The organism is Rhizobium pantanalense (assembly GCF_030182525.1).
In the GTDB taxonomy this organism is placed as follows: domain Bacteria; phylum Pseudomonadota; class Alphaproteobacteria; order Rhizobiales; family Rhizobiaceae; genus Rhizobium.
This window is the reverse complement of the sequence record NZ_JAQJCH010000007.1, coordinates 112,778-168,610: the sequence shown is the minus strand read 5'-3', so window position 1 is coordinate 168,610 and position 55,833 is coordinate 112,778. Positions and strand designations below refer to the sequence as shown.

Here is a 55,833-nt window from a genome sequence, read left to right as displayed (position 1 = left end):
TCGTGACGGCGACGGCGCCCTGCGTGGCAAGGAGCGCTCGTCTTGCTTCCTCGACATCGTGGACAGGTTCGGCCAGCGGCAGCAGCAGGGGTTCGTGTCCCATCTGCGCCAGCCGCCGCATGGTGCGCTCACCCGAATGCCGAGGGCGGGTGACGATGACGCGCATTCTTTGTCAGGTCCAATCTTCGAAGAAGGTGCTGCCCGCTTCGGCGCGGATCGCCTGGCCGGCATTGATTCCGAGCGCCTCGGCATCGCGGCGGTGGCCCTCGATGGTGGTCGTGTGCACTTGGCGGCCATCAGGGGTGAGGATCATGCCGAAGAAGCGCAGATGATCGCCTTCGCAAATTGCGTAGCCGGCTATCGGCGTGCGACAGGAACCGTCGAGCGCCGCCAGGAAGGCACGTTCACAGGATACGGCGTCGAAGGTCGGCCCGTCATTGACGGCAGCGAGCAGGTCATTCATCCTGATATCATCGATGCGGCTCTCAATGGCGATTGCGCCTTGTGCGGGTGCTGGAGGGAATTCGTCCGGGTCGAGAATATCGGTGATGACCTCGACCATCCCGAGCCGCTTCAGGCCGGCAAGCGCTAGCAAGGTCGCGTCGGCCTGCCCCTCTTCCAGCTTGCGCAGACGCGTCTGGACGGAGCCGCGGAATGTGATGACATTGATATCAGGGCGCAGACGGCGGATCAGCGCCTGCCGACGCAGCGACGCAGAGCCGACTGTTGCACCATGCGGCAGCTCGATCAATTTCGGCGCGGTGCGGCCGATAACGGAATCGCGGATATCTTCGCGCGGCAGATAAGCGGTGAGCGCCAGGCCGTGCGGCAGTTTCGTCGCCATGTCCTTGGCCGAGTGCACGGCGAAGTCGAGCTCGCCCGAGGTCAGCTTTTCTTCCAGCTCTTCCGTGAACAGGCCCTTGCCGCCGATTGCCGCAAGCGAGCGGTCGGTGATGCGGTCGCCCTTGGTGGTGAGAACGACGATTTCGAACATCTCCTCCGGAAGGCCATGGGCCGCCATCAGGCGGTCGCGCGCTTCTCGCGCCTGGGCGAGCGCCAGCGGGCTGCCGCGCGTGCCGATCCGGAAAGGTTTTGTTTGCATCCGCTTTGATCCGTTGTTACCGACAGTTCCCGTAACCATATTTCCGCTTTACCGCAATCGACCTGTAGGCAACGAACTTTCTCCATGACACCCGTTCTTCGTATTCTCGGCATCGAAACAAGCTGCGACGAAACCGCTGCGGCCATTGTCGAGCGCCGGGATGACGGCACGCCCATGGTCTGTTCCGATGTCGTCCTCAGTCAATTGGACGAGCATAGCGCCTATGGCGGCGTCGTGCCGGAAATTGCTGCGCGTGCGCATGTCGAGGCGCTCGATACGCTGATCGACGAAGCATTGAAACGCGCCAATGTGTCGCTCTCGGACGTCGATGCCATTGCCGCCACGTCCGGCCCGGGCCTCATCGGCGGCCTGCTCGTCGGGCTGATGACCGGCAAGGCGATCTCGCGCGCGACAGGCAAGCCATTATACGCCATCAACCATCTGGAAGGCCATGCCCTGACGGCACGGCTGACAGACGGACTTGCCTTTCCCTACCTCATGCTGCTCGTTTCCGGCGGCCATACCCAGCTGATCCTGGTGCGCGGTGTTGGTGAATACGAGCGCTGGGGTACGACGATCGACGATGCGCTCGGCGAAGCCTTCGACAAAACGGCCAAACTTCTGGGACTGCCCTATCCCGGCGGCCCTGCCGTGGAAGCAGCCGCGAAAAACGGCAATCCGGACCGTTTCGATCTGCCACGGCCGCTGGTCGGCGAGACGCGCCTCGATTTTTCCTTTTCCGGCCTGAAAACGGCGGTGCGGCAGGCGGCCACTGCGATTGCTCCTGTCACCGAGCAGGATATTGCCGATATCTGTGCCTCCTTCCAGAAGGCGATCTCGCGCACGCTGAAGGACCGAATTGGCCGCGGCCTGCAGCGCTTCAAGACGGAATTTCCGAAGACGGCGGAACAGCCGTCGCTTGTCGTGGCCGGCGGTGTCGCCGCCAATCTCGAGCTGCGCCGCACGCTGCAGGAGCTTTGCGACGCCAACGGTTTCCGTTTCATCGCGCCGCCATTGAGACTGTGTACGGACAATGCCGTCATGATCGCCTGGGCTGGACTGGAGCGCATGGCGACGGGTGCGGCGCCTGACGATCTCGATGTGCAGCCGCGCTCGCGCTGGCCGCTGGATCAGAAGGCGGAAACTCTGCTCGGGCACGGCAAACGGGGAGCAAAGGCATGAGCGGCAACGAGCGGATCGCAGTCATCGGCGCTGGCGCTTTCGGCACGGCGCTCGCAGCCGTCATCGCATTGACCGGCCGCAGCGACGTCACCCTCGTCGGCCGCAAGGCCGGTCTGATGGCGGATCTCGCCGCCGATCGCATGCATGATGCCGTGTTGCCCGGGATCGAGCTGCCGGATTCGTTGCGGTTTTCGGCCGAGGCGGACGCCGTTTCCGATGCCGGCATCGTCCTCTTCGCCATGCCTTCGCAGGCGCAGGCCGATGCTGCCCGCCATTATGGTCCTTATCTCACCAAGGATGCCGTCGTCGTCACCTGCGCCAAGGGTATCGACAAGGTTTCCGGCGATCTGCTGACCGAAATGCTGGAGCGCGAACTGCCGGAGCATGCCATCGCCGTTCTCTCCGGGCCGGGCTTTGCCTCCGATATCGCCAAAGGCCTGCCGACTGCCATGGCGATCGCTGCCGCAGACATGGCGGTGGCGGAACGGCTTGCGCAGGCGATTTCCGGCCCGACGTTCCGCCTTTACGCTTCGGATGACCGTATCGGCGTGCAGCTCGGGGGTGCCTTGAAGAATGTTCTCGCGATTGCCTGCGGTATCGTCGAGGGCCGCGGCATCGGGGATTCCGCCCGGGCGGCGCTGATCAGCCGCGGTCTTGCCGAGATGTCACGCTTCGTCGCGGCCAAAGGCGGCAAGGCTGAAACCGTGCGCGGCCTGTCGGGTCTTGGCGACCTCGTGCTGACGGCCACAAGCCATCAATCGCGCAATCTCAGATTTGGTATTGCCCTTGGCAGGGGAGAAACGGTGGATCCGACGCACGGCACGCTGGTTGAAGGCGCTTATGCGGCCTCCATTGCCGCGCGGCTGGCCCACAAACTCGGCGTCGACATGCCGATCACCGACGCGGTGTCCGCCATCATCGACGGCAAGCTCGACATAGCCACCGCCATCGGGCAGTTGATGACGCGGCCGATCACTACGGAATAGTTTCTGGATATTTGAAGGAGCAAGCAATGCTTTTCGCCTTTGTCTGCAAGGACAAGCCCGGTCACCTGAATGTTCGCATGGAGACGCGTCCGGCGCATCTGGAGCATCTGAACAAGCTCAATGCCGAGGGCACGTTGAAGATGGCCGGTCCATTCCTGGATGCGGACGGCAAGCCGAACGGTAGTCTCGTTGTCGTCAAGGCCGAGAGTGCCGGGGCAGCCAAGGCGATTGCCGATGCCGATCCCTATACGAAGGCCGGCCTGTTCGAGAGCGTCGAGATCAAGCCGTTCAACTGGGTCTTCAACAATCCGGAGGCATGAGAGATGGCGCATTGGCTTTATAAATCCGAGCCGTCCTCCTGGTCCTGGCAGCAGCAGAAGGATGCCGGAGCAAAAGGCACCGAATGGACCGGCGTGCGCAATTATCTCGCCCGCAACAACATGCGGGCCATGCAGATCGGCGACAAGGGCTTCTTCTATCATTCCAATGACGGGCTCGAAGTCGTCGGTATCGTCGAGGTCTGCGCGCTGGCGCATCCGGATTCGACCGCCAAGGACGATCCGCGCTGGGAGTGCGTCGACATTCGCGCGGTGCGCGACATGCCGAAGCCGGTGACGCTGAAGGACATCAAGGCCAACCCGAAGCTTTCGCAAATGTCGCTCGTCACCTCGATGCGGCTTTCCGTGCAGCCGGTGACCGATGAGGAATGGCTCGAGGTCTGCCGCATGGGCGGCTTGGACAATCCGCCGGTCTGATCCGGCTGAAAGGTGTTGTGAAAACCGATCCCGAAAGCTTCATCCTTGCCAATACCAGCCTCATGGCGCCGCCGCATGTGCCGGAAATCCGGCTGCATCTGGCAAGCGAGGCGCATGAGCTCTGGCTGAAGACGGAAGAGGAGCTGGAAGAGATCGGCCTGCCGCCGCCCTTCTGGGCCTTTGCCTGGGCGGGCGGCCAGGGTCTCGCGCGCTATATCCTCGATCATCCCGAGATCGTTGCCGGCAAAACGGTGCTGGATTTTGCCAGCGGCTCCGGGCTTGTCGCGATTGCCGCCAAGCGAGCGGGTGCGGCCCATATGCTCGCGGTCGATATCGATCCTTGGGCGGGCACGGCGATCCGGCTCAATGCCCTTGAAAACGGCGTCACCGTCGATTTTTCTGGCGATGACATCATCGGTCGCGCCGTGAATGCGGACGTTATTCTTGCCGGCGACGTTTTCTACGATCGCGACTTTGCAGCGGGGCTCGTTCCCTGGCTGCGGCGACTGGCCGGTGAAGGCAAGGGCGTTCTGGTCGGCGATCCCGGCAGGGCCTATCTTCCCAAGGATCGTCTGGAAGAGCAGGCGACCTATCAAGTGCCGGTGACGCGGGCGCTCGAGGACAGCGAAGTCAAGAAAACGACGGTCTGGCGATTTCTCGCCGATTGAGAATCATCAGTGCCGGATGACGCAGACGCCGGCTTCGTATGAGCAGGGATTGCCGGCATAGCGGACATCGATGACCTTCGCCTTCGGTCGCAGCTGCGCCACAGCGGACCGAGCATAAGGATTGTAGCCGCCATAGCCGATAACATAGGTGCCGCCGTCAGCCCGATAGACGTCGGCCGAACCGGCATAGCTGCCGGCGCTTGCCGCATCGCGTCGTTCCATGATCACGATCCGGGCGGGTTGCTGCCCTGAACTCTGCGGTTGGGATATCTGGTTGAGGCGCACGATGCCGGAGCGGTTGTGATGGTGCCAGTGGCGATAGTCGCCGGCCGAAGTTGGCGTCGAGGAAAGAGCGGTTGCCGCTAAAACGAGCGCTGCTGCCTTGAAAAGATGCGGGGTCATGATTCGATCCGCTTCGGTTCGTTAATGAAATCTTAACGGCAGATTGCCCGAAGACAGCAGCGAAGTCCATGTCAGGCTTGCCGAAATGGTAAATGGGCCGGAATGAGAGGCTCTTCTCTGCATGCTCGCTAAAGTGCAGAGCGATCCGAATCGATTAAATTCGATGCAGGCATCAATTGTGCTTGTCGATGGCCGTCTGTGTGATTAATGGTCGCAATGATGCAACGCACACTGCGCATCCCCGCGCGCGTTGCCCCGGATATCCGGGTTCTAAGCGTATCGTAACGCCGCGAGGTTCTGATGGCGAACGTCACACAAAACCGGCCTCTGTCGCCGCATCTGCAAATCTACAAACCCATTCCCACCATGGTCATGTCGATCGTCCACCGCATCACCGGCGGCGCGCTCTACTTCGGCACGCTGCTGGTCGCCTGGTGGCTGATCGCCGCGGCGACGGGTCAGGGCTATTTCGATCTGGTCAACTGGATCATGGGTACGATCATCGGCCGTATCATCCTGCTCGGCTACACCTGGGCGCTGCTGCATCATATGCTGGGTGGCTTTCGTCATTTCATCTGGGATCTCGGGCACGGTTTCGATCCCGCCGTCTCGACGAAGATGGCCAAGTTCACGCTCATCGGCTCGATCTGTCTGACCGCGCTGGTCTGGATCATCGGCATCATCATCCGGCTGGGTTGATTGGCATGATCGCTCCCGGAAGCGCCTGGGCGCATTTCGGGATCATGCTTTAAAGGATATTTCTCATGGATATGCGCACTCCTCTGGGCAAAGTCCGCGGTCTCGGTTCCGCCAAGGAAGGTACCGATCATTTCTGGCGCCAGCGCCTGACCGCCGTTGCCAACGTTCCACTTTTCCTCTTCTTCGTCATCTTCCTGATGATCTATGCCGGCGCGCCCTACGCTGAAGTCGTGCATGCGATCTCGAACCCGATCGTCGCCGTCATCTTCGGCCTGATGGTGATCTCCGCCCTCATTCATATGAAGATCGGCATGCAGGTCATCATCGAGGACTATGTTCATGGCGAATTCGCCAAGATCGTCCTTCTCATGCTCAACACGTTCTTCGCGATCATCGTGGCGGGGCTCTGTCTTTTCGCCATTCTGAAGATCGCGTTCGTAGGATAATTGCATCATGGCACCGAACTCATCCGCTCAGAATGGGCCCGCTCAAAACGGGAAAGCCTACAAGTATATCGACCACTCCTATGACGTGATCGTCGTCGGTGCCGGCGGCGCCGGCCTACGCGCCACGCTCGGCATGGCCGAACAGGGTTTCCGCACCGCCTGCATCACCAAAGTTTTCCCGACCCGCTCGCACACCGTCGCGGCCCAGGGCGGCATCGCCGCCTCGCTGCAGAACATGACGCCGGACAGCTGGCAATGGCACCTTTACGATACCGTCAAGGGCTCCGACTGGCTCGGCGATGTCGATGCCATGCAGTACATGGTGATGGAAGCGCCCAAGGCTGTCTACGAGCTCGAGCACTATGGCGTGCCCTTCTCGCGCAACGAAGAAGGCAAGATCTATCAGCGCCCGTTCGGCGGCCACATGCAGAATTTTGGTGAGGGACCGCCGGTGCAGCGCACCTGTGCCGCTGCCGACCGTACGGGCCACGCCATCCTGCATACGCTCTACGGCCAGTCGCTGCGCAACAATGCGGAATTCTTCATCGAATATTTCGCGCTCGACCTCATCATGTCCGATGATGGCAGCCGCTGCACCGGCGTCGTTGCCTGGTGCCTCGATGATGGCACGATCCATCGCTTCGCCGCCAAGATGGTGGTGCTGGCGACAGGCGGCTACGGCCGCGCCTATTTCTCGGCGACCTCTGCCCATACCTGCACCGGCGATGGCGGCGGCATGGTGGCTCGCGCCGGCCTGCCGCTGCAGGACATGGAATTCGTGCAGTTCCATCCGACCGGCATCTACGGTTCGGGCTGCCTGATCACCGAAGGCGCGCGCGGCGAAGGTGGCTATCTCGTCAATTCCGAGGGCGAGCGTTTCATGGAGCGCTATGCTCCTTCGGCGAAGGACCTTGCCTCGCGCGACGTCGTTTCGCGCTGCATGACGCTTGAGATCCGCGAGGGTCGCGGCGTCGGCAAGAACAAGGATCACATCTTCCTGCATCTCGACCATCTCGATCCGGCCGTGCTGCACGAGCGCCTGCCCGGCATTTCCGAGAGCGCCCGTATCTTCGCCGGCGTCGATGTCACGCGCGATCCGATCCCCGTGCTTCCGACCGTTCATTACAATATGGGCGGTATTCCGACGAACTACTGGGGCGAAGTGCTCAACGCCGACAGCAACAATCCCGAACGCGTGCTGCCGGGCCTGATGGCCGTCGGCGAAGCCGGCTGCGCGTCGGTGCATGGCGCCAATCGCCTCGGCTCGAACTCGCTGATCGACCTCGTGGTCTTTGGCCGTGCCGCCGCCATCCGCGCCGGGCAGGTCATCGACCGCAACAGCCCGGTTCCGCCTGTGAATGTCGCGGCCTGTGACAAGATCATGGAGCGCTTCGATCGCTTGCGCCACGCCAGCGGCTCGACGCCGACGGCAGCGCTGCGCGAGAAGATGCAGCGCGCCATGCAGGAAGACGCCGCCGTGTTCCGTACCCAGGAATCGCTGGAATCCGGCCGCCGCCGCCTTTCGGGGATCTGGAAGGAACTGCCCGATATCAAGGTCACCGACCGCTCGTTGATCTGGAATTCCGACCTCGTGGAAACGCTGGAACTGCACAATCTTATGGCCAACGCCATCACGACGATCTACGGCGCCGAGGCCCGCAAGGAAAGCCGTGGCTCGCATGCCCGCGAGGACTATACCGAGGGCAAGTTCGCCGGCCGTGACGACGAAAACTGGCGCAAGCATACGCTTGCCTGGGTCAATGAGGCAGGTGACGTGAAGCTCGACTATCGTCCGGTTCACACCGACCTGATCGCCGAAGGCATCGATCCGCACAAGATCGAGCCGAAGGCACGCGTGTATTGATCTGAGAGGAACTGACCATGGTTGAACTCGCTCTCCCCAAGAACTCTCAGATGCGCGAAGGCAAGGTCTGGCCGAAGCCGGTCGGTGCCAAGAACACGCGCGAATTCCGCGTCTATCGCTGGAGCCCGGATGACGGCCAGAACCCGAGCATCGATACCTACTATATCGATGTCGACGATTGCGGCCCGATGGTGCTCGACGGTCTGCTCTACATCAAGAACAAGATCGACCCGACGCTGACGCTGCGCCGTTCCTGTCGCGAAGGCATTTGCGGCTCCTGCGCGATGAACATCGACGGCACCAACACGCTCGCCTGCACCAAGGGTCTGGACGAGATCAAGGGTACGGTGAAGATCTATCCGCTGCCGCACATGCCCGTCGTCAAGGACCTCGTGCCGGATCTGACGAACTTCTATGCCCAGCACCGCTCGATCGAGCCCTGGCTGAAGACGGTTTCCCCGCCGCCTGCCAAGGAATGGAAGCAGAGCCATGAAGACCGTCTGAAGCTCGATGGCCTCTATGAGTGCATCCTGTGCGCCTGCTGCTCCACTTCCTGTCCGAGCTATTGGTGGAACGGCGACCGCTATCTCGGCCCGGCCGTTCTGCTGCAGGCCTATCGCTGGCTTATCGACTCCAGAGACGAAGCCAAGGGTGAGCGCCTCGACAATCTCGAGGATCCCTTCCGCCTCTATCGCTGCCATACGATCATGAACTGCGCCCAGACCTGCCCGAAGGGTCTGAACCCGGCCAAAGCGATCGCCGAAATCAAGAAGATGATGGTCGAGCGGCGGGTCTGACCCGCCGTTTCCGGCCGTTTAACCGCAAAATCAAAATGCTTCGGCATGCTCGCCGAAGCGCCCGCATGTCCCGCAGATGATCCGCGATATGCGGCCGTTGTGAGGGCATTCGAACAGAGGCGGGCGTTGGAGAAATAGCCGAATTGACCGCTCGCAGTCATTTTGGATGAGTTGCAGCTGGTTAAGCCTTGAAACCACCCGATTCTTGTCCAGCTATGGCCTTCGGCAATTTGTGGCGGTATCGACTTGATTAACCAAAGTGAAATACGATAATTCGGACATCATTAAATATCACTTTGTTGATGTCAGCGGTGGACAATCATTTAGGAGTGTGATGATGCAGTTTAGATATGCAGTGACGGCTGCGGCGATTGGCCTGTCGCTTGCCGGTTGCCAGCGCACGGCATACAATAACGACAGTTATTCGTCTCCGGCACCACTGCAGGCTCAGCCTGTTCCTTCCGTCCAATCCAGCCAGCTTCCGCCTCCCGGCGCCGGTAACGGCTCGCAATTCCCGGCGGCGCCGGCGAGCGCGCCGAATGCGGCCAATCCGGCGCAGCAGCAGGCGATGGCGGCTTCGGCTATGGATGTCACGAAGGAATCGATGGTCGGCAGCTGGAAGGTGAGCAATGGCGGATCGAGCTGCGATATGTTCCTGACACTGACCAACCTTGGCAGCGGCTCACGTGGCGGTACGCGCGGCTGCGCGGGTGAACTCACCTCGATGGGGTCGTGGGAAGTCTCCGGCAAGCAGGTTCTCCTGAAGAATCGTGACGGTTCGACGATCGGTACTGTCTACAAGACGGCCGATTCGCGTTTTGACGGTTCGACTGCCTCCGGCCAGCCGCTCAGCCTCAGCCGATAAGCTTATTTGAGAAGGGCAGTACCCTTCGGGTGCGCCCTTATTTTGCACAGGCGGATATTTCCCCATGCAGCCCATGCCAGATTATTCGATCAGCGTCTGCGAACAGCTGAAGGCGCTGACGGCGTCCGGATCCCTTCAGGTGGATTCGGCGCAGATGGATGTGGCGAAAATGCTGGACCGGGTGCTTGCCGAGCTCAAGCGCAAGCGCCCCGCCGCAAAATCCAGCGCGCTCGGCTGGATGTTTGCTGCGCGCAAGAAGTCGGTCGAGACGATCAAGGGCCTCTATATTCACGGCAGCGTCGGGCGCGGCAAGACCATGTTGATGGACATGTTCTTCTCGATGGCGCCCTGCCAGAAGAAACGCCGGGCGCATTTCTTCGAGTTCATGACCGATGTGCACAATCGCATCGCGACGCAGCGTCTGAAATTCAAGAATGGCGAGACGAAGCAGGCCGATCCTATTCCGCCTGTCGCCGCCGATCTCTATGCTGAAGCCGAGCTGCTGTGCTTCGATGAATTCACCGTCACCGACATTGCCGATGCGATGATCCTCTCGCGGCTGTTTTCGGAGCTGTTTTCGCTCGGCTGCGTGCTGATCGCCACATCGAATGTCGAACCCGATAATCTCTACCGCGATGGGCTCAATCGTGGTCTCTTCCTGCCCTTCATCGATCTGCTCAAGAAGCATGTCGATGTGGTGACGCTGGATTCACCCACGGACTATCGCATGGAGAAGCTGAACAGCCAGCCCGTCTATCTGACGCCGCTCGACCAGCGCACCGACATGGCGATGGATGCCTCCTGGATGCAGGCGCTGCACGGGCGCAAGGCGCAGCCGGTGGAAATCCCGATGAAGGGGCGCTCCATCCATGTGCCCCTTGCCGTCGACCGCATCGCACGCTTTTCTTTCGCCGATCTCTGCGACGCGCCGCTCGGTCCTGCCGATTTCCTCGCCATCGCCGAACGTTTCGATACGATCTTCCTCGATCGCGTGCCGAAGCTCGGGCCGGACAAGCGCAACCAGACGAAGCGTTTCATCATTTTGATCGACACGCTTTACGACCATAATATCCGCCTCTACGTCTCCGCGGCTGCCATGCCTGAAGATCTGCTGGAGGAGCGGCGGGGGACGGAAGGCTTCGAATTCGACCGCACGGCATCGCGGCTTTTCGAGATGCGTAGTGCCGAATATCTCGCTCAGACTCCGGCCAGGCGCGCCGCCGAGTAACATTTCGGTGACAAGTTAACTTACGTTTACGTAAGAATTTTTCGATCTAACCGATTGAAATTCCTGATCTCAAAATAATCAATTGCCAATTTCGGCCTTTGGGTCTATGCGATTGGCGGCTATTGTGGATGCCTGTCACGGTGTCCCGCCACGGATTTTGATCGCAAAGGATACACCGAAATGGCGCGCAACAAGATCGCACTTATTGGTTCTGGCATGATTGGTGGCACGCTGGCGCATCTCGCCGGCCTGAAGGAACTGGGCGACATCGTCCTGTTCGACATCGCGGACGGCATTCCTCAGGGCAAGGGTCTCGACATTGCCCAGTCTTCTCCAGTCGAAGGCTTCGACGCCAATCTCACGGGCGCCAGCGACTATTCTGCGATCGAAGGCGCTGACGTCTGCATCGTCACCGCAGGCGTTCCCCGCAAGCCGGGTATGAGCCGCGACGACCTTCTCGGCATCAACCTCAAGGTCATGGAACAGGTCGGCGCCGGCATCAAGAAATATGCCCCGAACGCTTTCGTGATCTGCATCACCAATCCGCTCGACGCCATGGTCTGGGCGCTGCAGAAATTCTCGGGCCTGCCGACCAACAAGGTCGTGGGCATGGCTGGCGTGCTCGATAGCTCACGCTTCCGCCTCTTCCTCGCCAAAGAATTCAACGTATCGGTCGAAGACGTCACGGCTTTCGTTCTCGGCGGCCACGGCGACTCGATGGTTCCGCTCGCCCGCTACTCTACCGTTGCCGGCATCCCGCTGACGGACCTCGTCAACATGGGCTGGCTGACCGCCGAGCGCCTCGAAGAAATCATCCAGCGCACCCGTGACGGCGGCGCCGAGATCGTCGGCCTGCTCAAGACCGGTTCTGCCTATTACGCTCCAGCCGCCTCCGCTATCGCCATGGCCGAGTCCTACCTCAAGGACAAGAAGCGCGTCCTGCCCTGCGCCGCTCACCTCGATGGCCAGTACGGCGTCAAGGACATGTATGTCGGCGTTCCAACCGTTATCGGTGCCGGCGGCATCGAGCGCGTTATCGAGATCGATCTGAACAAGGCCGAAAAGGAAGCCTTCGACAAGTCGGTCGCAGCCGTTGCGGGGCTTTGCGAAGCCTGCGCCACGATCGCGCCGTCGCTGAAGTAATTTCCGCCTTCCAACAGGGATAGACCCATGAACATTCATGAATACCAGGCCAAGGCGCTGTTGAAGAGCTATGGCGCACCCGTCGCGGACGGCGTTGCCATCTTCTCCGCCGATGAAGCCGCTGCCGCTGCCAAACAGCTTCCGGGCCCGCTTTACGTCGTGAAGAGCCAGATTCACGCTGGCGGCCGCGGCAAGGGCAAGTTCAAGGAACTCGGCCCGGACGCCAAGGGCGGCGTTCGCCTCGCCAAGTCCGTTGACGATGTTGTCGCCAACGCCAAGGACATGCTCGGCAACACGCTGGTGACCAAGCAGACCGGCCCGGCCGGCAAGCAGGTCAACCGCCTCTACATCGAAGACGGCGCCGACATCGACCGCGAACTCTATCTCTCGATCCTGGTCGACCGTTCCGTCGGTCAGGTTGCTTTCGTCGTTTCGACCGAAGGCGGCATGGACATCGAGACCGTTGCGCACGACACGCCGGAAAAGATCATCACCGTCGCCATCGACCCGTCGACGGGCGTGACGGCTGCCAACACGGCTGCTCTTTCCGACGCGCTGAAGCTCGAGGGTGCTGCCCGCGAAGACGCTGCCAAGCTCTTCCCGATCCTCTACAAGGCCTTCGTCGAGAAGGACATGGCGCTCCTCGAAGTCAACCCGTTGATCGTCATGACCAATGGCCGCCTTCGCGTTCTCGACGCCAAGGTTTCCTTCGATGGCAACGCGCTCTTCCGTCATGAAGACATCCGCGCGCTGCGCGACACGTCCGAAGAAGACGAGAAGGAAATCCAGGCGCACGAATACGACCTCGCCTATGTCGCCCTCGACGGCAACATCGGCTGCATGGTCAACGGCGCCGGTCTCGCCATGGCAACCATGGACATCATCAAGCTCTACGGCGCTGAGCCGGCGAACTTCCTCGATGTCGGCGGTGGCGCCACCAAGGAAAAGGTTACGGCCGCCTTCAAGATCATCACCGCCGATCCGGCTGTCCAGGGCATTCTGGTCAACATCTTCGGCGGCATCATGAAGTGCGACGTCATTGCCGAAGGCGTGCTTGCAGCCGTCAAGGAAGTCGGTCTGAAGGTTCCGCTCGTCGTTCGCCTCGAGGGCACCAATGTCGAGCTCGGCAAGAAGATCATCAACGAATCCGGTCTCAACGTCATCTCCGCAGATGACCTGGACGATGCCGCCCAGAAGATCGTGAAGGCAGTCAAGGGCTGATCGGGATGGCTGCTTCCTTCGCTCCAACGGCTGCTCATCTTCGCCTCGGTGCCTTTGCCGGCACCTGGGAGGGAGAAGAGCGTGTCGCGGCTTCGGCCTGGACGAAGGAAGGCACGGCAACCGCGCAACTCACGGCCGAGTGTCTGTTCGGCGGATTTTTCGTCGAACAGCGTTATGTCCAGATGCGGGACGGCGCCACATCGTTCGAAGCCCGGAACATTCTCGGCTTCGACGCTGCGGATCAGGCCTACAAGCTCTATCAGTTCGACACGGTGGGCTTTACGCCCGCCGCGCCGGCCTCCGGCGAGTGGATCGACGACAAGCTTGTCCTGACCAAGGTCTCGCCGCGCGGCGAGCAGCGCACTCTCTTTCAGTTCGAAAATGAAGACTGCTACCGCATGGGCGTCACTTTTGCGCCCGCCGGCAGCGATACATGGCAGGAGGTCGTCAGCGGCTTGTACCGTCGCGTTGCCTCCGCGTCTTCCAACCTCTCGTAACAAAGGCCTCGCATGTCTATTCTCATCAACAAAGACACCAAGGTTCTGGTTCAGGGCCTGACCGGCAAGACCGGCACTTTCCACACTGAACAGGCACTTGCCTATCACGGCACGAAGATGGTCGGCGGTATCCACCCTTCCAAGGGCGGTGAAACCTGGACCGGCTCCAAGGGCGAAAAGCTGCCGATCTTCAAGTCCGTCGCCGAAGGCAAGGAAGCAACCGGCGCCAACGCTTCGGTCATCTACGTTCCGCCGGCAGGCGCTGCGGCTGCAATCCTCGAAGCGATCGAAGCCGAGATCCCGCTGATCGTCTGCATTACGGAAGGCATTCCGGTTGCCGACATGGTCAAGGTCAAGGATCGTCTCATCAAGTCGAAGTCGCGCCTGATCGGGCCGAACTGCCCGGGTGTTCTGACCCCGAACGAATGCAAGATCGGCATCATGCCGGGCTCCATCTTCAAGAAGGGCTCCGTCGGTGTTCTCTCGCGTTCCGGTACGCTGACCTATGAAGCCGTGTTCCAGACCACCAATGAAGGCCTCGGCCAGACGACGGCCGTCGGCATCGGCGGCGATCCGGTCAAGGGCACCGAATTCATCGACGTCCTGGAAATGTTCCTCGCCGACGACGAAACCAAGTCGATCATCATGATCGGCGAAATCGGCGGTTCGGCAGAAGAAGATGCCGCACAGTTCCTCAAGGACGAAGCCAAAAAGGGCCGCAAGAAGCCGATGGTCGGCTTCATCGCCGGCCGCACTGCACCTCCCGGCCGCACGATGGGCCATGCTGGCGCCGTCATTTCCGGCGGCAAGGGTGGCGCGGAAGACAAGATCGCGGCGATGGAATCGGCAGGCATCCGCGTGTCGCCATCGCCGGCGCGTCTCGGCAAGACGCTGGTGGAAGTCCTGAAGGGCTGAGCCTACCTATAGCAAGGCCGGACGGGGCGGTGGTCGCCTTGTCCCGTCCGGTTTCGACATTCGCAAGTGCATACCGACGGCCTTGATGGCCTCAGACGAAATACGGTCGCCGGGGACCCGAAAACCGGCAATGCAAACAAGTTGGGAGACGGGCGAGAGCGCCCGCAGATTCACCATGGCAAGGCAAGAAGCCAACGAGCAATTTCAGATCACCTCGTTCCTGGATGGCGCCAATGCTGCCTATATCGAGCAGCTCTACGCGCGCTATGAGGACGATCCTTCATCGGTCTCCGACGAGTGGCGGTCTTTCTTCAAGGCGCTCGAGGATAGTCCCGACGATGTGAAGAAGGCGGCCAAGGGCGCCTCCTGGCAGCGCAAGAACTGGCCGATCCAGCCGAAGGGCGATCTGGTCTCGGCGCTCGACGGCGACTGGGGCGTTGTCGAAAAGGTCATCGAAACCAAGCTGAAGGCGAAGGCGGAAACTGCCGGCGCGCCGGCGAGCGCGACCGACGTGCTGCAGGCGACGCGCGATTCCGTCCGCGCTATCATGATGATCCGCGCCTATCGCATGCGCGGCCATCTGCACGCCAAGCTCGATCCGCTCGGCATCGCCGCACCGGTCGAAGACTACAAGGAACTGTCGCCGGAAGCCTACGGCTTCACCGAGGCCGACCTCGACCGCAAGATCTTCATCGACAACGTGCTCGGCCTCGAATTCGCAACCATTCGCGAGATGATCGAGATCCTCGAGCGCACCTACTGCTCCACCCTCGGCGTCGAGTTCATGCACATCTCCAATCCGGAGGAAAAGGCATGGATTCAAGAACGCATCGAAGGTCCGGACAAGGGTATCGCCTTCAATCCCGAGCGCAAGAAGGCCATCCTGCAGAAGATCATCGAAGCCGAAGGCTATGAGCAGTTCCTCGACGTCAAGTTCAAGGGCACCAAGCGCTTCGGCCTGGACGGTGGTGAATCGCTGATCCCGGCACTTGAGCAGATCCTCAAGAGCGGCAGCCAGCTCGGCCTGAGAGAAGCCGTGTTCGGCATGGCTCACCGCGGCCGTCTGAACGTGCTGTCTCAGGTCATGGGCAAGCCGCATCGCGCCATCTTCCACGAGTTCAAGGGCGGCTCCTATGCGCCTGACGAAGTCGAAGGTTCGGGCGACGTGAAGTACCATCTCGGTGCATCCTCGGACCGCGATTTCGACGGTGCCAAGGTGCACGTCTCGCTGACGGCAAACCCGTCGCATCTGGAAATCGTCAATCCGGTCGTCATGGGCAAGGCCCGCGCCAAGCAGGACATGGGCGCTACCCAGTGGGATGGCGACATCATCCCGCTGTCCGAGCGCGCCAAGGTCGTGCCGTTGCTCATCCATGGTGACGCGGCTTTCGCCGGCCAGGGCGTCGTTGCCGAAATCCTCGGCCTTTCCGGTCTGCGCGGCCACCGTGTAGCCGGCACCATGCACGTCATCATCAACAACCAGATCGGTTTCACCACCAATCCGGCCTTCTCGCGCTCGTCGCCCTATCCGTCCGACGTCGCCAAGATGATCGAAGCGCCGATCTTCCACGTCAACGGCGACGATCCGGAAGCGGTTGTTTATGCCGCCAAGATCGCGACCGAATTCCGCATGAAGTTCCACAAGCCGGTCGTGGTCGACCTCTTCTGCTATCGCCGCTACGGCCACAATGAAGGCGATGAACCGTCCTTCACGCAGCCGAACATGTACAAGGTCATCCGCGCCCACAAGACGGTGCTGCAGATCTATTCCCAGCGGCTGATCAGCGAAGGCGTGCTGACCGAAGGCGAAGTCGAGAAGATGAAGGCCGACTGGCGCGCCCATCTCGAGCAGGAGTTCGAGGCCGGCCAGTCCTACAAGCCGAACAAGGCCGATTGGCTTGACGGTGAGTGGTCCGGCCTGCACACGGCAGACAATGCCGACGAGCAGCGCCGCGGCAAGACCGCCGTGCCGATGAAGTCGCTGAAGGAAATCGGCCGCAAGCTGTCGGAAATCCCCGCCGGCTTCCATGCGCACCGCACCATCCAGCGCTTCATGGAAAACCGCGCGAACATGGTGCAGACCGGCGAGGGCATCGATTGGGCCATGGCGGAAGCCTTGGCATTCGGTTCGCTCGTCGTCGAAGGCCACAAGATCCGCCTGTCCGGTCAGGATTGCGAACGCGGCACCTTCTCGCAGCGTCATTCGGTTCTCTACGATCAGGAGACCGAAGAGCGCTATATCCCGCTCGCCAATCTCTCGCCGACGCAGGCTCGCTACGAAGTCATCAACTCGATGCTCTCGGAAGAAGCGGTTCTCGGCTTCGAATACGGCTATTCCCTTGCCCGCCCGAATGCGCTGACCCTCTGGGAAGCACAGTTCGGCGATTTCGCCAATGGTGCACAGGTCGTGTTCGACCAGTTCATCTCGTCGGGCGAACGCAAGTGGCTGCGCATGTCCGGCCTCGTCTGCCTGCTGCCGCATGGCTATGAAGGCCAGGGTCCGGAACATTCTTCGGCCCGTCTGGAACGCTATCTGCAGCTCTGCGCCGAAGACAATATGCAGGTCGCCAACGTCACGACGCCGGCGAACTACTTCCACATTCTGCGCCGTCAGTTGAAGCGCGACTTCCGCAAGCCGCTGATCCTGATGACGCCGAAGTCGCTGCTGCGCCACAAGCGCGCTGTATCGACCCTTGCGGAGATGGCCGGCGAAAGCTCCTTCCATCGCCTACTCTGGGATGATGCGGAACTGATCAAGGACAGCCCGATCAAGCTGCAGAAGGACAACAAGATCCGTCGCGTCGTCATCTGCTCGGGCAAGGTCTATTACGATCTGCTGGAAGAGCGCGAGAAGCGCGGCATCGACGACATCTACCTGCTGCGCATCGAACAGCTCTATCCGTTCCCGGCCAAGGCGCTCATCAACGAGCTCAGCCGCTTCCGCAATGCGGAGATGGTCTGGTGCCAGGAAGAGCCAAAGAACATGGGCGCATGGTCCTTCATCGATCCCTATCTGGAATGGGTGCTTGCCCATATCGATGCGAAGTACCAGCGCGTTCGCTACACCGGCCGTCCGGCTGCCGCCTCTCCGGCGACGGGCCTGATGTCCAAGCATCTGTCGCAGCTTGCGGCGTTCCTCGAGGACGCGCTCGGCGGTTGAGGGGTTGCGCGATGACCGGGTTTCGTTCGAAAGTCGGGTCGTCGCGTCCCAGCCTTCCGCATGATGCGACGGGGGAGAAGATGGCCGCCATGCAGCAACATGCCGCCTATCGCCACAACCAGGCAAATGCCCGGTCGACCATTGTCGTCCGGGTATCTGCGCCGTGGCGTATCACCCGTCCCCCGGCCGTCTGTCGCCGGAATTCCATTCAACTCATAAAGACGAAAAATCAGGATTTGAACAATGGCCACTGAAATCCGCGTTCCTACCCTCGGCGAATCCGTCAGCGAAGCGACCGTCGGTACCTGGTTCAAGAAGGTCGGCGATGCCATCAAGGCCGATGAGCCGCTTCTCGAACTCGAAACCGACAAGGTGACGATCGAAGTTCCGGCGCCTGCTGCCGGCACGCTTTCTGAAATCGTCGCCCAGGCCGGCGAAACCGTGGGTCTTGGCGCGCTGCTCGGCCAGATCTCCGCCGGTAACGGCGCTGCCGCCGCTCCGGCACAGGCTGCTGCACCCGCCGCTGCTGCTGCTCCGGCGCCTGCCGCCGCTGCACCGGTTGCCGCCCCCGCCGTTTCCGCTCCGGCTTCTTCCATGCCGCCGGCGCCGGCTGCTGGTAAGCTGCTTGCTGAAAACAATCTCTCCGCCGATCAGGTCGAAGGCAGCGGCAAGCGCGGCCAGGTCCTGAAGGGTGATGTGATCGCTGCCGTTGCCAAGGCTGCATCGGCTCCGGCCGCCGCACCGGCAGCACCTATTGCCGCCCGCGCGCCGACCGCCGTCGAGGACGTCAACCGCGAAGAGCGCGTCAAGATGACCCGCCTGCGCCAGACGATCGCCAAGCGCCTCAAGGATGCGCAGAACACCGCCGCCATGCTTACCACCTACAACGAGGTGGACATGAAGGCCGTCATGGACTTGCGCAACAAGTACAAGGATATCTTCGAGAAGAAGCACGGCGTGAAGCTCGGCTTCATGGGCTTCTTCACCAAGGCCGTCACCCATGCGCTGAAGGAACTGCCTGCTGTCAACGCCGAGATCGACGGCACCGACATCATCTACAAGAACTACTGCCACGTCGGCATGGCCGTCGGTACCGACAAGGGCCTTGTCGTTCCCGTGATCCGCGATGCCGACCAGATGTCGATCGCCGAAGTCGAGAAGGAACTTGGCCGTCTGGCAAAGGCTGCTCGCGACGGTACGCTGGCAATGGCCGACATGCAGGGCGGCACCTTCACCATTACCAATGGCGGCGTCTATGGTTCGCTGATGTCCTCGCCGATCCTCAATGCGCCGCAGTCGGGCATTCTCGGCATGCACAAGATCCAGGAGCGTCCGGTCGCCATCGGCGGTCAGGTCGTCATCCGTCCGATGATGTATCTGGCGCTCTCCTACGATCACCGCATCGTCGACGGCAAGGAAGCGGTCACCTTCCTCGTGCGCGTCAAGGAAAGCCTGGAAGATCCGGAACGTCTCGTTCTCGATCTCTAAGGGGAGCGTTGGATCATGTCGACATGGCCCATGCGGACGCTGCGCGGATTGCTATGCGCCGTCGCCGCATGGGTGCCATCCTCCGCCGGCGCGGGTGAGCTCGACATTTCCAAGCTCAGCAGCAATCTCGATCTGGCGTCGCTTGGCGACGCCGATCTTGCCGCCCGCTCGATCAATGTCCTGCGCATCGGCAAGGTGGAACTGACCTCCGGGCGTATCGTCGCCAGCGACCCGCTCGTCGGGCCTGACCGAGCGGCATTTTCCCGCACCGTTTCTCCCGGCGATTATCCCGTCACCTTGTATCAGGCCTTCGGCCGCATCGCTGCGGCCAGCATGCGCTTTGCCGATGGCAAGCCGGTGCGCTGGGAGCTGGCGGTGGTCCCCGGCCAGGATATCAATTCGCTGAAGAATGATGAGTTCTTCGGCTATCCGGTCGATGCCGGTCTCGGCTGCTACATGGATACCAACACCTTCGCGCTGATCCAGGAGCGCGAAAAGCAGGTCCAGGCAGAGAAGTCGTCGCCGGATATCAACTACTATGATGATGTTCTGGCGTCCGAGCTGAAGCCCAATAACGACGACTACGTCTTACATCGGCCGATATCGGGCAAGCGCGGCAACGTCGCCATCTTCTCGAGCGGCTGGGGTGATGGCTTCTATCCGGTGTTTTGGGGGCTGGATGCCGCCGGCAGGCCGCTGGTTCTGTTCACCGATTTCGGCGTCATGGAAAATGCCGACGGCCGGCGCGAGCCGGGAGGACAATGACGATGCCGATCGCAACGGCGATGATCCGACTGGCCTCGATGCGCTGGATAATGCTGGCCTGCGCGGTCAATCCCGTGTCTGCCTATGCGGAAGAATGCGTGCAGGAAAAGGCTGTCTATGTCGATATGGACAATGCCTATGAGTTGCGCTTCGAGCCCATGGGCTCGCAATCATCCGTCAGCAACAGATTCAAGCTCGCAGTGCGCAATACCAATATCGTGGCAGATGGAATCGTGATGCGCACAGACGACCATCTGCGCGCCGATGGGCGGATCATGTTCGAATGCCCTGAGGGGGATGTAACCGGAGCCGACCTCAGGGCCTGCACCGTATGGCAGGGCATGGTCTATGCCTCGGATCTGAAAGGGCATATCCGCGCGCTGCCGGCGGAAGGCGAGAGTGCAGCGGATCGGCTGTTCCTGCCGGCGCTCGGTCCCTCGATCCAGAAGTCGTCCCTCTGGGGTAAGGGCAAGGCGACTGTCGCGCCCTGGGATGTCCTTAGTCTGAAAGGATGCAATCAATGACCGACGACACACCTGTTCTTCTGGTAACTGGCGGCAGCCGCGGCATCGGTGCCGCGGTTTGTCTGGCTGCCGCTCAGCACGGCTGGGCCGTTGCGGTCAATTATGCGTCCAACAAGGATGCGGCCGAGGCTGTGGTTGGGACAATCGTTGACGCCGGCGGCCAGGCGATCGCAGTTGCCGGCGATGTCGGCAAGCCCAAGGATATCAAATCCATCTTTGCCAAGGTCGATGCGCATTTCGGCCGCATCGACGGGCTCGTCAACAATGCCGGCATCGTCGATGTCATCCAGCGCCTGGATGAGATGGCGCCGGAGCGGATCGACCGCATGTTCCGCATCAACGTCACGGGTTCGATGCTGGCGGCGGCCGAAGCCGTACGCCGCATGTCGACCCGGCATGGCGGCAAGGGTGGGGTGATCGTCAACCTCTCCTCCATGGCCGCCACGCTCGGCGGTGGTGGACAATATGTCGATTATGCCGCCTCCAAGGGCGCGATCGATACGTTCACTGTGGGGCTTGCACGCGAGGTGGCGGCGGAAGGCATTCGGGTGAATGCCGTCCGACCGGGAATCATCGATACCGATATCCATGCCGCCGCCGGGCTACCGGACAGGGCTCGTGATATCGCGCCGCAATTGCCGATGAAGCGGGCGGGAACGGCCGACGAGGTCGCCGACGCCATCCTCTACCTTTTGAGCCCGCACGCATCCTATATAACGGGTGCCGTGCTCGATGTGAGCGGCGGTCGCTGATCGGAAAGGGTCGATAGATGCAATATATTCTCGAATTCCTGGGCCTGATGGCGGTGTCCTCGATCTTCATCGTCATTCCCGGCGCCGACTTCGCGATGATCCTGCGCCAGAGCATCGTGCATGGCCGCCGTGCCGCCATGATGACGGGCCTCGGCATGGGTTTCTCGCTGCTCTTTCATGTCAGCTACACCATTCTCGGTCTCGGCCTGATCGTCTCGCAGTCGCTGGTCCTGTTCAGCATGATCAAATGGGCCGGCGTTCTCTATCTCGTCTATCTCGGTATCAAGTCCTTCCGTCAGGCGGGTTTCCAGGTGAAGGATGTCGAGATCACCGAGGAAGACCGCAAGCCGGTTTCCGTCTGGCGCTGCCTGGCGACCGGCTTCGTCACCAATGCGCTGAACCCGAAACCGATACTGTTCTTCCTGTCGCTGTTTTCGACGCTCGTCCATCACGATACGCCCGCGTTCATCCAGTTCAGCTACGGCATCGGCATGGCGGCGGCGCTTGTCGCCTGGTTTGCCGGGGTCTCCACCTTTTTCACCGTCAAGCCGGTGCGCGATCGCTTCATCGCCTCGGGCAAATGGTTCAACCGCATCACCGGAGCGGCGCTCGTCGGCTTCGGCATCCGCCTCGCCTTGGCACGGGCGACCGATTAGAGCCGGATGATTTTAGGTCTCTTCGACCTAAAATCTGAATCCGCTCTAGAATCAAAGAAGTAGAGCATGATGTCGTCCGAAAACCGCTCACACTTTTCGGCATCATGCTCTAAACAGATACAAAACAAGGAAATTAAAACATGTCCTACGATGTGATCATTATCGGAACCGGCCCCGGCGGCTATGTCTGCGCAGTCAAGGCAGCGCAGCTCGGCCTGAAGGTCGCGGTTGTCGAAAAGCGCGCGACCTATGGCGGCACCTGCCTCAATGTCGGCTGCATCCCCTCCAAGGCGCTGCTGCATGCTTCCGAAGTGTTCCATCATGCCGGCCATGGCATGGATGCGCTTGGCGTCGAAGTCGCTGCACCGAAGCTGAACCTGGGCAAGATGCTGGCGCACAAGGATGCGACGGTTAAGTCGAACGTCGATGGCGTCGCCTTCCTTTTCAAGAAGAACAAGATCGACGCCTTCCAGGGCACCGGCAAGATCGTTTCGGCTGGCAAAGTTGCCGTGACCGCCGATGATGGCAAGGTCACTGAGATCGAAGGCAAGAACATCGTCATCGCCACCGGCTCCGATGTTGCCGGCATTCCGGGCGTTCCGCTTGAGATCGACGAGAAGGTCATCATCTCCTCGACCGGCGGCATCGCACTCGACAAGGTGCCGGGCAAGATGATCGTGGTTGGCGGCGGCGTCATCGGCCTCGAGCTCGGTTCGGTCTGGTCGCGCCTCGGCGCCAAGGTGACCGTCGTCGAATATCTCGACACCATCCTCGGCGGCATGGACGGCGAAGTCTCCAAGCAGTTCCAGCGGATGCTCGCCAAGCAGGGCATCGAATTTCATCTCGGCGCCAAGGTTGTCGGAGTTGAGAAGTCCGCTAGCGGCGCGAAAGTCACCTTCGAGCCGGTCAAGGGCGGCGACAAGGTCGTGCTCGATGCTGATGTCGTTCTCGTTGCCACCGGCCGCAAGCCGTACACGGCAGGTCTCGGCCTCGAAGAAGCGGGCGTCGTGCTCGACAATCGCGGCCGGGTCGAGATCGACGGTCACTTCAAGACCAATGTCGCCGGCATCTATGCCATCGGCGACGTCGTGAAGGGGCCGATGCTCGCCCACAAGGCGGAAGACGAGGGCGTGGCGCTTGCCGAAATCCTCGCAGGCCAGGCCGGCCATGTGAACTACGATGTCATTCCGAGCGTCGTCTACACCCAGCCGGAAGTCGCCTCCGTCGGCAAGACCGAGGAAGAGCTGAAGGCCGCAGGCATCGCCTATAAGGTCGGCAAGTTCCCGTTCTCCGCAAACGGCCGCGCCCGCGCCATGCTGGCGACGGACGGTTTCGTCAAGATCCTCGCCGACAAGGAAACGGATCGCGTTCTCGGCGGCCATATCGTCGGCTTCGGCGCCGGCGAGATGATCCACGAGATCACCGTTCTGATGGAATTCGGCGGTTCGTCGGAAGATCTCGGCCGCACCTGCCATGCGCATCCGACGATGTCGGAAGCCGTCAAGGAAGCAGCGCTCGCGACCTTCTTCAAGCCGATTCATATGTAGGATCGGGCCATCCCTGCATGACAAGCGCCGGGATTGCAATGCTTGCCTGATGATGCGATGTACGGGCTCCGTGCATCGCATCATCCAATCGTTCTCACCAACAAAGCAAGCATGCCACGTCAAAACCCAGCCGGTCGTCTATCCCTGAAACTTTTCGTTGCGACAGCGCTCGCACTCCTCGTTACCGTTGCGGCTCCCGCCTATGCGGAAACGCCTGTCGCCCACTGGCCTCAGGCGGCAAGCGACCTGCCGGTGGAGCAGGGAATTCGCTTTGGGACCTTGCCGAACGGCATGCGCTATGCCGTCATGCACAATGCGACTCCGGCCGGTCAGGTGGCGATCCGTTTCCGTATCGGCGCTGGCTCCTTGCAGGAGCGCGACGACCAGCAGGGCTTGGCGCATTTCCTCGAGCATATGGCCTTCAAGGGCTCGACTCATGTGCCGGAAGGCGAAATGGTGCGCACCCTTCAGCGTCTCGGTCTTGCCTTCGGCGCGGATACGAATGCGTCCACGAGCTATGGCGAAACTGTTTATGCGCTGGATCTGCCGGAATCCAATCCGGAGACGATTTCGACCGGCCTGATGCTGATGCGCGAGACGGCGAGCGAACTGACACTCGATGCCGGCGCCTTCGACCGCGAGCGCGGCGTCATTCTTTCGGAAGAGAAGCTGCGTGACACGCCGCAATACCGTGGCGGGACTGGTTTGCTTGCTCAGCTGCTGCCGGGGCAGCGTGTGCCGCAACGTCCGCCGATCGGCAAGACCGATATTATCAGCAACGCGCCGGTCGATCTGCTGCGGGATTTTTACCGCACCTATTATCGTCCCGAGCGCGCCACCCTGATTGTCGTCGGCGATATCGATGCTGCCGCCATTGAAACCGATATCCGTAACCGCTTCGGCAATTGGGCCGCCGCCGCACCTGCACCCGCAGACCCTGATCTAGGCACCCTCCAAAGCCATGGAGCGCGCGTCGGCACGGTCATCGTGCCGGGTGGCGCGACCCGCGTGCAGCTTGCCTGGGCGCGCCCCTACGATGCTTCGCCGGATAGGACTGCCAAGCGCCGCGCGCAATTGGTGGAGGATATCGGCCTGGCTGTCCTCAACCGGCGCCTGTCAGTGCTGGCGCAGCAGCCCAATCCACCCTTCGTCAGCGCGCAGGCCGGTGCGCAGGATCTGCTGAAATCGGCCCATGTTACGATGGTTGCCGCCGATAGCGATCCCGCACAATGGCAGGCTGCCCTGGCGGCTATCGATCAGGAGCAGCGCCGCATTGCGCAGTTCGGTGCCGACCAGAGCGAGATCGACCGGGAAATTACCGAATATCGTTCGACCCTGCAGGCGGCCGCGAGCGGAGCTGCGACGCGCACCAGCCCGGATATTGCCGGCTCGCTCAGCTGGAGCGTCGGCGAAAACATGGTCTTCACCTCGCCAGCAGACGATCTGGCACTGTTTGATGCCGCGACGAAGGACCTGAGTGCAGATGAGGTCAACAAGGCTCTTCAGCGCGTCTTTGCCGGCAATGGCCCGCAGCTGGTGCTCCAGATCCCGCAAATGCCCGAGGGCGGCGATGCCGCTGTCGAGAAAGCCTATGCTGAATCGCGCGCCGTGGCGGTAAAGGCGCCGGAACAGACGGCTTCGGTCGCATGGCCCTACACCGATTTCGGCAAGCCCGGCGATATCATCGAACGCCGTACGGTCGATGATCTCGGCATTACGATGGTGCGTTTCGCCAATGGCGTCCGCTTGACCGTCAAGCCGACCAAATATCGGGCTGACGAGGTTTTGGTGCGGGCGGAGGTCGGCCGCGGGCGGCTGGATTTGCCGAATGATCGACCGTTGCCGATCTGGGCGGCACCGGCGCTGCCGCTGTCCGGCCTGAAAGCCATCAGCTATGACGACATGCAGAAGGCTTTTGCCGCGAAGGTTGTCAGCATCGATTTCGCCATTCAGGATGCCGCCTTCAAATTCGAGGGTACCACGCAGCCGCGCGATCTGCAGACGCAATTGCAGCTGCTGACGGCTTACATCTCTAGTCCGGCCTATCGTCCGGATGTCTTCAAGCGGGTCCAGCAGGCCTATCTGAACATGCTTCCCCAGCTTCAGGCGACGCCGGGCAGTGTGGTCGGCCGCGATCTTTCCGGTCTCCTGCATTCCGGCGATTCGCGCTGGGAATTCCCGGACCGGACACAGTTGATCGATGCGAAGCCGGAAGATTTCGAGGGCCTCCTGCAGCCCGCTCTTTCGAAGGGGCCGATCGAGGTCATCATCGCCGGCGATGTCGAGGTCGATGACGCCATTCGCTTGACGGCGCAGACCTTCGGCGCCTTGCCCGTTCGTGGCGACGGAGAGAAACAGAGCGACGGTTCCGGTGTGCATTTTCCGGCACCGACGACCGACCCGGTCGTTCGGCTCCATGACGGGCGCAGCGATAGTGCCGGTGCCGCCGTCGCTATGCCGATCGGCGATTTCCTTTCCGATCTGCCGAGAGCCGCCGCTGCCAATGTCGCCGGGGCGATCCTGCAGAATCGTCTGGTCGACCAGTTCCGCGTCGCCGAGGGAGCGACCTATAGTCCTCAGGGCGAAGTCGATCTGTCGAGATCGATCCCCGGCTATGGTTTTGCCTATCTCTATGTCGAAACCACGCCCGCCAAGGTGGATCATTTCTTCGAGCTGGTGGATAAGATCGCCTCCGATCTCGGCAATGGAGATGTTTCGCCCGATGAGCTGACACGGGCCAAGGTTCCGATCATCGAAGCTGTGAAGCGCTCGCAGCAGACCAACGGCTATTGGGTCCAGAATCTTCGCGATGCCCAGAGAGATCCCCGGCGTCTCGACCGTATTCGCAGGAGCATCAGCGGCTACGAGGCCGTGACCGCCAAGGATGTCCGCGCCATCGCGACGACCTATCTGAAGCCTGATGCTTCCTGGCGGCTGAAGATATTGCCGGCGGATGGATCGGCCGTGCGTTAGGCCATTATCTGCCGGCCAAATTGCCGCAGCCGGCTTTTGTTGGTCGGGCAGCATTGCAATGTGTGGTAGTCTGCAGCCGTCGAATAAAGGCGGATGAACCATGTCTGCAAGGCCTTTGATGGTGAAGCCCCTTATGCCGCATCCGGCGTTGCCGGATGCGGATTGGGCTGACTGCTACGAGCTGAATATCCAGAACTCGGATCTGACGGCCATTGCCGCCGCGCAAACGATGCTCAGCCGCTTTCCGTTTTGGGTGCGGCTGTTGCTACGAGTGCGCGATGCGGTAACTGGCCTTTTCGGCTTGAGATCCAGCAGCGATCTTCGGGCGGAGGAGTGGGAGAAGATCGGCTTCTTTCCCGTCGTCAGGAAGTCTGACAATCAGGTCGTGCTTGGGTTCGACGATCGGCATCTCGATTTTAGGGTCGTCATCGACGTGCGTGATGACGATCAGGGGCGTCGGCTGGTCGACGCCACGACACTCGTCCGGCGGAACATATTGCTCGGCCGGATCTATCTCGCCATCATCGCGCCATTCCACCGGCTGATCGTTGCGTCGATGCTTGCCGATCTCGGCAAGCGAATGCAAGCGGTCAGTTCACCGCCGTGACGGTAAAACCCTGCTTGCGCAGCAGCGCCACGAGGCCTTGATCGCCGACGATGTGAAGGGCGCCGACAGCGATGAAAGCATTGCCCTTGTTAAGAACGGGCGCAACACGCTCGGCCATGACCTTGTTGCGATCGAGGATGATGCGCTGCTCGAAGGCGGCGGTATCGGCATCCGTGATCTTCTGGTCCGGTTCGATCACCTTCAGCATCGGGATCATCGCGCCGATATTGCCGGCGAGATAGAGGCCCGTCATCGTTTCGTTGACGTCGTTGATCTTGTCGCCCAGTTCGAGCGTCTGCATCAGCGATTTCAGATGAAGCGCGACCGGCAGATCGCTCATGGCCTTGGCCTGCTCGGCCAGCGTTTCGAGACCAACGACCTTCTTGCCTTCGGCCGCGGCGTCGGTTGCGAGTTTCTGATCGAGGAATTTCGCCCCGGCCGTCTTGCGGCGAACCTCACAGCCCGTCATCTCGAAGGAGCTCGAGATCAGCCAGGGCTGCATGCGGGAAACTGCGGCGAGCGCAATGCCGCGCTCTTTCAGACCCGCTTCCAGCCGGGCATTGTCTTCGGGCGACAGATGCTGGCTGATGGTCGAGCCGTCGGTGAGCATGGTGAGTGAGGGATTGGCGAAGAGGGCGGCGGCGGCCTTCTTGTCGTCGAGAATTTCGTCCGATTCGACAACGATCGTATCGGCTGATGCAACGGCGTCTGCAGCGTCCTTCGGCATGGTGAGCACGCGCGTGTCCGAGACATGCATGGTGCCGAGCAGCCAGGACGGCTTCAGGCCGGGCTTTTCGATCTTCCAGAAAATACCCTTGCCATTCTCCACCTTGTCGCCGGCGGCGATAATGGAGGCATATTTGGCGGGATCGGTCTTTTGAAGTTCAGCCATGAGATCCTTGCCGCCGCAGCTATCGGACACAGCACCTTCGGCATGGGCCGGCTGCAGCGTCAGCATAGTCGCGACCAGCAGCACCGCAAGCATCAGCGGAAAGGCGGTGGCAAGCCAGAGCAAGATATCGCCGAGCGTCGGCTTCATCGACCGCATCGTCTTGGACCCGAGGGCAGAAATCATCAGAATCTTCCGTTTGCAGAGGGCATGACCACTAACGCCGGAAAGCGGTTTTCGAAGGGCATGCCGGGACATGATTCTGCTTTACGCGAGTGAGACGGAAATTCCCTTAACGCGAGAGGTTAATCTTTTCTTATGCGCGCGAACGGCCTTACGCGCGGGGATGGGCGCGGTCGTAGATCTCGAGCAGGCGCGAGGAGTCGACGCCGGTATAGACCTGCGTCGTCGAAAGGCTGGCGTGGCCGAGCAGCTCCTGGATGGTTCTGAGGTCACCGCCGCCGGCCAGGAGATGAGTGGCAAAGGAATGGCGCAGCGCGTGTGGCGTCGCCGTGTCCGGCAGCCCGAAGGCGCCGCGTAGTTTCTGCATGCCATGCTGGATGATGCCCGGCTGCAGCCTGCCGCCACGCGCGCCACGAAACAAGGCGCCATCGGCTTCGAGATGATAAGGGCAGAGCTTGCGATATTGATCGATCGCTTCGATGACGATCGGCAGTAGCGGCACCAGCCGGGTCTTGTTGCCCTTGCCGGTGATGCGCAGCGAGGTTGCGCCCGGTGGAAAATCCTGCGGTTTCAGATCCAGCGCCTCGGAAATGCGCAGGCCGCAGCCATAGAGCAGGGTCAGCACAGCTGCATCGCGCGCGGCGATCCATGGTTCTTCGTGCAGCTGCGCCTCGTCACTGACGACAGTAATCGCCTGCTTGTCGGAAAGGGGCTTCGGCAACGATTTCGGCTGTTTCGGCGAGCGCACCGCGGCTGCACCCGCGGCATTCACCAGGCCCTTCTTCTCAAGATAGCGCAACAGCGAACGAAGCCCGGCAAGATTGCGCCCGAGCGAACGCGCACCGGCACCATCCTTGCGGCGCGCGGCAAGAAAGGCGCGAAAGTCGGCGGGGCGCAGCGCATGAATATCCTCGATCGTCGCCGGACCGCCGAGATGGCCGGTGAGGAAGGTCAGGAATTGCCGCGTATCGCGTTCATAGGCATTCAGTGTGTGGGCGGCAAGCCGCCGCTCTTGACCAAGCGCGTCGAGCCAGCGGTTGCGTTCCGCCATCAACCTGGAGTCGGCGATGATCAATAATTCGTTCAGTGGAAAACCCCTTGAAATTCAGATCGCATCTGCCACTTTGAACGAAGGAAGGTTATGGAATCGCTAATTTTCCTGCTGCTTCCGGTGCGTTTTCCCTTCGTGCCGCGGGGCGCATCTGGACTTCAATGAACTGCATATGGCTCGTTCCGGATCTCGGATGGTTCGCCTTCCATATGCGAGGCGCTTGTCATGCTTCGATCATATTCGATTGCGATAGAATATCTCCCAACCATTCAGGACACTTCATGGCGCGCCGCGGCTCGATAACTGCACTGGGACAACTTGCAGAAGCGATCGCTTTGGTGTCTCAGGGCCAGCCCGGACATATTGTCGATACTCTCATCGCCGAGCGCGGACAAAAGATCGTGCGCAATCCGCTCTGGCCGCTCATGCGCCCGTTTCTCTACACGCTGCTGCGCTACAACAAGGCGATCGAATTCGCCGATGATGTCGCCAAGCTCTCCGGCTTCCAATGCTTCGAATATATGAGCGATCTGCTGCGGCTCGATATCGGCGTCACCCATGCCGATCGTATTCCGGCTAAGGGGGGCTTCATTCTCGTCAGCAATCATCCCACAGGCATTGCCGATGGCGTCGCCGTCTTCGATCTCCTGAAGTCGCGCCGGCCCGACATGATGATCTTTGCCAATCGCGATGCGGTACGCGTCAACCCGCGCTTTGCCGAGATGATCATCCCGGTCGAATGGCGCGAGGAATATAAGAGCAAGCCGAAGACGCGCGAGACGCTGCAGCTGACCAACCGCGCCGTGGCGGAGGGCAAGGTTACGGTACTGTTTCCATCAGGCCGCATCGCCTACTGGGCGAACGGCAAGTTGAACGAACGGCCGTGGAAGACCTCTGCCGTAGGTTTGGCGCGCAAATACAATCTGCCGATCCTGCCCGTGCACCTGACGGCGCGCAATTCCGGCCTGTTCTACTGGTTCGCCAAGTGGTCGACGGAGCTGCGCGACATGACCGTGTTCCACGAACTGCTCAACAAGCGCGGCGACCGGTTCGATTTCCTCGTCGGCAATCTCATTCCCGTCGAACATCTGGACGGCGACGTTAACGAAGTGACGAAGGCGCTGGAGAAGCACACGGTCGTTGACCTTGCGGCAGACGGCAATGCAATCTTCGCGCCGCTTGTTCCTCCAAACCAGGACGAGCCTCTGGTTTCGCATTCTCTTTAGTATCGGAATCGGCTAAACCCTCGGACATGCAGCTACGCTCCATGTTTGCCCGCAATTATCGCTCCCTGCGCTCGATCCGCATGGATCTTTCCGATGTCAATCTGTTCATCGGCGAGAACGGGGTGGGCAAGTCCAATCTCTATCGTTCCCTGCAGCTCGTGCAGGCGGCGGTTCGCGGCCGGTTGGCGCATGAGATTTCCAGTGAAGGCGGCATGTTCTCGGCCATGTGGTCGGGCAAGCGGCGTTCGCATGAGTCCCCCCGCATCCGCTTCGATGTCGAGCTGCTCGATATGGAACGGGCGGCGACCTTTCGCTACTGGATCGAAGCGGGCATGCGACCGCCTTGTGCCTCCGCCGGCTTTCCGCTGGAGCCGCAGGTCAAGGCCGAAGAGCTTTCGGTCGAAACCGGGCGCAGGTCGGTGACGATGATGAAGCGCGACGGGCCAGGCATTTCCGTGCGCGGCGAGAGTGGCCGCATGCAGCCGCATCCCGAGAACGCCCTGACCTCCGAGACGGCGATCGCGCTTTTGGGCGATGCCGGTCATTTTCCGGAGATCGGCACGTTCCGGCGCGCCGTCGACGCCTGGCGATTCTACCATGGTTTCCGCACAGATCGCGGCTCGCCGCTGCGTGCGCCCTGCCTTGCCGTGACGTCTCCCATGCTGGATGAGGATGGCGCCAATATCGCCGCCGTTTTCGCAACCCTCGTCCATACGCGCGAAGATACCGTCGAACTGGACCGCGTTCTTGCCGCGGCGCTCGGAGGGGCGCGGCTCGTCGTGCCGGAGCCACAGGAAACGGCGGATTTTGGCCTGACGTTGCCCGAATTTCCCAACCGCGTCTTCCAGCCGCGCGAGCTCTCCGATGGCCAGATCCGCTTCCTCGGTCTTGCCGCCGCCTTGATGTCCTACCGCCTGCCGCCGCTGATTGCGCTCAACGAGCCGGAGGCGAGCCTGCACCCGGACATGCTGGTGCCGCTTGCCGACATGATCGCTCAGGCCGCAAAGACCAGCCAAATCTGGATCGTCACCCATTCGGAACGCCTGGCGGAGGCCGTTCGCGAGCGCTGCGGAGCGAAGCCGCGCCGGGTGATCCGTGAGGATGGCTCCACCTGGATCGACGGCATGCGGCTGACTGGCGAGATCGATGAGGGCGATGAGTAGCAGTGATCCGGTTTTGTTGCCTTACAGCTCGCGCGTCCTGCAAAAAGGATTGACGATATAACTTCCTCGCGCAGAGCTGCCCTGTTGGACGGTCTGGTACCAAAACGGCTCGGCTCGGTCATTTACCTCGCCGAGCCGCATCGCTCTTAGAGGGTTCAGGTTTTTGCGGAATCTCTGAAACGCTCTATCTCTTTGCTTTTACGCAATTCTGGACGGAAAGCCGCTGTGCATTTTTCCTGGAATTGCTCTTAGGAGCGAAGGTTTTCTCTGATCCACTCTTCGGCGGTGGTAACCTTTATGCCGTTCCGCTCATTGAAGCTGCCGCGCTTTGGCCATGCCACGCCTTTGCCCTCGGCAAAGACCGCCCGATATTTCTTGACATGGTTGTCGGGGTCCTGTGCAAGTTCCGACTTGAGCTGAGGAACTGTCCATTCCGCTTTCGTAAACGGCCGCCCAAGCACGGTTTGAAGCTTGTCGGCAACCTCGCCGTAGGTCACGGTGTCGCCAGCGAGATAGACGATCTCGTTGCAGATCGTCGGCTGAGCGAAGACCACCTCGGCGGTCAAGGCGCCGATATCGTCAGGCGTCGTCAGTGTCACTTCCGTATCAAGGCCGCCCAGCGCGTTGACCACGTTGTTTTCGAGATCGACGACCTCGAAGATCGGTTCGAACAGGAAGCTCGTAAACATTCCCGTAGAGATCACCACCCAGTCGGTCTTGTTTTGCCCGCGCAGAAGGTCACGCACGTCGATCTGGGCATCGAACAGGTCTTGAGGGCTGCCACGACCGATGACATCGAAGTCCACGCCAAACTGCCAAGGGAAATAGCGCTTGAGGTTCGCTTCAAGTGCAGCTTTCGCGAGTTTCATGGGCGTGTCTCGGCCAGCGGAAAAGCCTGCACATCCGATCACCGTATGGAAACGGCCGAAGATGGCCGCAAGTTCGCCTATCGTCGCAGTGAGAATGTCGCCAGTAACGATCTTGATCCCTAGTTCTCGTATCTCGGAGACGTCGCGCTGCTTCACCGGGTCGGTCGACTCGACGGTCGCCGCCCGCAAGAGAACGCTGACGGTCGTGCCAGGATGATCCTTGGCCTTGAGCGCCAGATTGCGTAGTACAGGCATACCGAGCTCTCCGGCACCAATGACCAGGATCGACTGTGCTTCTGTCGTTGGGGTGGAGTTCATTTGGTGATCCTTCCTGATCTTTTCGTTCGTGTGAACGAGAGATGGCATCTCTCAGAAGGGATCGTAAGAAGGTACACGCGTGATACCATGAGGCGGGAAGATGACGAGAGACGAAATCCTGAACTATTCTCAAGCGGTCTGCGATGGCCTTCGCGAAGATGATGACGGGGTAAGACGAGAAGTTCTGACCCATGCAGGGAACAGATGGTCGCTGGGCGTCATCCACACCTTGGGCGTCTATGGCAGACTACGCCACGCGGATATCGGACGACGAATGCATGGTGTTACCCAGAGGATGCTGACACGCACTCTCCGAGAACTTGAGAGAGATGGGCTGGTCACACGCTACGATCTGGTGGAGATGCCGCCACGCGTGGAATACGAGCTTACCGAGTTGGGAATGGAGCTCCTGATCCGCATGATCCCGCTTTGGACATGGGTGGTTGAAAATTCAGACCAGTTTCGAAAATCGCGTGAGGACTACGATTCCCGCCCGCATGCGAAACCATCATGGCAGACTTTTTAACGAGCTCGCAGGCTACTACGGAAATATCTGCGGCTAGGACACACCATATGCGCAATGACTACGATCCACCGCACGTTATCTCCATGAACGCCGACAAATCCAATTGATCCTATAGTCAATATCCTGTATTAAAATTTGATGTACGTACATCAATTTTTCCAGAAGAACAATCGGCCAGGATACGAGGTGTTCACTGGTGGCTAAGATGCAAACGGGAACAATCTGGGAGGTGGTTGATGGCAGGGGTACAATTCAATCCCGATTTCGCAATTGACGATGAGCAATCGCTTCGTGAATTATTCGAGCCGCCCCACTCTCTGGCTATATTGAAGTGTCAGGATTCCTTGGGAGAGCACGCGCGAGAATTCATCAGGCGCTCGCCGTTTCTATGTATTGGTTCCCAGCATCCGGACGGAAAGGCTGACGTCAGTCCTCGCGGCGATCCTCCGGGCTTCGTCAAGGTTCTCGATGAGTGTACGATTGCGATTCCGGATCGCCCGGGCAACAACCGCCTTGATACGCTAGCCAACATTATTGCCAATCCGAACGTCGGACTGCTCTTTGTCATTCCCGGCTTCGAGGACACATTGCGCATAAGCGGGCGGGCCGGTCTCACACGTGACCCGGAACTCCTGAAAGATATGGCGGTCGCCGGCCGCGTACCAAAACTTGCCATTCTCGTAAGCATCAGCGAAGTCTTCCTGCACTGTGCCAAGGCCTTCCGGCGGTCTCGCCTCTGGAGCGCGGATTATTTTCAGGATCGCAGCGAGATGCCCTCGCTCATAAAGATGATCCTGGATGAGACGACAGGAGCTCCTGCGGACCGGGATGAAATGCGAACGATGGACGACGGGCTGGAGGAGGATTATCGGAGGACACTGTACTAATGGCGAGCGCGAGGTCATTGGTACTGCCAAATTCAGCAAACTGTTTGACGTGAGTTCTTATCTCAAACGTCGACAATCAGATTCCCGTGTTCACCTCGGCCAACACTGGCCATTGGCAGCACTACTGCTACGGCCGGACATTCACCGCATCTGCGAGGCGTCCACATTTTGCCGGCGATCGTGCGCTACTCCCGGGTTTCCTTTTCCGTTCGTCCGGGGCATGGTCTGGCGCAATGAGCAAAGATTCTTCCGATCTGTTCGGTGCGCTTTTCGAGGCGGCGCCCGCAAAACTTTTGATGAGCCGTACCGTGCCAGTTCTCGTGCCGATGCCGGCGCCGAAGGCCTATTCCTATGCCGTGCCTGAGGGCATGGCGGTCGAGCCTGGTTCGGTCGTGCAGGTGCCGCTCGGGCCGCGGCAGGTGATCGGCGTCGTCTGGGATGGCGAGGATGACGGTGGCGTCGATCCGAAGAAGCTTCGGCCGATCAGCCACGTGTTCGATTGCCCGCCGCTCGGCAAGCATATGCGTGACTTCATCGATTGGGTGGCGGCCTACACGCTGTCGCCGCCGGGGCTGGTGGCGCGCATGGCGCTCCGAGCGCCGGCCGCCTTCGATCCCGAACCGATGATCGAGGGCCTGCGCTTCGTCGGCGGCCAGCCGGAGCGGATGACGCCGGCTCGCGCCAAGGTGATGGAGATTGCTGCCGACGGGCTTTCCTGGACGCGGCTCGGCTTGGCGCATGCGGCGGGCGTGTCCACCAGCGTTGTCGATGGGCTGATCGCGCAGGGTATTTTCGAGACCATCTTTCTGCCGCCGCCGCCCGTCGTCGCCAAGCCCGATCCGGAATTCATCGCGTCGCGGCTGCAGGGGCCGCAGAAAGACGCCGCTGAAGAGATATTGGCTGACGTGCGCAAGGGCGAGTTCGCGGTTTCGCTGATCGACGGCGTCACCGGTTCCGGCAAGACGGAGGTCTATTTCGAGGCCATCGCCGAAACGCTGCGACGCGGCAAGCAGGTTTTGATCCTGCTGCCGGAAATCGCGCTGACGGCAAGTTTTCTCGAGCGTTTTCAGGATCGCTTCGGCGCCAAGCCGGCCGAATGGCATTCCGATCTCGCGCCGAGAATGCGGGAAAAGGTTTGGCGCCAGGCCGTCACCGGCGAGGTTCGGGTCGTGGCCGGTGCGCGTTCGGCGCTCTTCCTGCCTTTCGAGGATCTCGGTCTGATTGTCGTCGATGAAGAGCATGATCCCGCCTACAAGCAAGAGGATCGCGTCTATTATAATGCGCGAGATATGGCCGTGGTGCGCGGCCGCATCGGCGATTTTCCCGTCGTGCTGGTGTCGGCAACCCCTTCGGTCGAGAGCCAGGTCAATGGCCAGAGTGGGCGCTACACGACAATCCATCTGCCGACTCGCTTCGGCGATGCGGCCCTTCCCGACCTGCATCTGATCGACATGCGCCGGCATGCGCCCGAGCGCGGCGGCTTCCTTTCACCCGTCATGATCCGCGCGATCGGCAAGACGGTTGCCAAGGGCGAGCAGGCGCTGCTGTTCCTCAACAGGCGCGGTTATGCGCCGCTGACGCTCTGCCGGGTCTGCGGTCACCGCTTCCAGTGCCCGCAATGTTCGAGCTGGCTGGTCGAGCATCGCTTCCGCAACCAGATCCAGTGCCATCAATGCGGCTATGCGGAGCGCACGCCGGAGGCCTGCCCCGAATGCGGCACGCTCGACCATCTCGTGGCCTGCGGGCCAGGCGTCGAGCGTATCGCGGAGGAGGTGGAGCGGCATTTCCCAGAGGCGCGGACGATCGTGCTCTCCTCCGACATCATGGGCGGCGTCAAGCGGCTGCGGCTGGAGCTCGACGCGATCGCCAAGGGCGAGGCCGATATCGTCATCGGCACGCAGCTTGTCGCCAAGGGGCATAATTTCCCGCTGATGACGCTGGTCGGCATCGTGGATGCGGACCTCGGCCTGGCGAATGGTGATCCGCGCGCTGCCGAACGGACGTTCCAGCTCCTGTCGCAGGTGACAGGACGCGCCGGGCGAACCGGTCTCAAGAGCCACGGCTTGCTGCAGACCTATCAGCCGCAGCATCCTGTCATGCAAGCGATCGTCTCGGGCGATGCCAGCGCGTTTTACGAGCGCGAAATTTTAGAGCGGGAGAGGGCGATATTGCCGCCCTTCGGCCGGCTCGCCTCGATCATCGTCTCGGCCGACACGAGGCAGGATGCGGAGACGCATGCGCGCGGCATCCGCAATGCGGCGCCTCAGGTTTCGGGTATTTCGGTGCTCGGTCCGGCCGAAGCGCCGATCGCGCTGGTGCGCGGCCGCCATCGCTTCCGACTGCTCGTGCATGGCCGGCGCAATTCCGACATGCAGGGCTTTCTTCGGGCCATGCTGGCGCAGTCCCCAAAGGAGCGCGGCTCCGTGCAGGTGCAGCTCGACATCGATCCGCAAAGCTTTCTGTGATTGGTGCGGCAGATATCCAGGCTGCACCTTCCCCTTGTAACGCGGATCATGCCATAACTCCGCCGTCTCACCTGATGTGATTTGCACGCGGCTGATTTTGAGGGCGACTGATGGAGCTTTATTTTCCGACCGAATTCGGCGAGCGGCTTGCCTATTGTTCGGCTGCCATTACGGCGCTTATCGGCCTCTTCCTGATGTTTGCACCGGGTTATACCTACCGTGTCCTCAAGCTGCAGGTAAAGGAAGGGCGATCCGAAGCCTATGCCGAGGCGCGCTCGGCCGGCGGCTTCATGGTCGGCTTCGGGTTGGTGGCGATCCTGCTGGCGCAGCCGATGATCTATCTCGCGCTCGGCGCTTCCTTCGGCGTCGCGGCGTTCGGTCGCATCCTGTCGCTCATGTCCGATAGGGGCAGTGTATTTTTGAGCCTTCTCCTTCTGGTTGTGCAGGCGATTCTTGCTGCGCTACCTTTTCTTTATGGTCTCGGCTATATTTGAGCCGAAAACGGCTCAGGCGCGGCCATTTTTGCCCGCGCTATCCCCATGCTTTTCGAATTTTGCCATCATAAATTCGCCCGAATGGCGTATTCGTCGAATACGCGTGTTGCGAGTCTCAATATCCTATGTTAGACGAACCCCGAATTTCGGATGAGGCGGGAGAGCACTCCTGCTGATTTCTGGGGGAAATCAAAACGAATTCAAGGACATATCGCTTCCGCCACCCGGAAGTTTGGTTCTTGGGTTGAAATCAGGGAATTTTGTGCCCGTGGCAGACACATCCCAGCATGTTTCTGGTGTCGCAGAACGATATGCCTCGTCGCTGTTCGAATTGGCCCTTGAAGAGGGTGCCGTACCGGCGGTGACCGCCGATCTCGATCGGTTCCAAGCCATGCTCGACGAAAGCGACGATCTGAAGCGCTTCGTCCTCAGCCCGGTCTTTTCGGCTGAAGAGCAGGTCGGTGCGATCGAAGCGCTGGCGAAAAAGGCCGGCTTCGGCGCCTATGTCACCAATTTTCTGAAGCTTGTGGCCAGCAACCGGCGCCTTTTTGCGCTGCCGGGCATGATCAAGGCTTTCCGCATCATCGCCGCCCAGCATCGCGGCGAAATTTCCGCCGAGGTCACCTCGGCTCATGCGCTCACCCCGGCGCAGGAAGATGAATTGAAGGCGGCGCTGAAGGGCGTCACCGGCAAGGACGTGGCGATTGCCGTCACCGTCGATCCGTCGATCCTTGGCGGCCTGATCGTCAAGGTCGGTTCGCGTCAGATCGATACGTCCCTTCGCACCAAACTCTCCACCCTTAAGCTTGCATTGAAAGAGGTCGGCTGATGGATATCCGCGCCGCGGAAATTTCCGCAATTCTGAAAGATCAGATCAAAAACTTCGGCAAGGAAGCTGAAGTCTCCGAAGTCGGCCAGGTTCTCTCCGTCGGTGACGGTATCGCCCGCGTGTACGGTCTGGACAATGTTCAGGCCGGCGAGATGGTCGAATTCCCCGGCGGCATCCGCGGCATGGCACTGAACCTCGAAGCCGACAATGTCGGCGTGGTTATCTTCGGCTCCGACCGCGACATCAAGGAAGGCGACACCGTCAAGCGCACCGGCGCGATCGTTGACGTTCCGGTTGGTCCGGAGCTGCTCGGCCGCGTTGTCGACGCGCTCGGCAATCCGATCGACGGCAAGGGCCCGATCAACGCGACCCGCCGTTCGCGCGTCGACGTCAAGGCTCCGGGCATCATTCCGCGCAAGTCGGTTCATGAGCCGATGTCGACCGGCCTCAAGGCCATCGACGCTCTGATCCCGGTTGGCCGTGGCCAGCGCGAGCTTGTCATCGGCGACCGCCAGACCGGCAAGACCGCCATCATCCTCGACACGATCCTGAACCAGAAGTCCATTCAGGATAACGGTCCGGACAGCGAAAAGCTCTTCTGCGTCTACGTCGCCGTCGGCCAGAAGCGTTCGACCGTTGCGCAGTTCGTGAAGGTTCTCGAAGAACGCGGCGCTCTGAAGTACTCGATCATCGTTGCTGCGACGGCTTCCGATCCGGCTCCGATGCAGTTCCTGGCTCCGTTTGCCGGCTGCGCCATGGGCGAATATTTCCGTGACAACGCCCAGCACGCCCTGATCGGCTACGACGACCTGTCCAAGCAGGCCGTTGCCTACCGTCAGATGTCGCTGCTGCTGCGCCGCCCGCCGGGCCGCGAAGCTTATCCGGGCGACGTTTTCTACTTGCACTCGCGCCTCCTCGAGCGCGCTGCCAAGATGAACGACGAGAAGGGTGCTGGTTCGCTCACCGCTCTCCCGGTCATCGAAACGCAGGGTAACGACGTTTCGGCCTTTATTCCGACCAACGTGATCTCGATCACCGATGGCCAGATCTTCCTTGAAACCGACCTGTTCTATCAGGGTATCCGTCCGGCCGTTAACGTCGGTCTGTCGGTTTCGCGCGTCGGCTCGTCTGCTCAGATCAAGGCGATGAAGCAGGTTGCAGGCTCGATCAAGGGCGAACTCGCCCAGTATCGTGAAATGGCCGCCTTCGCCCAGTTCGGTTCCGACCTCGATGCGGCAACGCAGCGCCTGCTGAACCGCGGTGCTCGCCTGACCGAACTCCTGAAGCAGCCGCAATTCTCGCCGCTGAAGACGGAAGAGCAGGTTGCGGTGATCTTCGCCGGCGTCAACGGTTATCTCGACAAGCTGCCTGTTGCTCTGGTCGGCAAGTTCGAGCAGGGCCTGCTGTCGTACCTCCGCTCGGAAGGCAAGGACATCCTCGACACCATCCGCTCCGAAAAGGCCATCAGCGACGCGACGAAGGGCAAGCTCACCGCTGCTCTCGACAGCTTCGCCAAGTCTTTCGCGTAATCGGGCCCAAGCTCTAGGACGGACCAAGGATGCCTTCACTCAAGGATCTGAAAAACCGGATCGCCTCCGTCAAGGCGACGCAGAAGATCACCAAGGCGATGAAAATGGTCGCCGCGGCGAAGCTTCGGCGTGCGCAGGAGGCGGCCGAGGCCGCCCGGCCTTACTCGCAGCGCATGGCCGCTGTTCTGGCCAATATTTCGGCTGCCGTCAGCGATGCCGACGGCGCACCGCTGCTGATGACCGGAACGGGCAAGAGCGATGTGCATCTGCTCGTCGTCTGCACGGCCGAGCGCGGTCTCTGCGGCGGTTTCAATTCGCAGATTTCACGCTTCGCCCGCGATCATGCCCGCAAGCTTCTGGCCGAAGGCAAGACGGTGAAGATCTTCACCGTCGGCAAGAAGGGCTATGACGTCCTTCGCCGCGAATACGCTTCGCTGATCGTCGAGCGCAAGGAACTGCGCGACGTCAAGCGCATCGGCTTCGACAATGCCGACGCCATCGGCAAACGCATCATCGAGATGTTCGAAGCCGGCGAATTCGATGTCTGCACGCTGTTCTATTCCGAATTCAAGTCGGTGATCAGCCAGATCCCGACGGCACAGCAGCTTATTCCGGCTTCGGCTCCCGCCGTCGTCGAAGAAGATGCAGCCCACAAGGGCGCCGTCTATGAATACGAGCCGGATGCGGCTTCGATCCTCGCGGACCTGATCCCGCGCAACATCTCTGTCCAGATCTTCCGCGCGTTGCTCGAAAACGTCGCCGGCGAGATGGGTGCCAAGATGAGCGCGATGGACAATGCGACGCGCAACGCTGGTGAGATGATCAACAAGCTGACGCTGAACTACAACCGTCAGCGCCAGGCACAGATCACCAAGGAATTGATTGAAATCATTTCGGGCGCGGAAGCGCTCTGAGGTTAGGGAAAGAGGGTAAGAATATGGCTGACGCAGCTACCCCCGCAGGTTCTGTCGGTAAGGTTACGCAGGTTATCGGCGCCGTTGTGGACGTTGCTTTCGACGGCGAGCTCCCGGCGATCCTGAACGCGCTTGAAACCGACAATAACGGCAATCGTCTGGTTCTCGAAGTCGCACAGCACCTCGGCGAAAACTCCGTCCGCACCATCGCCATGGACTCGACCGAAGGTCTCGTTCGCGGCCAGCCGGTCAAGGACACGGGCGCGCCGATTTCGGTTCCGGTCGGACATGAGACGCTCGGCCGTATCATGAACGTCATCGGCGAGCCGGTCGACGAAGCAGGTCCGCTGAACACTTCCAAGAAGCGCGCCATCCACCAGGAAGCTCCGTCCTACGTCGAGCAGTCCACGGAAGCGCAGATCCTCGTCACCGGCATCAAGGTCGTCGACCTCCTTGCTCCTTACGCAAAGGGCGGCAAGATCGGCCTGTTCGGCGGCGCCGGCGTCGGCAAGACCGTTCTCATCATGGAACTGATCAACAACGTCGCCAAGGCGCACGGTGGTTACTCGGTGTTCGCAGGCGTGGGTGAGCGTACCCGCGAAGGCAACGACCTTTACCACGAAATGATCGAATCGGGCGTCAACAAGCACGGCGGCGGCGAAGGTTCCAAGGCTGCGCTCGTTTACGGCCAGATGAACGAACCGCCGGGCGCCCGCGCCCGCGTCGCTCTGACCGGTTTGACCGTCGCTGAAAACTTCCGCGATGAAGGCCAGGACGTTCTGTTCTTCGTCGACAACATCTTCCGCTTCACCCAGGCTGGTTCGGAAGTGTCGGCTCTGCTCGGCCGTATTCCTTCGGCCGTGGGCTATCAGCCGACGCTCGCAACCGACATGGGCCAGATGCAGGAACGCATCACCACGACGACGACGGGCTCGATCACCTCGGTTCAGGCCATTTACGTTCCGGCCGACGACTTGACCGACCCGGCACCGGCAACCTCGTTCGCCCACCTGGACGCAACGACCGTTCTGTCACGCTCGATCGCTGAAAAGGGCATCTACCCGGCCGTCGACCCGCTCGACTCCACCTCGCGCATGCTCGACCCGATGGTCGTCGGCGAAGAACACTACGAAGTTGCCCGTAAGGTTCAGTCGACGCTGCAGCGCTACAAGGCCCTGCAGGACATCATCGCCATCCTGGGCATGGACGAACTGTCCGAAGACGACAAGCTGGCCGTTGCCCGCGCCCGCAAGATCGAGCGCTTCCTGTCGCAGCCGTTCTTCGTCGCCGAAGTCTTCACCGGTTCGCCGGGCAAGCTCGTCGCGCTCGAAGACACGATCAAGGGCTTCAAGGGTCTCGTCAATGGCGAATACGACCACCTGCCGGAAGCTGCCTTCTACATGGTCGGCTCGATCGACGAAGCGATCGAAAAGGCCAAGAAGCTGGCCGCCTGATCAGGCCAATCCATCGGCGCGCGGCTTTGCCCGCGCGCCCTTGCCTTGCGAATAAGACAATCGAGAAGTGACGGGTCATGGCTGACAATTTCAATTTCGAACTGGTTTCTCCGGAGCGCCTGTTGCTGTCGGAACAGGTCATCGATGTCCTCATTCCCGCCAGCGAAGGCGAGATGACCGTCATGGCGAACCATGCGCCGACCATGACCACGATCAAGCCGGGCGTCGTCAAGGTGCATTCGGCCTCGGGCAAGAAGCAGGATTACGTCGTTTTCGGCGGCTTCGCCGACATTCTGCCGACCGGCTGCACGCTGCTTGCCGAATCAGCCGTTCCGGTCGAAGACATGAGCCGCGACGAGCTGGACCGCCGCATCAATGCTGCCAAGGCCGAACTCGAAGATGCCGAGCATCACGAGCACAAGTCGCGCCTGGAGCATTTCATCATGGAACTCTCGCATCTGCGCGGCTCGATCCCGCAGGATTGATGAGATCCAAACATCGATGAACGAGACGAAAGCGGTCCTCTGGGCCGCTTTTTTGTTGGAGGGGCCCAGGGCCATCCTCGCCCTTCGAGGCTACGCCCCTTCGACAAGCTCAGGGCTTCGCGCCTCAGGGTGAGGATGGAGTTGGCAGCGTGGCATAAAGCCAGTTTCAACCATGTTAGGCCGATCCGATGTGCCGTCCTGCGCTGGAGGTCAGCCTCATGGTGAGGTGCGCAGGGCCGTGGGCCCGAAGCCTCGAACCACGAGGGCGGGTGGCAAGTAAATACACCCTTAAATCTCCAACCTCTCAACACCAACACAGCCGGATACCCCGATCAGCCCTGTTGCCCCTCCAGCAGAAACCTGTGCAGCTGCGCCGCCTCGGGAGAGAGCGAGCGAAAGCGAGGCGCGCCGAGATAATAACCGAAGCCACTCTCAACGCGATCGTTGCCGATGGTGACGAGCGCGCCGGACTGCAGATATTCCTCGATGAGGCCGAGGCTGCCGAGCGCGATACCTTCGCCCCTGAGTGCTGCTTCCACCGCCATGATGTAGGTCGAGAAGGACAGGCGCGGTCGCGGCAGCTTGCCCTTCAAGGGGTCGCCGACGCGGCCGAACCATTGGCGGAAGCTGATCCAGTGGGCGTTGGCGCGCTCGTAATCAATGAGATCGAGCCCGGCAATGTCGACCGCCGTCAGCGTCTGCGGGTCCAAGCCGCGGGCTGCCAGATAATCCGGCGAGGCGACCGGGACCAGCACCTCGTTGAAAAGTGGCGTCAGGCTCCAGCGCGGATGCTCTCCGGTGGAATAGATGATGATGAGATCGTTGTTCTCCGAGGCGAGTTCGGAGTGCACATCCGTCGTCAGCAGGCGGACTGAGATGCCGGGGCTCTCCTTGCCGAAATCCCGCAGCCTTTGCCCGAGCCAGAGATGGGAGATCGAGCCGCTGGCCGCGATCGAGATGATTTCGCCCGTGCCCGTGCGAAAGGGCTCCAGGCTTTCTTCCAGATATTCCAGCGTGGCGCGGACACGCTGGAATAGCCGCTCGCCGTCCGGTGTCAGCGCCAGATTTCGGCCACGCCGGGTAAAGAGCGTCGCGCCGAGATGATCCTCTAGCCCCTTGATGCGGCGGCTGACGGCGGCCTGGGTAATGTTCAGCTCCCGGCCCGCGCGGGAGAAGTTCATGGCGCGTGCGGCCGCGTCGAATACGCGGAAGGCCTCCAGCGGTATTTTCTCTAACATTGCCTCTCCATAACTTCAGATCATCAATATTCCCGATAATTGCGCGGATTTGAAGATCTGAAATTGTGATGCAGGATCGTGGGTATCAAATCAGCCGCTTTTCCAAGGTGATCCCGCGTGTCCTTTTCCATTTCTGCCATTCCTAACATTCGTTTCGGCGAAGGTGCGCTCCCCGGCTTTCCCGCTGCGGTCAAATCCTTCGATGGCGTCGGCACGGTTTTGCTTGTCATCGATGCCTTCCTGGCGCAGTCCGGACTTGCGGCCAGGGTCAGCGCCGAGCTTGCGGAAGCAGGCGTCAAGACGCAGATCTTCTCCGACTTTGCCGGCGAGCCGAAGCTTGGGCATCTGCGTGCGGCGATCGCGGCAGGGCAGGGCGCAGATATGGTGATCGGCATCGGCGGCGGCTCGGCGCTCGATATCGGCAAGATCGTCGCCTGCTGCATCGCGTCGGGCAAGGATCCGATGCATTACGCGCTGGCGGCCAATCCGCTGCCGAAAAACCCGCTGAAGAAAATCATGATCCCTACCACGGCCGGTACGGGTTCGGAGACATCGGCGACGAATATCTTTGCCGGGCCCGAGGGCAAGAAGCTCTGGATCTGGGGGCCGGAAACGAAGGCGGATCTTGTCATCCTCGATCCGGCGCTGACGAAGACCTTGCCTACCAATCTCACTGCATGGTGCGGTCTCGATGCCTTTATTCATGCCTTTGAAGCAGCCACCAACCGCAATACGCATCGCGGTGCGCAATTCTACGCGCATCAGGCGCTGCGGCTGCTGACCGGTGCGCTGGAGACGGCCGTCAAACAACCGGATGATATGGTGGCTCGCGGTGACGTACTGCTCGGCTCCTGCTTCGGCGGCATTGCGATCGACAATTGCGGCACGGCGATCGCCCACAATATCAGCCATGCGCTGGCGGGCCTCGGCCCTCTCCATCACGGGCTTGCAACGGCGCTCGGCTTCGAGGTGACGCTGCCATGGCTTGTCGAAGCCGATACCGCAGATCTGAATGCTGCTGCCAAGGCTTGCGGCCTCGATAGCGCCGCCGATCTGCCCGCTTTCGTCTCGGACTGGATGGATCGCTGCGGCATCGTGCGCGCGTTGCCGGCTGCCTTCAAACCCTTCGATGCCTCCGATCTCGCCCGCGAGATGCGGGCGACCGAAAACCAGCCCATGCGGCGCTCGACGATCCGCGATGTGACGGATGCCGATATCGACCGCTTTGCCGCCGCCGTCATGGCGCTGCCGAGAGGAATCTGAGATGACGAAGAATTACACGCGCGACTATTGGGAAAGCGTTCTCTCCGGCCTCAAGCCCGAAGGACGGCACTTCATCAACGGCGCCCATCGAGCCGCCGCTTCGGGCGAAACCTTCATTCGCATCCGGCCGATGGACGGCAAGCCCGGCGCTGAGCTTGCGCGCGGCAATGCCGCTGATGTCGACGCCGCTGTTGCCTCTGCCCGCGCTGCCTTCGAAAGCGGCGTCTGGCGCAAGAAGGAGCCGCTCGAAAAGAAGAAGATCATGCTGAAATGGGCCGATCTCATCCGCGCCCATGGCGACGAGTTGGCCATGCTTGAGACGATCGATGTTGGCAAGCCGGTTATGGCGTCGCTTGGTGTCGATGTGCGGCTCTGCGCTGACGGCATCCAGTTCTATGGCGAAATGATTGACAAGATGTATGACGAGATTGCGCCGACCGGCCCGAATGCCCGGGCGCTGGTGCGCAAGGTGCCGCTCGGCGTCATCGGCGCAATCACGCCCTGGAATTATCCGATGATCATCGATGCCTGGAAGCTCGGCCCGGCGATTGCTGCCGGCAATTCCGTCGTGTTGAAGCCGGCCGAACAGTCCTCGCTTTCGGCGATACGCCTCGCTGAACTTGCGATCGAAGCCGGCCTGCCGGCTGGCGTCTTCAACGTCGTCACGGGTTATGGCGAGGAGACCGGCAAGCCGCTGGCGCTGCACATGGATGTCGACATGATCGCCTTCACCGGTTCCACCGAAGTCGGCAAGCTGATCATGGGTTATGCGGCACAATCGAACGTCAAGCGTGTGGCGCTGGAGCTCGGCGGCAAGTCGCCGCTCGTCGTCTTCGAGGATGCTGATCTCGATGCCGCCGCCGTCGCCGCTGCCTGGGGCTGCTTCTACAATTCCGGCGAAACCTGCCATGCCTCGACCCGCCTCATCGTGCAGCGTTCGGTGCAGGATAGGCTGATCGAAAAGATCGAGGCTGTCACCCGCTCCGATATCGCGCTCAAGCATCCGCTCGACCCTTCAGCGCAGATTGGTGCCCTCATCGATGAAGAGCATATGAACAAGGTGCTGGCGATGATCGCGGCCGGCGAGCAGGAAGGCGCGCGCCGTGCCTTCGGTGCCGAGCGCGTTATGAGCGAGACAGGCGGCTATTATGTCTCGCCGGGCGTCTTCGTCGACATGACCAACGATATGAGCTTGGCGCGGCAGGAAATCTTCGGCCCCGTGCTCGCCGCTATTCCCTTCGATACAGAGGAGGAGGCATTGAAGATCGCCAATGACACGATCTATGGGCTTGCCGGCGCCGTCTTTACCAAGGACATGGATCGCGCCCATCGCTTTTCCGAAGAGATCCATGCGGGTACGGTATGGATCAACACCTACGACATGTCGAATTTCGCCACGCCCTTCGGCGGTTTCAAGCAGTCCGGCTTCGGCCGCGACCGCTCGGTGCATGCGATCGACAAATATTGCGATTACAAGACGATCTGGCAGCAGTTCGGTTGAGGTTTGCGGGGAGGCATGACCATGAGCAAGATCGTTTCCATCGAAATCACCCATCATCGCCTGCCGCTCGATCCGGCATTCAAGGCGAGCTGGGATGGTCGTCCACGCAAGCATTTCGATGCGACCATCGTGCGCGTTCGAGACGATGAGGGGCGCGAAGGCATCGGCTCTGGCGATCTGATGAAGGGTTTCGAAGGACATGAGGATCTGTTCATCGGACAGGATCCCCGGCATGTCGAACGGCATTATGAAGTCCTCTCGCACATCAATTTCCACTACGGCCGCTGCTGGCCGATGGACCTGGCGCTGTGGGATCTCTCCGGGAAGATCACCGGCGAGCCGGTCTGGCGGATGCTCGGCGGGCGCGCCAGCCGCGTGCGGCTCTATGCGTCCTCCGGCGTGTTGCGCGAGCCCTCTGCCATGGCGGATCAGGCCGAGCGTTATATCGACGAAGGCTTCCCTGCCATGAAGGTGCGCTTCTCCTCGTCGTCGGGCGGTCGTGGCGGCTGGCGCGAAGACGTCAAGGCCCTGGAAGCGATCCGCGCCCGCGTCGGCGACCGGCTGGAGCTGATGGTCGACTGCAATCAGGGTTGGCGAATGCCCTGGGATACGACCTTGCCATGGACCTTCAAGGATGCGCTTGCTGTCGCCAGGGAGCTGGAGCGGCTCGGCGTCTACTGGATGGAAGAGCCGCTTCACCGCTCCGACCGCAAGGGCATGAAAGAGTTGAAACAGGCAACGTCGGTCCGGATCGCCGGCGGCGAGATGACGCGCGAGCTCTACGAGTTTCGCGATATCATCGAGGAGCGCGCTTTCGACGTTATCCAGCCGGATGTCGCGCTTGTCGGCGGTATCACCGGTTGCCGGCGGCTGGTCTACCAGGCGCGCGAGGCCGGTGTGCAATTCACGCCGCATTCCTGGACGAACGGCATCGGGGTTCTTGCCAACGCGCATCTGACCGCAGGGGTTGCCGATGCAGCCTGGCTCGAATATCCCTATGACAATCCGGAATGGAGCGAAGCCCGCCGCGATTATCCGATGGCCTCCCCCCTCAAGCACGAGGCCGGCTGGCTGGATCTTGGCGTTGCGCCAGGCCTCGGCATCGTTCTCGATGAGGGGCGGCTGAAGGCGACGCGCATCTGAAGGCGCCTGCTGAATTCGAGGCGGTATCTGTCCTCGTGCTATCACGCAGTAGGCAATCGAATGTGAAGTGAAGTCGTTGCCGCGTCCTCCTTCTCCCCTCGGGGAGAAGGTGCCGACAGGCGGATGAGGGGGTATCTGCCAAGAACACTTGAATCCGCGCCTTCAAATCAGCCGGCCCCCCCTCATCCGACCCTTCGGGCCACCTTCTCCCCGAGGGGAGAAGGAACTTGCTGCTCCGACATGCCTCACATGTGATGGCCCTACATTACGCCGTGGCTGGTCGCATGACTTTGTTTTCACGTGTCCGCGCCCACTGAATAACGGGGCGTTCGAGCAGGATATAGCTCAGCGTGCCGACGGCGAAGATGATGGCGGTAGCGATCAAGCTTGAGACTATCCAGCCGCCCAGCACGTCATCCGAACGTGCGCCAAAGGATGAGGGAAAGAGCTGCGGCATCAAGGTTAGCACGATATCCTGCCAGATGTAGACGCCGAACGAGACGGTAGCGACATAACGGCTCACGGGATTGTCGAGCAGCTTTGCCAGCAGCAGCGATTGCGGAAGCACGCAAAGCGCGATCGCGACCGCCAGGGGAAGCAGCGGGAATTGATAGGGAATGCCGAGCCAGGCATAGCCCTCCGCCGCACCGCCGATCGACTGCGGCAGCTGCCAAGCACCCATGACGATCGCAAGCGCGCCGATGATGTCGTAGATTGCCGAGCGCTGAGGCGGTAGGATGGTCTGGATGCCGGCGGCGAGCGCGCCGATCGCGAATATGGCGAAGAAGCCGATGGGATTGTAGCGCGGCATCCATTCCTTGGCGCCACCCTGGAAGCCATATCGCCATCCTTGCCCGACATTGTCGGTCGGCAGATAGGTCACTACGAGCCAATGGCCGATAAGGGAAAATGCGATGATGCCGATCCAGAGCAGGCGGCTGACGAGCACGGAGCGCGATCTCAGTTTTGGATGAAACAACAGTAGGAAACCGATCGGCATGAGAACATAGCAGGTTGTCTCGAAAGGGATCGACCATAGCGGCCCATCGCCCTGTACCGGGAAAAAGGTGCGCCAATGCCATTGGCTCATCAGGAAGAGGCCGGAGACGTAGCGGCCGATCAGTTCCGCATCCAGCGGAAAGCCATAGATGGTGAAGCTGATCAAGAAGCCGACCGTCAGGGCAAACCAGAAACCCGGCAGGATGCGTGCGGCGCGGCGCATGGCGTAGATCTTCAGCGAAGGCAGGGGTTGGGCTCTATCCAGGGCCAGCCAGAAGGGACGTGCAAGCAGAAAGCCGCTGAGCACGAAGAAGACCGAGACGCCGTGATTGCCGAAGCGTGCCAATATGAAAGTCATATCCAGATCTGATGGGATCTTGTAGAAATTCATTCGGAGCACGAGATGGTGAGCAAGCACCATCAGACATGCGACAGCGCGCATGAAATCCGCTCCTCCTAGCCGCGTGGCCTTCTCCATTCCCGTATCCGTCCGAGATCTCCCTCTATTGCGTTAGGTCATCGCGACCGTTTCGGCAAGCGTGATCCTTGAAGGCAGGACGCCCGGATCCGTGTGCCGGATCCGGGCGTCGAACCGATCTCCCGCACCTGCCAGAAACGAGAGATCGGATGTCTATGTTGGGGATAAGGATCAGGCGGCGGCGGAGCGATAGGGGCGTGTCGTTCGAGCCGGCTTCAGGGCATTGCTCCACCAGGTCAGCCGCGCGATCATGAGGACAAGCGATTTTCTGGCATCGAGCGGATTTTCCAGCGTGCCATCCTCGGCAAATCTGCCCCAGGGATTGGCGAAGCTGACTGTATCGCGCACGGTGACCGTGTGCAGTTCGGCAAAGACGAGCCGCAACTGTTCCACGGCGCGCAGACCGCCGGAGATGCCGCCATAGGAGACAAAGGCGACAGGTTTACCGTGCCAAGGCTCATAGACGAGATCGAGCAGGAATTTCAGCGAGGCCGTGAAGCTGTGATTGTATTCCGGCGTGACCACGATGAAGGCTTCGGCGTCCGAAAGCCGCTCCGATAGGGCGGCGACGCCGGGATGCTCGCGGTTGTGCGCGAAAGGCAGATCGAATTCGAGGGGATCGATCAGGTCGATGTCGATGAGCGGATAGTGCGCCAATTCGCGGGCGACCCAGTTGACCACCCGGTCGCACAGCCGGCCCGGACGCGTGCTGCCGTAGATGATCGCCAACCGGGTTCTTTCTGTCATGTCTTGCTCCTGCTTTACGCGCTTCGGAGCCAGGGTTATAAAACCTCAAGTAAAGTTGAGGTCAATAGCGAAAATGGGAAAAATCGACCCGGCTCAATTTCCGAAGCTGCTGACGGTCGGCGAGGTGGCGGCGCGTAGCGGTGTGGCCGTATCGGCGCTGCATTTCTACGAGGCGAAAGGGCTGATCGCGAGCCACCGCAGCCGTGGCAATCAAAGGCGCTATCCCCGCGAAGTGCTGCGGCGAGTCTCCATCATCAAGGTGGCCCAACGCGTCGGTATTCCGCTTGCCGAGGTTCAGGCGGCTCTTCAATCGCTGCCGCAGGGGCGTACGCCGACGGCATCCGACTGGAAGGCGCTTTCGGCGCTATGGAAAGGTGATCTCGACGCCCGCATCAAGCGCCTGCAGGGACTTCGCGATCAGCTGGACAGTTGCATCGGCTGCGGCTGCCTTTCGCTCGATAGCTGTCCCTTGCGCAATCCGTGGGACGCGCTTTCCGAAGAAGGCGCAGGTCCGCGACTGCTCGATCCTGGAGAGTGAATTGGCCGATCAGGCGTGGACGTGGCTCTCTGCCATATAGCTGTCGAGAGCTACGGCTTCTTCCTTCGAAAGATATAGGCCCTTCTTGGAGCGGCGCCAGAGAACGTCTGCGGCGCTATAGGCCCATTCCTGTTCCATCAGGTAGCGCACTTCCGCCTCGTAGAGATCGCTTCCGAAATAGCGGCCGAGGTCAGCGATCGTCTTCGCGTTGCCAAGGATCATGGCGGCGCGTGTGCCGTAGCGGCGGATGAGGCGGCGGGCATGCGGATCGGCGAGGAAGGGATAGCGTGATTTCAGTTTGGAGACTTCGGCCTCATAGCCGCGAACCGGAAAGTCGCCGCCGGGTAGCGAACTGCCGGCAGTCCAAGGCGTGCCCTTGAGGCCGATCGCCTCGCCGATCTTTTCCAGCGCATGCTCGCCGAGACGGCGATAGGTGGTGAGCTTGCCGCCGAAGACATTGAGCAGCGGTGCCTGGCCTTCTTCGCCTTCGACCTTCAGCACGTAATCGCGCGTGGCTTCCTGCGCCTTCGATGCGCCATCGTCATAGAGCGGGCGGACGGCCGAGTAGGTCCAGACGATATCTTCGGGCTTAACCGGCTCTTTGAAGTATTCGCTGGCGGCGTTGCAGAGATAGGTGGTTTCCCCCTCGGTGATCTTCACATCCTTCGGATCGTCCTTGTAGTCGCGATCCGTGGTGCCGATCAGCGTGAAATCCTGCTCGTAAGGGATGGCGAAGATGATGCGGTTGTCCGGGTTCTGGAAGAAATAGGCGCGGGGATCATCGAACTTCTTGCGCACGACAATATGGCTGCCCTGAACGAGACGGACATTGTGCACCTGGTTCTTGCCGAAGGTACCGGACAGCACCTGATCGACCCAGGGACCTGCGGCATTGACCAGCATGCGCGAACGAAACTCGCGTTTTTCGCCGCTGACCGTATTTTCCGTTTCGATCGCCCAGACCGCGCCTTCGCGGCGGGCCGAGACCACTTTCGTTCTCGGCATGATCGTTGCGCCGCGGTCGGCCGCGTCGCGGGCATTCAATACCACCATGCGGGCATCGTCGACCCAGCCGTCAGAATATTCGAAAGCCTTGGTGAAGAGCGCTTTTAGCGGCTTGCCCGCCGGATCCTTCTTCATGTCCAGTGTCGCGGTCGGCGGCAGCAGCTTTCGCCCACCAAGGTGGTCGTAGAGAAAAAGGCCGAGCCGGATGAGCCAGGCCGGACGGATGCCGCCCTTGTGGTAAGGCAGGACGAAACGCATCGGCCAGATGATGTGCGGCGCCATCGCCCAGAGCACTTCGCGTTCCATCAGCGATTCGCGCACGAGGCGAAATTCGTAATGTTCGAGATAGCGCAGGCCGCCATGGATGAGCTTGGTGGCGCCCGACGACGTGCCGGAGGCGAAATCGTTCATCTCGGCAAGCGCGACCTTGTAGCCGCGCCCAACGGCATCACGGGCAATGCCGCAGCCATTGATGCCGCCGCCGATAACGAAAATATCGTAGATCTGCTCGCTCACCCGCCCCTCCGCAAAGGTCAGCCATCCCCTGAAGATGGAAATCGAAACTAATCCATCTAAAGCGAAACAGATACGAATGTCAAACGAACGTTTCTTGACGGAAAGCGCGCCGATCAGGCTGATCTGCGAGAGGTTTCCACGAGATGCACGTCATGTTCCGCGGCGATGGAGCGCACGGATTCGATGCTGCACTCGTCTGTTACGAAGGTATGAACCTGCGATAGATGGCCGATGCGAACGGGAGCGGTTCGTTCGAACTTGGTGCTGTCGGCGACGAGAATGACATGCCGCGCATTGGCGATGATGGCCTGAGCCACTTTCACTTCGCGAAAGTCGAAATCCAGAAGCGCGCCGTCAGGGTCGATGGCGGAGGCGCCGATGACGGCATAATCAACCTTGAACTGCTTGATGAAATCGACGGCGGCTTCACCGACGATGCCGCCATCCGAGCCGCGCACGACGCCGCCGGAAATCACGACTTCGATGGATGGGAAGATGCGTAACTTATTGGCAACGTTGATATTATTGGTGATGACCATTAGTTCGTGATGGCCAAGGAGTGCTTCTCCGACTGCTTCCGTCGTCGTGCCGATATTGATGAAAAGCGAGCTGTTGTTGGGGATCAGGCTTGCCGCAGCACGGCCGATCGCATGCTTTTCGGGCGCGGCGATGGAACGTCTTGCCTCATATTTCACATTCTCGGTTCCGCCGGGAAAAATCGCGCCGCCATGCACGCGCGAGAGTACGCGCCCGTCGCAGAGGTCGTTCAGGTCCTTGCGGATGGTCTGCGGCGTGACCGAGAAGCGCATTGCCAGCTCTTCCACCAGCACGCGGCCCTCCGCCTTGGCGATTTCGAGGATCTCTGTCTGACGCCCGGACAGGAACATGGTTTTCGCTCCCTTTCTTTCGTTTTTTCGTCATCATATGATAAAGTGAAAATTCCGCAATTACCGGCGCGCGAATAGTGTGGTTGGGGAGGTCATCGTGTTTCATCCGAAGCTATTCGAAAATCGCAACGTCGTGGTCACCGGCTCCGGCCGTGGCATCGGGCTGGAGGTCGCGCGCCAGTTTCTCGATTGCGGCGCCCATGTCCTTGTTCATGTCGGCCGCGATGGCGGTCGCGATTTGCCTGATTTTCTGATGGAAGCGGAAGCCGAGCGCCGCGCCTTTCTCATTGCCGGCGATTTCGCCGCCCGCAATGGCACGCGCGATTTCGTCAGCGCTGCCGGCGAGCGTTTCGACCGCATCGACGTGCTCGTCAACAATGCCGGCACCATGGTCGGGCGATTTCCTGCCGGCGAACTGACGGACGAACAATACGAGCAGATCGTTCATCTCAATCAGACTTCCGTTATGGAGGTGACGAGAGGATTGTTGCCGCTGCTGCGGGCTGCCGGACAGGCTGCAATCGTCAATACGGTTTCGATTTCGGCACTAACCGGCGGCAGCCCAGGATCGGCGATCTATTCCGCATCGAAGGCCTTTGTCGCGACCTATTCGAAAGCATTGGCGCGCGAGCTGGCGCCTGATGGCATCCGGGTCAACTGCGTCTCGCCCGGTACGATAGCAACCGATTTTCATGAGCGCTATTCCTCGAGGGAGAAGCTTGAGCTGACGCGCAAATCGATCCCGCTTCAGCGGCTGGGTACTCCCGAAGATTGCGCGCCCGCTTATCTCTTCCTCGCGTCTCCCCTGCTTTCCGGCTACATCACCGGGCAGGTGCTCGAGATCAATGGCGGGCAGCTTATCTGCTGATAAAACGGACCTTTTTTGGTTTTCCGTGTCTTTTTGAATCAGCTTCTGATTTGATAATATTATAAGCATACCTCTGGGGGATTTCTTACTAGAGGCTGTCATATGTCGTCGTCTCTACCGCAGGGCGGTGCAGCGGAACGTGATGTTGAGGAAATGACTGACAGGGCGCGGAAGTCGAGCGCCCTGCTGAAAGCACTATCGCATGAGACGCGCCTGGCGATTCTCTTCATGTTGGCCAAGAACGAGAAAACGGTGATGGAGCTCGAGGCTCTTCTTGATCTGCCGCAAGCCGTCGTATCGCAGCATTTGGCGCGCCTTCGCCTGGACAAGCTGGTCGACACGCGCCGCGAAGGACGTCTCATCCACTATGCCGTTGCGCGGTCGGAAATCTGCGCCGTCGTTGATTCGCTGCAGAAGGCTTTCTGTCAGACCGATCGCTGATCTCTGAAGCCGTCTTGCATGTTGCGCTCGCCATGCTGCCGGTCTAACTCTTTCGTCGCGGGAGAGCGGGATGATCGACAAGCTGGAATTCTTCATTGCGCTGGCGAATCAGAAGCATTTTGGCCGCGCCGCGGAAGAATGTGGGGTGACGCAGCCCACCCTGTCTGCGGCCATCCGTCAGCTGGAGGATCAGCTGGGCGTGATGCTTGTCAGCCGTGGTTCGCGCTTTCAGGGACTGACGCCCGAGGGGCAGCGTGTCCTGGAATGGGCCCGCCGCATCGTTGGCGACAGCCGCACCATGCGCGAGGAGATGCGCGCGGCGCGCAAGGGGCTTGCCGGCCATATCCGGATCGCCGCTATTCCGACAGCGCTTGCCATGGTGCAGAAAATCACCACGCCTTTCCAGGAGAGACACCCGGACGTCACCTTCTCCATTCTATCCCGCAATTCGCTGCAGGTTCTGAGCCTGCTGGAAAACCTCGAGATCGATGCCGGCATTACCTATCTGGAAAACGAGCCGCTCGGCCGGGTTACCAGCGTGCCCCTTTATGCCGAGCGCTATCACCTGATTACCGCGGCGGGCAGCCCGTTTTCCGAGCGCAAGACCGTCACCTGGAAGGAAGTCGGCGATCTTCGGCTTTGTCTATTGACTGCCGACATGCAGAATCGCCGCATCATCAATCGGCATCTTGCCGAGGCAGGTGCAACGGCCAAGCCGACGCTGGAATCCAATTCGATGATCGTGCTGTTTTCGCATGTGCAGACCGGTCGGTGGGCGAGCATTATGCCGAAGAATATTGCTGATTCCTTCGGTTTTCCGGCCGATATTCATAAGATCCCAATCACGGAGCCTGACGCCGAGCATCTGGTCGGCCTGGTCGCCACCCACCGCGAACCCTTCACGCCCCTCGTCTCTGCCTTGTTGCACGAGGCAAGATTGCTCGCGGAAGAGGATAAAAGTCGATAGAGATTTTCTATCGAGCAACGAGACTGCCTTATTGATCCTCAGCCTTCTCCCTGCGACCTTAACGCCGTGGCGTGTCGATCGCGCGCCAGGAGGAAATGCCGCATGGGCCTTTTCCGAAAGATTTGCTTTCGATCTTCGGAGCTATGCGCGGGAGGCTGCTAATGAGTTTGAATCAGGCTGCGGGCGATGTCGCAACCCGCGCCGGCACCATCATCGACAACATGAAATCGATGGAGGGGCCGCTTTTGCCGATCTTGCACGGGATTCAGGAAGAGTTCGGCTATGTGCCGCAGGATGCGCTGCCGCTGATTGCCAAGGCGTTGAACCTCTCGCGCGCCGAAGTGCATGGCGTCATGACCTTCTATCACGACTATCGCGATCATCCGGCAGGTCGCCATGTCCTGAAGCTCTGTCGCGCCGAGGCCTGTCAGTCGATGGGCGGCGATGCGCTGGCGGAGCGTATCAAGCGGCTCTTGGGCATCGATTTCCATCAGACCACGCTCGATGGCAGTGTGACGCTGGAGCCGGTCTATTGTCTTGGGCTTTGCGCCTGCGCTCCGGCTGCGATGCTCGACGGCGAGCTCTATGGCCGGCTCGACGATGAAAGCGTCGACGACCTCGTAAAGGAGGCGCGCCAATGACGCTCACCATCTATATCCCTCGCGATGCCGCCGCGCTTTCGCTCGGCGCGGAGAAAGTGGCGGGATCGGTCGCGCAG

Annotated in this window: 55 protein-coding genes (2 of these 55 only partly in view); 44 read left to right on the top strand and 11 right to left on the bottom strand. The window is 60.8% G+C overall.

Annotated elements, in window-relative coordinates; all coding sequences use genetic code 11:
• Together PH558_RS19790 and hemC are read right to left on the bottom strand one after the other, a co-directional pair.
• Window positions 1-166, bottom strand: the beginning of a protein-coding gene (locus PH558_RS19790; protein WP_285206127.1) for a uroporphyrinogen-III synthase. It extends 563 nt beyond the left edge of the window; the window shows 166 of its 729 coding nt (coding positions 1-166); it begins with the start codon at window positions 164-166; its stop codon lies off the left edge, out of view.
• A gap of 6 nt (window positions 167-172) precedes the next feature.
• A complete protein-coding gene (gene hemC, locus PH558_RS19785) occupies window positions 173-1,102 on the bottom strand; it encodes a hydroxymethylbilane synthase (protein ID WP_285206125.1) in 930 nt (309 codons plus the stop codon).
• 84 nt (window positions 1,103-1,186) lie between these two features.
• On the opposite strand from hemC, the gene tsaD reads away from it, so the two are divergent.
• From tsaD to PH558_RS19760, 5 genes are read left to right on the top strand one after another with little or no spacing between them, the layout of a single operon-like run.
• Window positions 1,187-2,284 carry a tRNA (adenosine(37)-N6)-threonylcarbamoyltransferase complex transferase subunit TsaD gene (tsaD, locus tag PH558_RS19780; RefSeq protein ID WP_285206124.1) on the top strand — a complete coding sequence of 366 codons (1,098 nt, stop codon included), beginning with the start codon at window positions 1,187-1,189 and terminating at the stop codon, window positions 2,282-2,284.
• The gene (locus tag PH558_RS19775; protein WP_095432974.1) at window positions 2,281-3,270 is read left to right on the top strand and encodes an NAD(P)H-dependent glycerol-3-phosphate dehydrogenase; all 990 of its coding nucleotides are present in this window, start codon (window positions 2,281-2,283) and stop codon (window positions 3,268-3,270) included. The genes tsaD and PH558_RS19775 overlap by 4 nt, the downstream gene beginning before the upstream one ends.
• Window positions 3,271-3,296: 26 nt before the next feature.
• Window positions 3,297-3,590, top strand: coding sequence for a YciI-like protein (locus PH558_RS19770; RefSeq protein WP_113407834.1), 294 nt, complete (start codon window positions 3,297-3,299; stop codon window positions 3,588-3,590).
• A gap of 3 nt (window positions 3,591-3,593) precedes the next feature.
• Window positions 3,594-4,025 (top strand): EVE domain-containing protein, encoded by a 432-nt coding sequence (locus PH558_RS19765; RefSeq protein ID WP_113407833.1) that lies wholly within the window; start codon window positions 3,594-3,596, stop codon window positions 4,023-4,025.
• The gene (locus PH558_RS19760; protein ID WP_285206123.1) at window positions 3,977-4,693 is read left to right on the top strand and encodes a class I SAM-dependent methyltransferase; all 717 of its coding nucleotides are present in this window, start codon (window positions 3,977-3,979) and stop codon (window positions 4,691-4,693) included. The genes PH558_RS19765 and PH558_RS19760 overlap by 49 nt, the downstream gene beginning before the upstream one ends.
• 6 nt (window positions 4,694-4,699) lie before the next feature.
• On the opposite strand, the gene PH558_RS19755 is transcribed toward PH558_RS19760, so the two are convergent.
• Window positions 4,700-5,095 (bottom strand): hypothetical protein, encoded by a 396-nt coding sequence (locus PH558_RS19755; RefSeq protein WP_095432970.1) that lies wholly within the window; start codon window positions 5,093-5,095, stop codon window positions 4,700-4,702.
• A gap of 300 nt (window positions 5,096-5,395) precedes the next feature.
• Here PH558_RS19755 and sdhC point away from each other — a divergent pair, with 300 nt between their 5' ends.
• From sdhC to PH558_RS19660, 19 genes are all read left to right on the top strand, one after another.
• A complete protein-coding gene (gene sdhC, locus PH558_RS19750) occupies window positions 5,396-5,794 on the top strand; it encodes a succinate dehydrogenase, cytochrome b556 subunit (RefSeq protein WP_095432969.1) in 399 nt (132 codons plus the stop codon).
• 65 nt (window positions 5,795-5,859) lie between these two features.
• The gene (sdhD, locus tag PH558_RS19745) at window positions 5,860-6,240 is read left to right on the top strand and encodes a succinate dehydrogenase, hydrophobic membrane anchor protein (RefSeq protein WP_095432968.1); all 381 of its coding nucleotides are present in this window, start codon (window positions 5,860-5,862) and stop codon (window positions 6,238-6,240) included.
• A 7-nt stretch (window positions 6,241-6,247) separates the two neighbouring features.
• On the top strand, window positions 6,248-8,104 hold the full coding sequence (gene sdhA / locus PH558_RS19740) for a succinate dehydrogenase flavoprotein subunit (RefSeq protein ID WP_285206122.1): 1,857 nt from the start codon (window positions 6,248-6,250) through the stop codon (window positions 8,102-8,104).
• 17 nt (window positions 8,105-8,121) lie between these two features.
• Window positions 8,122-8,901 carry a succinate dehydrogenase iron-sulfur subunit gene (locus PH558_RS19735; RefSeq protein ID WP_075853671.1) on the top strand — a complete coding sequence of 260 codons (780 nt, stop codon included), beginning with the start codon at window positions 8,122-8,124 and terminating at the stop codon, window positions 8,899-8,901.
• A 337-nt stretch (window positions 8,902-9,238) separates the two neighbouring features.
• Window positions 9,239-9,766 carry a protease inhibitor Inh/omp19 family protein gene (locus tag PH558_RS19730; protein ID WP_069613433.1) on the top strand — a complete coding sequence of 176 codons (528 nt, stop codon included), beginning with the start codon at window positions 9,239-9,241 and terminating at the stop codon, window positions 9,764-9,766.
• A 64-nt stretch (window positions 9,767-9,830) separates the two neighbouring features.
• Window positions 9,831-10,994, top strand: coding sequence for a cell division protein ZapE (zapE, locus tag PH558_RS19725; protein ID WP_095432966.1), 1,164 nt, complete (start codon window positions 9,831-9,833; stop codon window positions 10,992-10,994).
• Window positions 10,995-11,174: 180 nt separating this feature from the next.
• Window positions 11,175-12,137, top strand: coding sequence for a malate dehydrogenase (mdh, locus tag PH558_RS19720; protein WP_069613384.1), 963 nt, complete (start codon window positions 11,175-11,177; stop codon window positions 12,135-12,137).
• Between the two features lie 27 nt (window positions 12,138-12,164).
• Entirely contained in the window at window positions 12,165-13,358 is a 1,194-nt protein-coding gene (sucC, locus tag PH558_RS19715) for an ADP-forming succinate--CoA ligase subunit beta (RefSeq protein WP_285206121.1), read from the top strand.
• Window positions 13,359-13,363: 5 nt separating this feature from the next.
• A complete protein-coding gene (locus PH558_RS19710) occupies window positions 13,364-13,855 on the top strand; it encodes a DUF1579 family protein (RefSeq protein WP_285206120.1) in 492 nt (163 codons plus the stop codon).
• Between the two features lie 12 nt (window positions 13,856-13,867).
• Complete coding sequence (sucD, locus tag PH558_RS19705) at window positions 13,868-14,770, top strand: succinate--CoA ligase subunit alpha (RefSeq protein WP_106999258.1); 903 nt, start codon at window positions 13,868-13,870, stop codon at window positions 14,768-14,770.
• Between the two features lie 175 nt (window positions 14,771-14,945).
• Window positions 14,946-17,930 (top strand): 2-oxoglutarate dehydrogenase E1 component, encoded by a 2,985-nt coding sequence (locus tag PH558_RS19700; RefSeq protein ID WP_285206119.1) that lies wholly within the window; start codon window positions 14,946-14,948, stop codon window positions 17,928-17,930.
• A gap of 243 nt (window positions 17,931-18,173) precedes the next feature.
• Window positions 18,174-19,418, top strand: coding sequence for a 2-oxoglutarate dehydrogenase complex dihydrolipoyllysine-residue succinyltransferase (gene odhB / locus PH558_RS19695; protein WP_095432960.1), 1,245 nt, complete (start codon window positions 18,174-18,176; stop codon window positions 19,416-19,418).
• A 15-nt stretch (window positions 19,419-19,433) separates the two neighbouring features.
• Window positions 19,434-20,183 (top strand): DUF4241 domain-containing protein, encoded by a 750-nt coding sequence (locus PH558_RS19690; RefSeq protein WP_285206118.1) that lies wholly within the window; start codon window positions 19,434-19,436, stop codon window positions 20,181-20,183.
• Between the two features lie 2 nt (window positions 20,184-20,185).
• Window positions 20,186-20,707 (top strand): hypothetical protein, encoded by a 522-nt coding sequence (locus PH558_RS19685; RefSeq protein ID WP_285206117.1) that lies wholly within the window; start codon window positions 20,186-20,188, stop codon window positions 20,705-20,707.
• Window positions 20,704-21,459, top strand: a complete 756-nt coding sequence (locus PH558_RS19680) for an SDR family oxidoreductase (protein WP_285206116.1) — start codon at window positions 20,704-20,706, stop codon at window positions 21,457-21,459. Before PH558_RS19685 ends, PH558_RS19680 begins: the two co-directional genes overlap by 4 nt.
• Before the next feature lie 17 nt (window positions 21,460-21,476).
• Entirely contained in the window at window positions 21,477-22,115 is a 639-nt protein-coding gene (locus PH558_RS19675; protein WP_285206114.1) for a LysE family translocator, read from the top strand.
• A 140-nt stretch (window positions 22,116-22,255) separates the two neighbouring features.
• Window positions 22,256-23,662 carry a dihydrolipoyl dehydrogenase gene (gene lpdA, locus PH558_RS19670; RefSeq protein WP_285206113.1) on the top strand — a complete coding sequence of 469 codons (1,407 nt, stop codon included), beginning with the start codon at window positions 22,256-22,258 and terminating at the stop codon, window positions 23,660-23,662.
• A 111-nt stretch (window positions 23,663-23,773) separates the two neighbouring features.
• Window positions 23,774-26,635 (top strand): M16 family metallopeptidase, encoded by a 2,862-nt coding sequence (locus PH558_RS19665; RefSeq protein WP_285206112.1) that lies wholly within the window; start codon window positions 23,774-23,776, stop codon window positions 26,633-26,635.
• 100 nt (window positions 26,636-26,735) lie between these two features.
• Window positions 26,736-27,242, top strand: coding sequence for a DUF2867 domain-containing protein (locus PH558_RS19660; protein ID WP_285206111.1), 507 nt, complete (start codon window positions 26,736-26,738; stop codon window positions 27,240-27,242).
• Here PH558_RS19660 and PH558_RS19655 read toward each other — a convergent pair.
• Both PH558_RS19655 and PH558_RS19650 read right to left on the bottom strand, forming a co-directional pair.
• Window positions 27,226-28,317 carry a TraB/GumN family protein gene (locus PH558_RS19655; RefSeq protein WP_285206110.1) on the bottom strand — a complete coding sequence of 364 codons (1,092 nt, stop codon included), beginning with the start codon at window positions 28,315-28,317 and terminating at the stop codon, window positions 27,226-27,228. The two genes, PH558_RS19660 and PH558_RS19655, sit on opposite strands and share 17 nt — an antisense overlap.
• Before the next feature lie 148 nt (window positions 28,318-28,465).
• A complete protein-coding gene (locus PH558_RS19650; RefSeq protein WP_285206188.1) occupies window positions 28,466-29,401 on the bottom strand; it encodes a tyrosine recombinase XerC in 936 nt (311 codons plus the stop codon).
• A gap of 245 nt (window positions 29,402-29,646) precedes the next feature.
• On the opposite strand from PH558_RS19650, the gene PH558_RS19645 reads away from it, so the two are divergent.
• Both PH558_RS19645 and PH558_RS19640 read left to right on the top strand, forming a co-directional pair.
• Window positions 29,647-30,591, top strand: a complete 945-nt coding sequence (locus tag PH558_RS19645; protein ID WP_285206109.1) for a GNAT family N-acetyltransferase — start codon at window positions 29,647-29,649, stop codon at window positions 30,589-30,591.
• A 26-nt stretch (window positions 30,592-30,617) separates the two neighbouring features.
• Entirely contained in the window at window positions 30,618-31,754 is a 1,137-nt protein-coding gene (locus PH558_RS19640) for an AAA family ATPase (RefSeq protein WP_095432952.1), read from the top strand.
• Window positions 31,755-32,002: 248 nt separating this feature from the next.
• On the opposite strand, the gene PH558_RS19635 is transcribed toward PH558_RS19640, so the two are convergent.
• Entirely contained in the window at window positions 32,003-32,941 is a 939-nt protein-coding gene (locus PH558_RS19635) for an aromatic alcohol reductase (protein WP_285206108.1), read from the bottom strand.
• Window positions 32,942-33,041: 100 nt separating this feature from the next.
• Here PH558_RS19635 and PH558_RS19630 point away from each other — a divergent pair, with 100 nt between their 5' ends.
• The 9 genes from PH558_RS19630 to PH558_RS19590 all read left to right on the top strand — a co-directional run bounded on the left by PH558_RS19630 (window position 33,042) and on the right by PH558_RS19590 (window position 42,524).
• Window positions 33,042-33,467 (top strand): winged helix-turn-helix transcriptional regulator, encoded by a 426-nt coding sequence (locus PH558_RS19630; protein ID WP_095432950.1) that lies wholly within the window; start codon window positions 33,042-33,044, stop codon window positions 33,465-33,467.
• A 236-nt stretch (window positions 33,468-33,703) separates the two neighbouring features.
• The gene (locus PH558_RS19625; RefSeq protein ID WP_285206107.1) at window positions 33,704-34,354 is read left to right on the top strand and encodes a pyridoxamine 5'-phosphate oxidase family protein; all 651 of its coding nucleotides are present in this window, start codon (window positions 33,704-33,706) and stop codon (window positions 34,352-34,354) included.
• A gap of 233 nt (window positions 34,355-34,587) precedes the next feature.
• Window positions 34,588-36,819, top strand: coding sequence for a primosomal protein N' (locus PH558_RS19620; protein ID WP_285206106.1), 2,232 nt, complete (start codon window positions 34,588-34,590; stop codon window positions 36,817-36,819).
• Window positions 36,820-36,929: 110 nt separating this feature from the next.
• Window positions 36,930-37,313, top strand: a complete 384-nt coding sequence (locus PH558_RS19615; RefSeq protein ID WP_285206105.1) for an AGROH133_08824 family phage infection protein — start codon at window positions 36,930-36,932, stop codon at window positions 37,311-37,313.
• A gap of 262 nt (window positions 37,314-37,575) precedes the next feature.
• Window positions 37,576-38,142: a F0F1 ATP synthase subunit delta gene (locus PH558_RS19610; RefSeq protein ID WP_113231541.1), complete on the top strand. Its 567-nt coding sequence runs from the start codon at window positions 37,576-37,578 to the stop codon at window positions 38,140-38,142.
• Window positions 38,142-39,671 (top strand): F0F1 ATP synthase subunit alpha, encoded by a 1,530-nt coding sequence (atpA, locus tag PH558_RS19605; RefSeq protein WP_285206104.1) that lies wholly within the window; start codon window positions 38,142-38,144, stop codon window positions 39,669-39,671. The genes PH558_RS19610 and atpA overlap by 1 nt, the downstream gene beginning before the upstream one ends.
• 29 nt (window positions 39,672-39,700) lie before the next feature.
• Window positions 39,701-40,585 carry a F0F1 ATP synthase subunit gamma gene (locus PH558_RS19600; RefSeq protein WP_015341388.1) on the top strand — a complete coding sequence of 295 codons (885 nt, stop codon included), beginning with the start codon at window positions 39,701-39,703 and terminating at the stop codon, window positions 40,583-40,585.
• Between the two features lie 23 nt (window positions 40,586-40,608).
• Entirely contained in the window at window positions 40,609-42,039 is a 1,431-nt protein-coding gene (gene atpD, locus PH558_RS19595) for a F0F1 ATP synthase subunit beta (protein ID WP_069613407.1), read from the top strand.
• A 77-nt stretch (window positions 42,040-42,116) separates the two neighbouring features.
• The gene (locus PH558_RS19590) at window positions 42,117-42,524 is read left to right on the top strand and encodes a F0F1 ATP synthase subunit epsilon (RefSeq protein WP_285206103.1); all 408 of its coding nucleotides are present in this window, start codon (window positions 42,117-42,119) and stop codon (window positions 42,522-42,524) included.
• A 332-nt stretch (window positions 42,525-42,856) separates the two neighbouring features.
• Here the strand turns inward: PH558_RS19590 and PH558_RS19585 are convergent, their stop codons facing one another.
• Window positions 42,857-43,762, bottom strand: a complete 906-nt coding sequence (locus PH558_RS19585; RefSeq protein WP_113409029.1) for a LysR substrate-binding domain-containing protein — start codon at window positions 43,760-43,762, stop codon at window positions 42,857-42,859.
• Window positions 43,763-43,879: 117 nt separating this feature from the next.
• On the opposite strand from PH558_RS19585, the gene PH558_RS19580 reads away from it, so the two are divergent.
• From PH558_RS19580 to PH558_RS19570, 3 genes are read left to right on the top strand one after another with little or no spacing between them, the layout of a single operon-like run.
• On the top strand, window positions 43,880-45,025 hold the full coding sequence (locus PH558_RS19580) for an iron-containing alcohol dehydrogenase (RefSeq protein ID WP_285206102.1): 1,146 nt from the start codon (window positions 43,880-43,882) through the stop codon (window positions 45,023-45,025).
• 1 nt (window position 45,026) lies between these two features.
• A complete protein-coding gene (locus PH558_RS19575) occupies window positions 45,027-46,526 on the top strand; it encodes an aldehyde dehydrogenase (RefSeq protein ID WP_285206101.1) in 1,500 nt (499 codons plus the stop codon).
• A 21-nt stretch (window positions 46,527-46,547) separates the two neighbouring features.
• On the top strand, window positions 46,548-47,669 hold the full coding sequence (locus PH558_RS19570; RefSeq protein ID WP_285206100.1) for a mandelate racemase/muconate lactonizing enzyme family protein: 1,122 nt from the start codon (window positions 46,548-46,550) through the stop codon (window positions 47,667-47,669).
• 265 nt (window positions 47,670-47,934) lie between these two features.
• Here PH558_RS19570 and PH558_RS19565 read toward each other — a convergent pair whose 3' ends face one another.
• The gene (locus tag PH558_RS19565; protein WP_285206099.1) at window positions 47,935-49,146 is read right to left on the bottom strand and encodes an acyltransferase family protein; all 1,212 of its coding nucleotides are present in this window, start codon (window positions 49,144-49,146) and stop codon (window positions 47,935-47,937) included.
• Window positions 49,147-49,317: 171 nt separating this feature from the next.
• Entirely contained in the window at window positions 49,318-49,893 is a 576-nt protein-coding gene (locus PH558_RS19560) for an NADPH-dependent FMN reductase (protein ID WP_285206098.1), read from the bottom strand.
• Window positions 49,894-49,966: 73 nt separating this feature from the next.
• On the opposite strand from PH558_RS19560, the gene soxR reads away from it, so the two are divergent.
• Window positions 49,967-50,431: a redox-sensitive transcriptional activator SoxR gene (soxR, locus tag PH558_RS19555; protein ID WP_285206097.1), complete on the top strand. Its 465-nt coding sequence runs from the start codon at window positions 49,967-49,969 to the stop codon at window positions 50,429-50,431.
• Between the two features lie 9 nt (window positions 50,432-50,440).
• Here soxR and glpD read toward each other — a convergent pair whose 3' ends face one another.
• Together glpD and PH558_RS19545 are read right to left on the bottom strand one after the other, a co-directional pair.
• Window positions 50,441-51,952, bottom strand: coding sequence for a glycerol-3-phosphate dehydrogenase (gene glpD / locus PH558_RS19550; RefSeq protein WP_285206096.1), 1,512 nt, complete (start codon window positions 51,950-51,952; stop codon window positions 50,441-50,443).
• Window positions 51,953-52,065: 113 nt separating this feature from the next.
• Window positions 52,066-52,839 carry a DeoR/GlpR family DNA-binding transcription regulator gene (locus PH558_RS19545; RefSeq protein ID WP_095436041.1) on the bottom strand — a complete coding sequence of 258 codons (774 nt, stop codon included), beginning with the start codon at window positions 52,837-52,839 and terminating at the stop codon, window positions 52,066-52,068.
• 97 nt (window positions 52,840-52,936) lie between these two features.
• On the opposite strand from PH558_RS19545, the gene PH558_RS19540 reads away from it, so the two are divergent.
• From PH558_RS19540 to PH558_RS19520, 5 genes are all read left to right on the top strand, one after another.
• Window positions 52,937-53,707, top strand: coding sequence for an SDR family NAD(P)-dependent oxidoreductase (locus PH558_RS19540; RefSeq protein WP_095436040.1), 771 nt, complete (start codon window positions 52,937-52,939; stop codon window positions 53,705-53,707).
• A 102-nt stretch (window positions 53,708-53,809) separates the two neighbouring features.
• Window positions 53,810-54,148, top strand: coding sequence for an ArsR/SmtB family transcription factor (locus tag PH558_RS19535; protein ID WP_069613419.1), 339 nt, complete (start codon window positions 53,810-53,812; stop codon window positions 54,146-54,148).
• Between the two features lie 70 nt (window positions 54,149-54,218).
• Window positions 54,219-55,115: a LysR family transcriptional regulator gene (locus tag PH558_RS19530; RefSeq protein WP_095436039.1), complete on the top strand. Its 897-nt coding sequence runs from the start codon at window positions 54,219-54,221 to the stop codon at window positions 55,113-55,115.
• Window positions 55,116-55,276: 161 nt separating this feature from the next.
• Window positions 55,277-55,756: a formate dehydrogenase subunit gamma gene (locus PH558_RS19525; protein ID WP_113409036.1), complete on the top strand. Its 480-nt coding sequence runs from the start codon at window positions 55,277-55,279 to the stop codon at window positions 55,754-55,756.
• Window positions 55,753-55,833: the start of a formate dehydrogenase beta subunit gene (locus PH558_RS19520; protein WP_285206095.1), read on the top strand. The gene runs 1,476 nt beyond the window's last position; only the first 81 of its 1,557 coding nucleotides appear in the window; the start codon lies at window positions 55,753-55,755; the stop codon falls past the right edge of the window. Before PH558_RS19525 ends, PH558_RS19520 begins: the two co-directional genes overlap by 4 nt.

What these genes read in the sequence shown, in the direction of transcription:
- hemC (WP_285206125.1), bottom strand. Translation starts at nt 1,102, where the DNA reads ATGCAAACAAAACCTTTCCGGATCGGCACGCGCGGCAGCCCGCTGGCG.
- tsaD (WP_285206124.1), top strand. Translation starts at nt 1,187, where the DNA reads ATGACACCCGTTCTTCGTATTCTCGGCATCGAAACAAGCTGCGACGAA.
- PH558_RS19775 (WP_095432974.1), top strand. Translation starts at nt 2,281, where the DNA reads ATGAGCGGCAACGAGCGGATCGCAGTCATCGGCGCTGGCGCTTTCGGC.
- PH558_RS19770 (WP_113407834.1), top strand. Translation starts at nt 3,297, where the DNA reads ATGCTTTTCGCCTTTGTCTGCAAGGACAAGCCCGGTCACCTGAATGTT.
- PH558_RS19765 (WP_113407833.1), top strand. Translation starts at nt 3,594, where the DNA reads ATGGCGCATTGGCTTTATAAATCCGAGCCGTCCTCCTGGTCCTGGCAG.
- PH558_RS19760 (WP_285206123.1), top strand. Translation starts at nt 3,977, where the DNA reads ATGGCTCGAGGTCTGCCGCATGGGCGGCTTGGACAATCCGCCGGTCTG.
- PH558_RS19755 (WP_095432970.1), bottom strand. Translation starts at nt 5,095, where the DNA reads ATGACCCCGCATCTTTTCAAGGCAGCAGCGCTCGTTTTAGCGGCAACC.
- sdhC (WP_095432969.1), top strand. Translation starts at nt 5,396, where the DNA reads ATGGCGAACGTCACACAAAACCGGCCTCTGTCGCCGCATCTGCAAATC.
- sdhD (WP_095432968.1), top strand. Translation starts at nt 5,860, where the DNA reads ATGGATATGCGCACTCCTCTGGGCAAAGTCCGCGGTCTCGGTTCCGCC.
- sdhA (WP_285206122.1), top strand. Translation starts at nt 6,248, where the DNA reads ATGGCACCGAACTCATCCGCTCAGAATGGGCCCGCTCAAAACGGGAAA.
- PH558_RS19735 (WP_075853671.1), top strand. Translation starts at nt 8,122, where the DNA reads ATGGTTGAACTCGCTCTCCCCAAGAACTCTCAGATGCGCGAAGGCAAG.
- PH558_RS19730 (WP_069613433.1), top strand. Translation starts at nt 9,239, where the DNA reads ATGCAGTTTAGATATGCAGTGACGGCTGCGGCGATTGGCCTGTCGCTT.
- zapE (WP_095432966.1), top strand. Translation starts at nt 9,831, where the DNA reads ATGCAGCCCATGCCAGATTATTCGATCAGCGTCTGCGAACAGCTGAAG.
- mdh (WP_069613384.1), top strand. Translation starts at nt 11,175, where the DNA reads ATGGCGCGCAACAAGATCGCACTTATTGGTTCTGGCATGATTGGTGGC.
- sucC (WP_285206121.1), top strand. Translation starts at nt 12,165, where the DNA reads ATGAACATTCATGAATACCAGGCCAAGGCGCTGTTGAAGAGCTATGGC.
- PH558_RS19710 (WP_285206120.1), top strand. Translation starts at nt 13,364, where the DNA reads ATGGCTGCTTCCTTCGCTCCAACGGCTGCTCATCTTCGCCTCGGTGCC.
- sucD (WP_106999258.1), top strand. Translation starts at nt 13,868, where the DNA reads ATGTCTATTCTCATCAACAAAGACACCAAGGTTCTGGTTCAGGGCCTG.
- PH558_RS19700 (WP_285206119.1), top strand. Translation starts at nt 14,946, where the DNA reads ATGGCAAGGCAAGAAGCCAACGAGCAATTTCAGATCACCTCGTTCCTG.
- odhB (WP_095432960.1), top strand. Translation starts at nt 18,174, where the DNA reads ATGGCCACTGAAATCCGCGTTCCTACCCTCGGCGAATCCGTCAGCGAA.
- PH558_RS19690 (WP_285206118.1), top strand. Translation starts at nt 19,434, where the DNA reads ATGTCGACATGGCCCATGCGGACGCTGCGCGGATTGCTATGCGCCGTC.
- PH558_RS19685 (WP_285206117.1), top strand. Translation starts at nt 20,186, where the DNA reads ATGCCGATCGCAACGGCGATGATCCGACTGGCCTCGATGCGCTGGATA.
- PH558_RS19680 (WP_285206116.1), top strand. Translation starts at nt 20,704, where the DNA reads ATGACCGACGACACACCTGTTCTTCTGGTAACTGGCGGCAGCCGCGGC.
- PH558_RS19675 (WP_285206114.1), top strand. Translation starts at nt 21,477, where the DNA reads ATGCAATATATTCTCGAATTCCTGGGCCTGATGGCGGTGTCCTCGATC.
- lpdA (WP_285206113.1), top strand. Translation starts at nt 22,256, where the DNA reads ATGTCCTACGATGTGATCATTATCGGAACCGGCCCCGGCGGCTATGTC.
- PH558_RS19665 (WP_285206112.1), top strand. Translation starts at nt 23,774, where the DNA reads ATGCCACGTCAAAACCCAGCCGGTCGTCTATCCCTGAAACTTTTCGTT.
- PH558_RS19660 (WP_285206111.1), top strand. Translation starts at nt 26,736, where the DNA reads ATGTCTGCAAGGCCTTTGATGGTGAAGCCCCTTATGCCGCATCCGGCG.
- PH558_RS19655 (WP_285206110.1), bottom strand. Translation starts at nt 28,317, where the DNA reads ATGATTTCTGCCCTCGGGTCCAAGACGATGCGGTCGATGAAGCCGACG.
- PH558_RS19645 (WP_285206109.1), top strand. Translation starts at nt 29,647, where the DNA reads ATGGCGCGCCGCGGCTCGATAACTGCACTGGGACAACTTGCAGAAGCG.
- PH558_RS19640 (WP_095432952.1), top strand. Translation starts at nt 30,618, where the DNA reads ATGCAGCTACGCTCCATGTTTGCCCGCAATTATCGCTCCCTGCGCTCG.
- PH558_RS19635 (WP_285206108.1), bottom strand. Translation starts at nt 32,941, where the DNA reads ATGAACTCCACCCCAACGACAGAAGCACAGTCGATCCTGGTCATTGGT.
- PH558_RS19630 (WP_095432950.1), top strand. Translation starts at nt 33,042, where the DNA reads ATGACGAGAGACGAAATCCTGAACTATTCTCAAGCGGTCTGCGATGGC.
- PH558_RS19625 (WP_285206107.1), top strand. Translation starts at nt 33,704, where the DNA reads ATGGCAGGGGTACAATTCAATCCCGATTTCGCAATTGACGATGAGCAA.
- PH558_RS19620 (WP_285206106.1), top strand. Translation starts at nt 34,588, where the DNA reads ATGAGCAAAGATTCTTCCGATCTGTTCGGTGCGCTTTTCGAGGCGGCG.
- PH558_RS19615 (WP_285206105.1), top strand. Translation starts at nt 36,930, where the DNA reads ATGGAGCTTTATTTTCCGACCGAATTCGGCGAGCGGCTTGCCTATTGT.
- atpA (WP_285206104.1), top strand. Translation starts at nt 38,142, where the DNA reads ATGGATATCCGCGCCGCGGAAATTTCCGCAATTCTGAAAGATCAGATC.
- PH558_RS19600 (WP_015341388.1), top strand. Translation starts at nt 39,701, where the DNA reads ATGCCTTCACTCAAGGATCTGAAAAACCGGATCGCCTCCGTCAAGGCG.
- atpD (WP_069613407.1), top strand. Translation starts at nt 40,609, where the DNA reads ATGGCTGACGCAGCTACCCCCGCAGGTTCTGTCGGTAAGGTTACGCAG.
- PH558_RS19590 (WP_285206103.1), top strand. Translation starts at nt 42,117, where the DNA reads ATGGCTGACAATTTCAATTTCGAACTGGTTTCTCCGGAGCGCCTGTTG.
- PH558_RS19585 (WP_113409029.1), bottom strand. Translation starts at nt 43,762, where the DNA reads ATGTTAGAGAAAATACCGCTGGAGGCCTTCCGCGTATTCGACGCGGCC.
- PH558_RS19575 (WP_285206101.1), top strand. Translation starts at nt 45,027, where the DNA reads ATGACGAAGAATTACACGCGCGACTATTGGGAAAGCGTTCTCTCCGGC.
- PH558_RS19570 (WP_285206100.1), top strand. Translation starts at nt 46,548, where the DNA reads ATGAGCAAGATCGTTTCCATCGAAATCACCCATCATCGCCTGCCGCTC.
- PH558_RS19565 (WP_285206099.1), bottom strand. Translation starts at nt 49,146, where the DNA reads ATGGAGAAGGCCACGCGGCTAGGAGGAGCGGATTTCATGCGCGCTGTC.
- PH558_RS19560 (WP_285206098.1), bottom strand. Translation starts at nt 49,893, where the DNA reads ATGACAGAAAGAACCCGGTTGGCGATCATCTACGGCAGCACGCGTCCG.
- soxR (WP_285206097.1), top strand. Translation starts at nt 49,967, where the DNA reads ATGGGAAAAATCGACCCGGCTCAATTTCCGAAGCTGCTGACGGTCGGC.
- PH558_RS19545 (WP_095436041.1), bottom strand. Translation starts at nt 52,839, where the DNA reads ATGTTCCTGTCCGGGCGTCAGACAGAGATCCTCGAAATCGCCAAGGCG.
- PH558_RS19535 (WP_069613419.1), top strand. Translation starts at nt 53,810, where the DNA reads ATGTCGTCGTCTCTACCGCAGGGCGGTGCAGCGGAACGTGATGTTGAG.
- PH558_RS19530 (WP_095436039.1), top strand. Translation starts at nt 54,219, where the DNA reads ATGATCGACAAGCTGGAATTCTTCATTGCGCTGGCGAATCAGAAGCAT.
- PH558_RS19525 (WP_113409036.1), top strand. Translation starts at nt 55,277, where the DNA reads ATGAGTTTGAATCAGGCTGCGGGCGATGTCGCAACCCGCGCCGGCACC.